At 62.1% G+C, this 57,671-nt stretch carries 48 protein-coding genes (2 of these 48 cut by a window edge); 24 read left to right on the top strand and 24 right to left on the bottom strand.

Annotated elements, in window-relative coordinates; translation table 11 throughout:
- Positions 1-1,153, top strand: partial view of an ATP-dependent Clp protease ATP-binding subunit ClpA gene (clpA, locus tag Q0X62_RS15295; RefSeq protein ID WP_297737842.1) — the end only. 1,157 nt of this gene lie to the left of the window's left edge; 1,153 of the gene's 2,310 nt are visible here — the last part of the coding sequence; the start codon falls outside the window, past its left edge; the stop codon is at positions 1,151-1,153.
- Positions 1,154-1,249: 96 nt separating this feature from the next.
- Here the strand turns inward: clpA and Q0X62_RS15290 are convergent, their stop codons facing one another.
- Entirely contained in the window at positions 1,250-2,353 is a 1,104-nt protein-coding gene (locus Q0X62_RS15290) for an AraC family transcriptional regulator (RefSeq protein WP_297737839.1), read from the bottom strand.
- Positions 2,354-2,556: 203 nt separating this feature from the next.
- On the opposite strand from Q0X62_RS15290, the gene Q0X62_RS15285 reads away from it, so the two are divergent.
- On the top strand, positions 2,557-3,384 hold the full coding sequence (locus Q0X62_RS15285; RefSeq protein WP_297737836.1) for a DUF2306 domain-containing protein: 828 nt from the start codon (positions 2,557-2,559) through the stop codon (positions 3,382-3,384).
- On the opposite strand, the gene Q0X62_RS15280 is transcribed toward Q0X62_RS15285, so the two are convergent.
- Positions 3,381-4,382, bottom strand: coding sequence for a helix-turn-helix domain-containing protein (locus tag Q0X62_RS15280; protein WP_297737833.1), 1,002 nt, complete (start codon positions 4,380-4,382; stop codon positions 3,381-3,383). The two genes, Q0X62_RS15285 and Q0X62_RS15280, sit on opposite strands and share 4 nt — an antisense overlap.
- 47 nt (positions 4,383-4,429) lie before the next feature.
- Between Q0X62_RS15280 and Q0X62_RS15275 the strand changes: the two genes are divergently transcribed.
- Positions 4,430-5,182, top strand: coding sequence for an HD domain-containing protein (locus Q0X62_RS15275; RefSeq protein ID WP_297737830.1), 753 nt, complete (start codon positions 4,430-4,432; stop codon positions 5,180-5,182).
- 4 nt (positions 5,183-5,186) lie between these two features.
- Positions 5,187-5,855 (top strand): hypothetical protein, encoded by a 669-nt coding sequence (locus Q0X62_RS15270; protein WP_297737827.1) that lies wholly within the window; start codon positions 5,187-5,189, stop codon positions 5,853-5,855.
- A gap of 87 nt (positions 5,856-5,942) precedes the next feature.
- On the opposite strand, the gene Q0X62_RS15265 is transcribed toward Q0X62_RS15270, so the two are convergent.
- Positions 5,943-6,347: a helix-turn-helix transcriptional regulator gene (locus tag Q0X62_RS15265; RefSeq protein WP_297737824.1), complete on the bottom strand. Its 405-nt coding sequence runs from the start codon at positions 6,345-6,347 to the stop codon at positions 5,943-5,945.
- A gap of 183 nt (positions 6,348-6,530) precedes the next feature.
- Between Q0X62_RS15265 and recQ the strand changes: the two genes are divergently transcribed.
- Entirely contained in the window at positions 6,531-8,345 is a 1,815-nt protein-coding gene (gene recQ / locus Q0X62_RS15260; protein ID WP_297737820.1) for a DNA helicase RecQ, read from the top strand.
- A 7-nt stretch (positions 8,346-8,352) separates the two neighbouring features.
- A complete protein-coding gene (locus tag Q0X62_RS15255; RefSeq protein WP_297737818.1) occupies positions 8,353-8,826 on the top strand; it encodes a hypothetical protein in 474 nt (157 codons plus the stop codon).
- A gap of 19 nt (positions 8,827-8,845) precedes the next feature.
- On the opposite strand, the gene Q0X62_RS15250 is transcribed toward Q0X62_RS15255, so the two are convergent.
- The 4 genes from Q0X62_RS15250 to Q0X62_RS15235 all read right to left on the bottom strand — a co-directional run bounded on the left by Q0X62_RS15250 (position 8,846) and on the right by Q0X62_RS15235 (position 15,161).
- On the bottom strand, positions 8,846-9,283 hold the full coding sequence (locus tag Q0X62_RS15250; protein WP_297737815.1) for an HIT family protein: 438 nt from the start codon (positions 9,281-9,283) through the stop codon (positions 8,846-8,848).
- Positions 9,284-9,845: 562 nt separating this feature from the next.
- Entirely contained in the window at positions 9,846-11,033 is a 1,188-nt protein-coding gene (locus tag Q0X62_RS15245; RefSeq protein ID WP_297737813.1) for a GNAT family N-acetyltransferase, read from the bottom strand.
- Between the two features lie 11 nt (positions 11,034-11,044).
- Positions 11,045-12,409, bottom strand: coding sequence for a M48 family metalloprotease (locus Q0X62_RS15240; protein ID WP_297737810.1), 1,365 nt, complete (start codon positions 12,407-12,409; stop codon positions 11,045-11,047).
- A gap of 109 nt (positions 12,410-12,518) precedes the next feature.
- Entirely contained in the window at positions 12,519-15,161 is a 2,643-nt protein-coding gene (locus Q0X62_RS15235; protein ID WP_297737807.1) for a ribonuclease E/G, read from the bottom strand.
- Between the two features lie 236 nt (positions 15,162-15,397).
- Between Q0X62_RS15235 and Q0X62_RS15230 the strand changes: the two genes are divergently transcribed.
- The 4 genes from Q0X62_RS15230 (at position 15,398) to prfB (ending at position 20,684) form a co-directional block, all read left to right on the top strand.
- Complete coding sequence (locus Q0X62_RS15230) at positions 15,398-15,586, top strand: hypothetical protein (RefSeq protein ID WP_297737804.1); 189 nt, start codon at positions 15,398-15,400, stop codon at positions 15,584-15,586.
- Positions 15,587-15,657: 71 nt separating this feature from the next.
- Positions 15,658-16,848, top strand: a complete 1,191-nt coding sequence (locus Q0X62_RS15225) for an N-acetylmuramoyl-L-alanine amidase (RefSeq protein ID WP_297737802.1) — start codon at positions 15,658-15,660, stop codon at positions 16,846-16,848.
- 97 nt (positions 16,849-16,945) lie between these two features.
- Positions 16,946-19,450: a penicillin-binding protein 1A gene (locus Q0X62_RS15220; protein WP_297737799.1), complete on the top strand. Its 2,505-nt coding sequence runs from the start codon at positions 16,946-16,948 to the stop codon at positions 19,448-19,450.
- A 105-nt stretch (positions 19,451-19,555) separates the two neighbouring features.
- A protein-coding gene (gene prfB / locus Q0X62_RS15215) for a peptide chain release factor 2 (protein WP_297737797.1) occupies positions 19,556-20,684 on the top strand; the annotation gives its coding sequence in 2 pieces (ribosomal slippage) (positions 19,556-19,624 and positions 19,626-20,684; 1,128 coding nt in all).
- Here the strand turns inward: prfB and Q0X62_RS15210 are convergent.
- From Q0X62_RS15210 to bcp, 7 genes are all read right to left on the bottom strand, one after another.
- Entirely contained in the window at positions 20,681-21,004 is a 324-nt protein-coding gene (locus tag Q0X62_RS15210) for a transcriptional regulator (RefSeq protein ID WP_297737794.1), read from the bottom strand. The two genes, prfB and Q0X62_RS15210, sit on opposite strands and share 4 nt — an antisense overlap.
- 10 nt (positions 21,005-21,014) lie before the next feature.
- Entirely contained in the window at positions 21,015-21,635 is a 621-nt protein-coding gene (locus Q0X62_RS15205; protein ID WP_297737792.1) for a hypothetical protein, read from the bottom strand.
- 62 nt (positions 21,636-21,697) lie between these two features.
- Positions 21,698-22,915 (bottom strand): acyltransferase family protein, encoded by a 1,218-nt coding sequence (locus Q0X62_RS15200; protein ID WP_297737790.1) that lies wholly within the window; start codon positions 22,913-22,915, stop codon positions 21,698-21,700.
- Between the two features lie 218 nt (positions 22,916-23,133).
- A complete protein-coding gene (locus Q0X62_RS15195) occupies positions 23,134-23,616 on the bottom strand; it encodes a polymer-forming cytoskeletal protein (protein ID WP_297737787.1) in 483 nt (160 codons plus the stop codon).
- A 58-nt stretch (positions 23,617-23,674) separates the two neighbouring features.
- Complete coding sequence (locus Q0X62_RS15190) at positions 23,675-24,829, bottom strand: M23 family metallopeptidase (RefSeq protein WP_297737785.1); 1,155 nt, start codon at positions 24,827-24,829, stop codon at positions 23,675-23,677.
- A gap of 188 nt (positions 24,830-25,017) precedes the next feature.
- The gene (locus Q0X62_RS15185; protein ID WP_297737782.1) at positions 25,018-25,833 is read right to left on the bottom strand and encodes a ferritin-like domain-containing protein; all 816 of its coding nucleotides are present in this window, start codon (positions 25,831-25,833) and stop codon (positions 25,018-25,020) included.
- Positions 25,826-26,296, bottom strand: coding sequence for a thioredoxin-dependent thiol peroxidase (gene bcp, locus Q0X62_RS15180; protein WP_297737779.1), 471 nt, complete (start codon positions 26,294-26,296; stop codon positions 25,826-25,828). The genes Q0X62_RS15185 and bcp overlap by 8 nt, the downstream gene beginning before the upstream one ends.
- A 103-nt stretch (positions 26,297-26,399) precedes the next feature.
- On the opposite strand from bcp, the gene Q0X62_RS15175 reads away from it, so the two are divergent.
- The gene (locus Q0X62_RS15175; protein WP_297737776.1) at positions 26,400-29,873 is read left to right on the top strand and encodes an AsmA-like C-terminal region-containing protein; all 3,474 of its coding nucleotides are present in this window, start codon (positions 26,400-26,402) and stop codon (positions 29,871-29,873) included.
- Here the strand turns inward: Q0X62_RS15175 and tyrS are convergent.
- On the bottom strand, positions 29,870-31,117 hold the full coding sequence (gene tyrS, locus Q0X62_RS15170; RefSeq protein WP_297737773.1) for a tyrosine--tRNA ligase: 1,248 nt from the start codon (positions 31,115-31,117) through the stop codon (positions 29,870-29,872). The genes Q0X62_RS15175 and tyrS overlap by 4 nt on opposite strands.
- Positions 31,118-31,180: 63 nt before the next feature.
- Between tyrS and Q0X62_RS15165 the strand changes: the two genes are divergently transcribed.
- On the top strand, positions 31,181-32,287 hold the full coding sequence (locus Q0X62_RS15165) for an anhydro-N-acetylmuramic acid kinase (protein WP_297737772.1): 1,107 nt from the start codon (positions 31,181-31,183) through the stop codon (positions 32,285-32,287).
- Positions 32,288-32,354: 67 nt separating this feature from the next.
- On the opposite strand, the gene Q0X62_RS15160 is transcribed toward Q0X62_RS15165, so the two are convergent.
- A complete protein-coding gene (locus Q0X62_RS15160) occupies positions 32,355-33,038 on the bottom strand; it encodes an alpha/beta hydrolase (protein WP_297737769.1) in 684 nt (227 codons plus the stop codon).
- A 209-nt stretch (positions 33,039-33,247) separates the two neighbouring features.
- Here Q0X62_RS15160 and Q0X62_RS15155 point away from each other — a divergent pair, with 209 nt between their 5' ends.
- The 12 genes from Q0X62_RS15155 to Q0X62_RS15100 are packed head-to-tail and all read left to right on the top strand — an operon-like array spanning position 33,248 to position 42,649.
- On the top strand, positions 33,248-33,748 hold the full coding sequence (locus Q0X62_RS15155; RefSeq protein WP_297737766.1) for an Rrf2 family transcriptional regulator: 501 nt from the start codon (positions 33,248-33,250) through the stop codon (positions 33,746-33,748).
- Positions 33,749-33,750: 2 nt separating this feature from the next.
- On the top strand, positions 33,751-34,902 hold the full coding sequence (locus Q0X62_RS15150; protein ID WP_297737763.1) for a cysteine desulfurase family protein: 1,152 nt from the start codon (positions 33,751-33,753) through the stop codon (positions 34,900-34,902).
- A gap of 17 nt (positions 34,903-34,919) precedes the next feature.
- A complete protein-coding gene (gene sufB / locus Q0X62_RS15145; protein WP_297737761.1) occupies positions 34,920-36,395 on the top strand; it encodes a Fe-S cluster assembly protein SufB in 1,476 nt (491 codons plus the stop codon).
- Positions 36,395-37,006, top strand: coding sequence for a hypothetical protein (locus Q0X62_RS15140; RefSeq protein ID WP_297737758.1), 612 nt, complete (start codon positions 36,395-36,397; stop codon positions 37,004-37,006). The genes sufB and Q0X62_RS15140 overlap by 1 nt, the downstream gene beginning before the upstream one ends.
- Entirely contained in the window at positions 37,003-37,497 is a 495-nt protein-coding gene (locus Q0X62_RS15135; RefSeq protein WP_297737755.1) for a cupin domain-containing protein, read from the top strand. The genes Q0X62_RS15140 and Q0X62_RS15135 overlap by 4 nt, the downstream gene beginning before the upstream one ends.
- The gene (locus Q0X62_RS15130; RefSeq protein WP_297737752.1) at positions 37,494-38,174 is read left to right on the top strand and encodes a hypothetical protein; all 681 of its coding nucleotides are present in this window, start codon (positions 37,494-37,496) and stop codon (positions 38,172-38,174) included. Before Q0X62_RS15135 ends, Q0X62_RS15130 begins: the two co-directional genes overlap by 4 nt.
- Before the next feature lie 37 nt (positions 38,175-38,211).
- The gene (sufC, locus tag Q0X62_RS15125; protein ID WP_297737749.1) at positions 38,212-38,976 is read left to right on the top strand and encodes a Fe-S cluster assembly ATPase SufC; all 765 of its coding nucleotides are present in this window, start codon (positions 38,212-38,214) and stop codon (positions 38,974-38,976) included.
- Between the two features lie 3 nt (positions 38,977-38,979).
- Positions 38,980-40,008 (top strand): Fe-S cluster assembly protein SufD, encoded by a 1,029-nt coding sequence (gene sufD, locus Q0X62_RS15120; protein ID WP_297737746.1) that lies wholly within the window; start codon positions 38,980-38,982, stop codon positions 40,006-40,008.
- A complete protein-coding gene (locus Q0X62_RS15115; RefSeq protein WP_297737743.1) occupies positions 40,005-41,246 on the top strand; it encodes a cysteine desulfurase in 1,242 nt (413 codons plus the stop codon). Before sufD ends, Q0X62_RS15115 begins: the two co-directional genes overlap by 4 nt.
- Positions 41,247-41,254: 8 nt before the next feature.
- Entirely contained in the window at positions 41,255-41,683 is a 429-nt protein-coding gene (locus Q0X62_RS15110; RefSeq protein WP_297737741.1) for an SUF system Fe-S cluster assembly protein, read from the top strand.
- A gap of 9 nt (positions 41,684-41,692) precedes the next feature.
- The gene (locus tag Q0X62_RS15105; RefSeq protein WP_297737738.1) at positions 41,693-42,052 is read left to right on the top strand and encodes an iron-sulfur cluster assembly accessory protein; all 360 of its coding nucleotides are present in this window, start codon (positions 41,693-41,695) and stop codon (positions 42,050-42,052) included.
- Between the two features lie 6 nt (positions 42,053-42,058).
- Positions 42,059-42,649 (top strand): glutathione S-transferase N-terminal domain-containing protein, encoded by a 591-nt coding sequence (locus tag Q0X62_RS15100; protein WP_297737733.1) that lies wholly within the window; start codon positions 42,059-42,061, stop codon positions 42,647-42,649.
- Positions 42,650-42,708: 59 nt separating this feature from the next.
- Here Q0X62_RS15100 and Q0X62_RS15095 read toward each other — a convergent pair whose 3' ends face one another.
- The 8 genes from Q0X62_RS15095 to glnA form a co-directional block, all read right to left on the bottom strand.
- On the bottom strand, positions 42,709-43,761 hold the full coding sequence (locus Q0X62_RS15095; RefSeq protein WP_297737731.1) for a GGDEF domain-containing protein: 1,053 nt from the start codon (positions 43,759-43,761) through the stop codon (positions 42,709-42,711).
- A 154-nt stretch (positions 43,762-43,915) separates the two neighbouring features.
- Entirely contained in the window at positions 43,916-45,460 is a 1,545-nt protein-coding gene (locus Q0X62_RS15090; protein ID WP_297737729.1) for a DEAD/DEAH box helicase, read from the bottom strand.
- A 113-nt stretch (positions 45,461-45,573) separates the two neighbouring features.
- On the bottom strand, positions 45,574-46,845 hold the full coding sequence (locus tag Q0X62_RS15085) for an amidohydrolase family protein (protein ID WP_297737726.1): 1,272 nt from the start codon (positions 46,843-46,845) through the stop codon (positions 45,574-45,576).
- Entirely contained in the window at positions 46,845-48,272 is a 1,428-nt protein-coding gene (locus Q0X62_RS15080; RefSeq protein WP_297737724.1) for an amidohydrolase, read from the bottom strand. Before Q0X62_RS15080 ends, Q0X62_RS15085 begins: the two co-directional genes overlap by 1 nt.
- 124 nt (positions 48,273-48,396) lie before the next feature.
- Positions 48,397-51,012, bottom strand: a complete 2,616-nt coding sequence (locus tag Q0X62_RS15075; RefSeq protein WP_297737721.1) for a M14 family zinc carboxypeptidase — start codon at positions 51,010-51,012, stop codon at positions 48,397-48,399.
- Between the two features lie 119 nt (positions 51,013-51,131).
- Positions 51,132-53,150, bottom strand: coding sequence for a DNA topoisomerase IV subunit B (gene parE, locus Q0X62_RS15070; protein WP_297737718.1), 2,019 nt, complete (start codon positions 53,148-53,150; stop codon positions 51,132-51,134).
- Positions 53,151-53,319: 169 nt separating this feature from the next.
- The gene (locus Q0X62_RS15065) at positions 53,320-56,496 is read right to left on the bottom strand and encodes an autotransporter outer membrane beta-barrel domain-containing protein (RefSeq protein ID WP_297737715.1); all 3,177 of its coding nucleotides are present in this window, start codon (positions 56,494-56,496) and stop codon (positions 53,320-53,322) included.
- Between the two features lie 169 nt (positions 56,497-56,665).
- A protein-coding gene (gene glnA / locus Q0X62_RS15060) for a type I glutamate--ammonia ligase (RefSeq protein ID WP_297737712.1) crosses the window boundary here: on the bottom strand, positions 56,666-57,671 show its 3' portion. The gene runs 398 nt beyond the window's last position; 1,006 of the gene's 1,404 nt are visible here — the last part of the coding sequence; its start codon lies off the right edge, out of view; its stop codon occupies positions 56,666-56,668.

Raw genomic sequence — 57,671 nt, 5'->3', positions numbered from 1 at the left:
GTCATCGCGCTACATGGGCGACCGCAAACTGCCCGACAAGGCGATCGATGTGATCGACGAGGCCGGGGCGCAAATGCGTCTCCAGCCGGTGTCCAAGCGCAAGAAGACGATTGGCGTGAAAGAAGTCGAGGGTGTTGTCGCCACCATGGCCCGCATCCCGCCGAAGACTGTTTCCAAGGATGATGAGCAATCACTCAAGAATCTCGAGACCGATCTGAAGCACACCGTCTTCGGGCAGGACGACGCGATCGACCAGCTGGCTACGGCCATCAAACTGTCGCGAGCCGGCCTGCGCGAGCCGAACAAGCCGATCGGCTGCTATCTCTTCTCCGGCCCCACCGGCGTCGGCAAGACCGAGGTGACCAAGCAGCTGGCCGATACGATGGGCATCGAGCTGCAGCGTTTCGACATGTCGGAATACATGGAGCGTCACGCGGTCTCCCGTCTGATCGGCGCGCCTCCGGGCTATGTCGGGTTCGACCAGGGTGGGTTGCTGACCGATGGCGTCGACCAGCATCCGCACTCTGTGCTGCTGCTCGACGAGATCGAGAAGGCGCATCCGGACCTGTTCAACATCCTCCTGCAGGTGATGGACAATGGCACGCTGACCGACACCAATGGCAAGAAGGTCGATTTCCGCAATGTCATCCTGGTGATGACGACCAATGCGGGCGCCTCCGACGCGCAAAAGGAATCGATCGGCTTTGGTCGCGGCAAGAAAACGGACGAGGCGGACAAGGCGGTCGAACGCCTCTTCACCCCGGAATTCCGCAACCGTCTGGATGCGGTCATTCCCTTCGCGCCGCTGTCGCCGGATTCCATCGGCCGGGTGGTCGAGAAATTCGTGCTGCAGCTGGAAGCCCAGCTCATCGATCGCGGCGTGACCTTCGAACTGACGCCCGATGCGACCGCGTGGTTGGCCGAGCGTGGCTATGACAGCCGCTTCGGCGCCCGTCCGCTGGCCCGCGTTATCCAGGAGCACATCAAGAAGCCGCTGGCTGACCAGATCCTGTTTGGTGAGCTCAAGAAGGGTGGCCTGGTCAAGGTCGATGTGGACGAAGCGGACAGTGATCGCCTCGACTTCCACATCACGCCCGGCGATCGGCTTCTGCCGCGCAATGCGAAGAAAAAGGACAAGAAGGAAGAGGTCTGATCCTCATACACCTTCGATCCAAACGAGAAACGGCGCCCCGCGGGGCGCCGTTTTTCGTGGAGTGGAGGCCGCCGCTGACCGGCGTGCGCGAGTTGGTTATTCTGCCGCGACGTTGTGCAGAGCGGAAACTTCGCCAGCACTTCCGGTCTCGAGGCGGTATTGGCGCGGTGTCATTCCTTCGCTTTCCTTGAAGGCCCGGTTGAAGGGGCCAATCGAGGCGAAGCCGCTGTCGAGCGCGATATTCAGGATGCTCATGTCGCGGCAAGACGGATCGTGCAGGCGCGCTTTGGCGTGATCAATCCGGTAGCGATTGACGAAGCGGTTGAAATTGCGCTCGCCCAGTCCGGCGGTAATCGCCCGGCTGATCCGGTAATCCGGTTCGCGCAGGCGTCGGGCGAGGCTCGCGACCTTGAGGTCCGGGTCGAGATAGAGCGCGTCCCGCTCGACCTGTTTGCGGACCCACGTCCCAAGTGCGCGTTCGTCATCGGTCGCCGGGACAGGTTCTGCTGCGCTGTGGTGGGTCGGTGCCAGGATGGGGTGACGTGTCCGCCAGATCACGCCGAAACCGGCCACGAAGAAGATCGAAGCGCCGCAGATTGCCTGCAGGAGCGCGATACTGGACTCGCTGAAGCGCGTGGTATCGCCATGATCCAGCAGTGCCACGCAGATGCTGACACACAGGCCATAGGCCGCCAGAAAGCCGATCCGCAGCCGGCGGTTGGTCGGCGACTCAGCCTGTTTCCAGCCCCGCAGGCCTTCCCAGAACGCGAGAACGAGAACGGTCGAGGAGAGCATGAGCTGGAAGCTGCTCGATGCTGCCAGTGTTCCGTCCAGCGCCGACTGTCCGATCACGCGCTCTGCTGACAGGGCGATCAGCGACTGATTGAGAATGGCGGGGCTGAAAATGCCGCCGACCAGCAGGGCATGCGGCCAGCCAAAGCCGACATCCGGTCGAAACAGGCCGCGTGAGACCAGCCAGAAACAGCTGCAGCTGGCGCAGCCGGCAATCGCCAGTGCCGGGGTGAGGGCGCCGGTCGCATCGCCATAGACGTCGCGGATCATCACGGCAGCCAGCCCGGCGCAGAAGACCGCCCAGGCGATCTGTAGCCCGCTGCGTTGGCGCAGTGAGAGAATGTAAAGGATCGAGGCGATCCCGCCCGCACCGACGATGAGCTTGATGGCGTTCGCAATGTCGAGCATCCGATGCGCCTCCTGTCCTTTCGCGCCCCCGCGCGTAAGAAGGGTGTCGCACATTTTGGGCCAGGATCAACCTGGCTGAGATTTTTATTCAACTGGATTGTCGCCGATTTTCAAATCGGCAAGACGCGCCCAACCCTGCGTGGTGGAGAGGTCGAAGCGGCGCCCGTTGCGCCAGCTTTCTGGACTGTGAAAAGGGTTCGACCATGTCTGACACATTTGCCGCGCCAGCTCGGCGACGGGGCATCTCTCCGCAAAAACTCCTTCAGGGGAGCGGGGTCCTCTGGTTCATCATTGCCGCGATTGGCCAGTGGATGTTCGTCTCCTACATCCTCGGCGCCTACGTCCCGCGAACACTGGGCGGCAATTTCGAGCGCTGGAATGAGACCGGCCTGTTGGAGGGCTATGTTCAGAATGACGCGCTCGGCAATCTTGGTTTCATCTCGCACGTCCTTCTCGCGGCCTTCGTCAGTGCGGCGGGCGTGATCCAGCTTCTGCCCGTGATCAGGCGCAAGTTTCCGGCCTTCCATCGCTGGATCGGCCGCGCCTATATCTCGGTCGCCGTCTTCCTGGCGGTCGGCGGTATTCTTCTGATCTGGGTGCGCGGAACCCGCGCAAACGACTGGGCCGCGCTTGGCACGACGATTGACGGTCTCCTGATCCTGATCGCCGCGACTTTCACGCTGCGCCATGCCATGGCGCGGCGTATTGATTTGCATCGCCGCTGGGCCATGCGCCTCTTCGTCGTGGTCAGCGGCGTCTGGTTTATCCGTGTGGCCTACATGGCCTGGGCCATCGCCACCGGTGGGGCCGGGATGCACCGGACCATGGATGGCCCGACCGACATTCTCGTCCCGTATCTGGCCTTCCTCGTGCCGCTTGTCGTCCTGGAAATCTACCAGAAGGCCCGCGACAGCCGTTCCGTCTCATTCAAGCTGGGCGTGGCCGGATTGATCGTCGTCTGCTGCGGCATCACGGCACTGGGTTTGTTCGGTGCCTGGATGATGATGTGGTCACCAAATCTGCAGTACTAGGTTGCTTGCATCCGGGCATGCTGACCCGGCGAAACACCAAAATGCTGACGGAAGGCCGTCCGAAAAGCCGCCTCCGAGCGGAACCCGCAACGACCTGCGGCCTGTTTGACCGGGGTGCCGGCCTCCAGCAGGTCGCGGCCATAATTCATGCGTAATATCTCGACATAGCGCGAAGGCGGAATCCCCGTCGTCTCGCTGAAGCGACGATGAAAGGTTCGCTCGGACTGTCCGCAATACTCGGCCATATCGGCGATCTTCACGGGCTGGTCGAGGCGCTGCAACAACCAGTCGATCAGATTGCTATAGCGGTCATCGGCGCGTGACTGGGCGTCGAGCACGTCGGAAAATTGCGACTGGTGGCCCGGCCGGTGGGCATAGACGACGAGTTCGCGGGCGACCCGGGTTTTCAGCGCACGCCCGTGATCAGCCTGGATCATGGCGAGCGCCAGGTCGATCCCGGTTGCGACACCCGCGGACGTCCAGAACCGTCCGTCGCGCACATAGAGCGCATCCGGGTCGACGGTGAGGGCAGGGAATCGCTCGGCCAGCTCGGCGCAGCCGCGCCAGTGTGTCGCGACGCGTTGATTGGTGATGACGCTTGCGGCGGCGAGGAGAAATGTGCCGCTGCAGACCGAGCCGATCCGTCCGCAGTTCGACGCCGCCTGGCGAAGGGCACGCAGCAGCTCCGCATTCTTCAGGGCCGAGCGGAGCGCATTCTCATACCCGCCCACGACCAGCAGCGTGTCTTCGCGGCCCGCGTTCAGGGCGTCCAATGGTCGGGCCGCGAGGGCCAGACCACCATCATGGCTGACGGGCCCAGCTGAGAGCGCCACGACATCCACCCTGTAGAGGCAGGCTCCGGCGACCTGGTTGGCGGCGGTGAAAACCGCAGCAGGGCCAGCCACATCCAGCAGCTCGGCGCCGGCAAAAGTCGCGAAATGGATGGTCTGCGGCTCTGACATTGGCAAAATATAGTCGGTTATTGTCGTTTCAGCCAAGCGCGCATTGCGGGATCCTGGTTCGGAAGCGACAGGAGCGCCGCAACATGGCCAAGACAGGCACACTTGATTGGATGGAAGCCACGCATGGCAAGCTTGGACTGGGCGACCGGCTCAGACTGATTGGCCAGGGTGTCCGGGCGCGGGCGGCCAAGCGAAAACGCCTGCGGAACAATATCCGCTTTCGTCATATGGAGGTCGATGACATCCTGCCGCCCGACAGCGCCATCGCGCGGGAGGCCATGGCCTTGTGCGAGGCGGTCAGTGAGCCGTTTTTGTTCAATCATTGCATGCGGTCCTGGTTCTGGGCTCGGCTGCTCGACGACGGCAGCGGCCCTCTGGACGAGGAAGTCCTGTTCACCGGCATGATGCTTCATGATCTCGGACTGACGGAGCGTTTCGGTCTGCGAGGGCAGTCGATGCGCTGCTTCACTCTGCCGGGTGCCCGCATGGCGGAGGAGCTCGCTGCCAAACATGACTGGCCCGGTGCGCGTGCCCGGCTGATGGCCCAGGCCATCACGCTGCATCTCAACGTCGAGATCGAGTCACGCCACGGTCGGGAGGCTGAATTGATGCGGGCCGGATCTGGCGGCGATGTTGCGGGACTCGGGCTCGATGTCTTGCACGCGGATCAGATCGAAGCGGTTTGCCACAAGCATCCGCGGCTTCACATGAAGCGCGAGATCGCGCCGGTTTTGCAAGCTGAAGCCGATGCCCGGCCTGGCTGTCGCATTCATTTCCTGATCAACACCTTTGGCTTCGACGGGTTGATCGCTCGAGCCCCCATGTTCTCGGAATAGCCCGATGACCCATCGCCTCTATCACTATCCGATGGCCTGCTCGACCGCCTGTCGCCTGGCCGCGGCGGAGTTCGGTATCCCATTGGAGATTGCCCGCGCCGATGTTTTCACCAAGTCGCTCGCAGGTGGCGGCAGCCTGTTCGCCATAAACCCGCTCGGACTTGTGGCGACCCTGGAGTGCTTCGACGGCCAAGTGCTGACCGAGAACACGGCGATCCTGCTCTGGCTGCAAGCTCATGGCCCGGGCCTGCCGGTCATATCGGACCCGGATTTCTTCACCTTGCTGCGCTGGACCGCATTCTGTGCGACGGAGCTTCACAAGGGTCTGCTTTGGCCTTTGTTGCGCGGCGATGTTGATGGTTACCACAAGGCTTTTGTCCGCGATCGGGCGGGGTCGCGGCTCGACCTACTCGAGCAGCATATGTCGGACCGCGACGGGCTGGTCGGGGCATGGGTCACGGCGGCCGATGCCTATCTCGCCTGGTTCCTGGTGATGGCGCCCCTGGCCGGCCTCGATCTGGCGTCCCGACCGGCTTTGCTGCGGGTGGGCGAAAGCCTGCTGGCGCGCCCCGGTTGGCGGGCGGTGATCGATGATGATATGGCCGCCTTGCGTGATGATTTGGCGGTCAAGGGCGCGCGTCCCTTCGCCGACCGGGCGACGGAACCGGTCTGATCAAGTCGCCCTCCGCGCACCAAACTGCGCGCTGGCCGGACCCTTTGACGATTACCGAAGCAGGGCGATGCGGCGCCCAGGGATTGTCTATTGCGAGCCCCGGTCGGCGCGATGGAGACTGACGGCGAGATGAAGCAGCCAGCTGGCAAGACCCAGCATGGCTGTTCCGCCAGCCAGTCGCGGGTCAGCATCGAAACGCTGCCCTAGCGCGAAGACCGTCATAATCAGGCCCAGTGCTGTCAGTCCGTGCCAGACAAGCGGCGACCCGCCCTTGCGGATTGGCCGCATTGGAGGGGGCGCTGCCGGGGTCTTGAGGCGGGCTTGCAAATCTTCGATCGATAGATCGAAGCTCGTGGCGAGGGCCTTCAGGGCCTCGAGGCTGGCCGGGCGTCCACTCTCGATGCGCTGAATAGTACGCTCGCTGAGATCACTGATCCGGGCCAGCTCGGCCTGTGACCAACCTTTGGCCTTCCGTAGGGATTTCAAACTCATGCGCCTGTTCTCGGAATTGCTGCGGGTCAAAGCTGTCGGGTTCGAAGAATAGCGACTGCGAGGCTGCGACACCACGACACGAGGGCGACACTGAAAGGGATTTGCCGGGGGCGTTGTGTGCGGCGCATTGATACTCACCGCGAAGTCGCTCAGAACAGGGGTTTGTGAACCCGGATCGCCTTCATGCAGAAGCTCAGCCCCGCAGAGATTTTGAGCACGACCTTCGGCTTTCCCGGCTTTCGCCCGGGGCAGGCTGATATCGTCGATTATATTCTCGCTGGACGGCCGACCCTGTGTGTTATGCCGACCGGGGCCGGCAAGTCGATCTGTTATCAGGTTCCGGCGCTTTTGCTGGATGGGCTGACAATCGTGGTGTCGCCGCTGACAGCGCTCATGGATGACCAGGTCGCCGCGTTGAGAGCCAATGGTGTCGCGGCTGCGGCCATTCATTCCGGCCGGGATCGTGACGCCAATGTCGAGGATTGGCGGCGCGTCCAATCTGGCGAGCTCCGGCTTTTGTATCTGTCGCCGGAGCGTTTGATGACGGGACGCATGCTGGCGGCGCTGGAGGGCGTCGAGCCAGCCATGTTCGTCGTCGATGAAGCGCATTGTATCTCCAAATGGGGGGCCAGTTTCCGGCCGGAATACGAAGAGCTCGCATTTCTCAAGACGCGCTTTCCGCGGGCGCGTCTGGCCGCCTTTACCGCGACAGCAGATGCCGCGACCCGCGATGATATCGCGGCCAGGCTCTTCGGCGAGGACGCCGAAATTGTGGTTCACGGTTTTGACCGGCCCAATCTCACGCTGTCCGTCGCGGCGAAGGAGAAGTGGAAGCCGCAATTGATGGAGTTCCTGGAGACGCGCCGCGGCGTGTCCGGAATTGTCTATTGCCTGTCACGCAAATCCACCGAGGAAGTCGCGGGCCTGTTGCGTGAGAGAGGCTTCAAGGCGCTGCCCTATCATGCCGGACTGGCGCCCGAGACACGGCGGGAAAACCAAGAACGCTTCATGGCGGAGGAAGCGGTCGTGATGGTCGCCACGATCGCTTTTGGCATGGGCATCGACAAGCCGGATATTCGCTATGTCTTCCACCTCCACATGCCCGGCTCCATGGAAGCCTATTATCAGGAAATCGGTCGTGCCGGACGTGACGGGAAACCGGCCGAGGCGATGATGCTCTATGGTCTCGGTGACGCCCGCATGCGCCGGCAATTCATCGACCAGGACGGCGAGGATGGCGATCACAAACGCCGCGAACACAAACGACTGGACAGTCTGCTGTCCTATTGCGAGGCGACGCGCTGCCGCCGCCTTTCCCTATTGGCCTATTTTGGTGAAAGCGGCGGCGAGCCGTGCGGCAATTGCGATCTCTGCCTTGATCCGCCGACCCTGATCGACGGCACGCGCGAAGCGCAAATGCTCTTCTCCGCCATCGCCCGAACCGGCGAGATGTTCGGGGCAGCCCATGTCATCGATGTTCTGCGCGGCGCCGATACCGACAAGATTCGGGCGCGCGGGCATGAGACCCTTCCCACCTGGGGCGTTGGCGCGGATCGACCGAAGCCGTTCTGGCAGGGGCTGGTGCGCCAATGTGTGGCGTCAGGCCTGCTGGAAATCGACATTCAGGGGTTCGGGGCTCTCAAGCTGACCCCGGATGCCCGCGTGGTCCTGAAGGGTGAGCAGTCCGTCGAGATCCGTGAGATCAAGGCGCGCGCGAGCGCGACGCCCAAGCGCAGCAAGGCGAGCATCGCCGCCGAGGCGGATGGGGTGGATGCGGATCTGCTCAGTGCTTTGAAGGCTCTGCGCCGGGAGTTGGCGGCGGAGCGCAATGTTCCGGCCTATGTGGTCTTTTCCGATGCGACGCTGATCGACATGGCGCACCTCAGGCCGCAGAGCCTGGAGCAGATGGCTGCGGTCAATGGCGTTGGCCCCAAGAAGCTCGAAACGTTTGGATCGGTCTTTCTCGACCTGCTCAAATCTCAGCTCCAGCTCTCTTGAAACCTGTGTGCCGGATGACAATCACGGCAAATCATGGAGTTATGTCCGGGCTCTTTCAGGAAGAATCATGCCCCGTCGCGACGCCCCCTTTTATATTCTGATCGGCCTGTTATCGGTGCAGGTCGCGTACGGGTTGTTCTGGGCGGCCAATGACATAACCGCCCGGATGGGGCTTTGGCCCGACCCCTTGCTCGCTGCGGCATTCGTTCAGAGTTTGACGTTGATGCAGGAAGTTTTCTTCTTCTCGCACGTGCTCATGAATGGCGTAGCGCTGGCCCTGACCTTGGGCGGGCGCCGCTGGGCGCTGCCGGCCTTTATTCTGTCGTTTGTGCTGGACCGGGCTGACTGGATCATCATGGGTGGCAATAACCTGTTTTCCAACATGGTCGATGCCGACGCCTGGGCACTCTTCTCTTTCACCCTGCAAGGCGCCATCATTGCCCTGCTGGTTTATTTGACCTTCGAAGGGCGATTGCGCTGATACCGGTCGGCAGAGCTGATCAAGGCATCTCGATCGCAGCGGCAATTCGCGCGGCCTGATCCGCGAGGTCATCCATGTCTGCCTGACCGCCACCATGCGCACCCAGGGCTTCACCCTCGGTCCGCGGAATGATGTGGAAGTGGACGTGGAAGACGGTCTGACCCGCTGGCGCGCCATTGAATTGCGTGAGGACAATGCCATCCGGGGCGAGAGCGGTTTTCACGGCCTGCGCGATCCGTTTCACCCGAACAATGGCGGCCTGAAGCGCACCATCTGTCATTTCCAGGGCATTGCGCGCCGGCTCGCGCGGCACGACCAGCACATGTCCGGGCGCTTGCGGAAAAATGTCCATGAAGGACAGGACATGCTCATCCTCATACACTTTCACGCAGGGCAATTCCCCCTTGAGAATCCTGGCGAAGATATTGTCCGGATCATAGGTGCCGTCGAGGCTCATGCTTGAACTCCGCTTTGTGTGAGCTGAGTGATCTGCCTAGCGTGCCGCGCCCGGTTCCGTCCAGCGATGGCTGGTTTGTCATGCGCTGTCGTTGACCTTTTGCCCGGCGGTTTGAAGGCTGGCGACCCGGCTGCGAAGCTGGATTGGCGCGACCGGCGAATAGCCCAGCTCAGCTTCGCCAGAAGGCGCCGGAGGCTCCGTTCGGAACGTCTTGCGACAGGTGCAGCAGCGCCGACGTGTGGAGAAAAATGGGTGGAAGGTACCCAGCAGGATCACGAGCGCTGTGAACACGATGCGTCGAACTCGACGCGTTTCTCCGCCGCAGTCGGAGCAGGGGAAGATCGGTCTGGTGTCCGCCGGCTCAAGGCTTTCCAACCAGGCTCTGGCCTCCAACTGGCACGACGGCGGAACGAGAACCCGCGGCCGGTTATAGCCGAACTTGAGCGCGGGCTTGACGGAGATGAAATGCCAGTCGGCGACCTCCGCCGGAAACCCGCCTGCGCGGAGTGTACAGGCGAGAACGGAGGCTTCGGCTCGCCAAGGGGAAAGGTGTCACGCTTGCTCACGATGCCTGATCCCGTCGAAACGGGCTCTCGGCGTCCTGCAGGCGGATTTCTGTGCGTACCGCGGCGCGCTCCTGATCAAGATATTGGTCGACCGCGTCGCGAAAGCCCGGATCGGCGATGAAGTGGGCCGAACGGACCTCTTGCGGTCGGTAGCCGCGGGCCAGTTTGTGGTCGCCTTGGGCGCCCGCCTCGACACGATCCAGGCCGCGTGCAATCGCGGCGTCAATGGCTTGGTGATAGCAGAGCTCGAAATGCAGATAGGGGTGATCGTCGAGCTTGCCCCAATAGCGTCCATAGAGCGCGTGCGAGCCGATGAAATTGAGCGCCGCGGCTATATAGCGGCCCTCCTTCTTCGCCATGACCAGCAGGATGCGGTCGGGCATGCGTTGGTGGATGAGATCGAAAAAGACGCGATTGAGATAAGGATAGCCCCATTTGCGCGAGCCGGTTTCCTGGTAGCAGGCATAGAACACGTCCCAATGTTCGGGGCGCAGAGCGTCGCCGGACAGGTGCTCGATCTCGATCCCGTCCTGCGCGGTCGCGCGCTCCTTGCGCAAGGCCTTGCGCTTGCGCGAGCTGAGATCGGCGAGGAAGGCGTCATAATTCCCATAGCCCCGATTGGACCAGATGAATTGTCGGTCGACCCGGTCAAGCAGCCCGGCCGCGTTCAACGCAGCCGCGGTGTCGGCGTCCGGGAAATTGACATGCCAGCCGGAACACCCCCATCGCTCGGTCAGCTCGCAGGCCGTTTGTGCCAGCGCATGGCGCAAAGAGGGGCTTTCGGCGAAAATTCGGCGCCCGGTGACCGGCGTAAAGGGAACCGCGGTCAGTAGCTTGGGGTAATATTGCCCGCCGGCGCGCTCATAGGCGTTGGCCCAGGCATGATCGAAGACATATTCGCCCATGGAATGAGTTTTGGCGTAGAGCGGGAGGGCGCCAACCAGCTTGTTGCTCGGCCCGGTGGCGATCAGATGGCGCGGCAGCCAGCCTGCGTCCTCACCGACACAGCCGCTCGCCTCAAGCGCCTCCAGAAAGTCCCAGCTCAGGAAGGGGTCGAACTCGGCATCGGCCGGGTTGGCCAGTGCGTCCCAGTCCTCGCGGGACACTTGATCGAAGCCTTCAACCGCCTGAACGGAGATCGGCGGCGGCCCGGTCTCGCCGTCATCAGCCGGTGGAGGCGCCATCCCGTCTCCGCTCAGTTGCGACGTTGCTGGCGGCGAATCTGACGCAGTTCCGATGCGGTCGGCAGAGAAACGGCCTCGATCTCAGTGGCCCGGACCCAGGCTGGTGTGCCAACCTCCAGTTCGGCGCGGGCGCGCGTAGCAAACTGGTGAGCGCGGGGGCGATTGCCCGCGGCATAGGATTGTTCCGCAATCGCCAGTTGGGCGAGGGCGGTATCGCCATTGCGCTCATGGATGATCGAGAGCTGGTACCAGGCAAAGCCATTGTCCGGCTCGATATCAAGCGCGACCCGCAAGTGCTGCGCGGCTTCCTCCTGATAGGCGACATCCTCGGTCGCGATCATCGCGATGGCGAGATTGACCCGAAGCAGGGGCGCGGTGGGTTCCAGTTCAACGGCTTCCCGGTGCGGCGCAATCGCGTCGGCAGCATGACCGCTCTCGAACAGCATCTGCCCGTGTAGCTCATGGAAATAGGGGTTTTCGGGTTCTTCCTCGAGCAGGCTTAAAATCTCTTCGAGCGCACGATCGAGGCGGGCGTCATGATAATAGGCGACAGCTCGCGCATACCGCGCCGGCAGCGATTGGTCGCTCTCGGGATAGCGGTAGAAGACAAATTCCGGCTCCGCGAGGAAGCCATAAATCTTGGCCTGGATACGGGCCAGACGAGCCATTTCCTCGGCGCTGTCTTCGGTCTCGTAATAGGGTGACTCGGTAGCGCCGCCGCGCAGATTGGCGATGCGTTCCGAAGACAGGGGATGGGAGCGGAAATATGGGTAGCGCCGCGCATTTGACATCACTTCCTGGTAGCGAAAGCGTTCGAAGAATTGCACCAGGCCTTCGGCCGATTGTCCGCTGGCTTCGAGGAATTGCAGTCCGGCCTGGTCGGCCGAGGCTTCCTGGGCGCGGCTATACGTCATGAAGGAGAGCGCGCCGAACTGTTGTGAGGAGGCCAGCAGCGCACCCGCCGCACCGCCTTCACCGGCGAGCGCCGCGAGCACGCCGAGCCCGAGGCTGACGAACATCGGCGCCTGTGCGGCCGTGATGCCATCTCCGACGCGTGCCAGATGGGCGCCGGAAATATGTCCGGCCTCGTGCGCTATGACGCCAATCAGCTGGTTCGGTGTCTCGGATTCCAGAATGATTCCGGTGTGCAGGAAAATGTTCTGGCCGCCGGTGACAAAGGCGTTCAGCGTCGGGTCCGCGACGATATAAAGATCGACATCTGCGGGTTGCAGGCCGGCGGCATCGAGAACGGGGTCGGCATAATCGCGCAGCATGTGCTCGATCTCCGTGTCCCGGATCAGTGACTGACCCAGGCTGGACGCATGTGTGGCCACAGCAAGTACGCAGGCTGTAGCGACGGATTTCAGGACAGACATCCTGCCTCCACTGATCGGCCCCCGCTCGGCCTATGTTAGCAGCGTCACCCCATGACGCCGCAAGAGCCAAGATGGGTTGCCCGGCCGTGCCGGACAACCCTGATCCTGGTCAGTTTCCGAACAAACCTGTCCGGTTCCACCATCCGCGGCGTTTCGGCTTGCCGTCATCGGCCTCGCCCTTGTCCGCATCGGCGCTTTCGGTTTCACGTTTGGCGTCATCGGATTCCGTTGCGGCTTTCCTGGGCTTTGCGGCCGCTGCCGGTTTCGCGGCCGCCTTTGCGGGCGGCTTGGCAGTTTCAGAGGCCGGCTCGTCGGCTTTCTTGCGACGTGTGCGGGGCTTCGGCTTGGGGGCCTCGTCCTCGACCGGTTTGGCCGCCTCCTGAGCCGTCGCTGTCTGACCTGCTTCGGCCGGGGTGTCATCGGCCGGTTCTACGGCCTTCTTCCGCGGACGCCGTGTGCGCTTCTTGGGCGCCTCGTCGGTTGCGGCCGGCGGTTCGACCGGAGTATCGGGCTTGGCCTCGCTAGCCGCTTCCGCTGCAGCCTCGGCCGGAGCCTCGGTTTCAGCCTTCCTGCGGCGCGGTGCGCGCTTGCGCCTGGGCTTTTCTTCCGCCGGACCCGCGTCGGCGGGTGTCTCAGCCGGAGCGTCGCTCACAGCGTCGGACGGCGCAGCTTTGTCAGCGTCGGTATTGTCGTCCGCGGCGGCACTTTCCTCGTTTGAGATATCCCCTTCGGTGCGGCGACGACCTCGTCCGCCCCGGCGACCCCGACGGCGACGGCGGCGCGGCTGATCCTCACCATCCTCGGCTTGGACGTCACGATTGCTATTGCCATCGCCCGACGCGTCGGCGGCCTCATCGTCCGAGCCCTCGACATTGACCACTTCCATGGCGGCGGCGGTGTCGTCGGAAGATGGCTTGCGACGACGGCGGCGGCGACGACGGCGCCCGCCCCCGTCACGATTGTCGTCATCGCTTTCAGCGGTGTCCTCTTCCGGCGTTTCCGGGATCTCGATCTCCTCGATCGATTCGACCGATAGCGGCGTCATCGTCAATTCCTCGCCCGGTTCGCGATTCTCGAGCGCTTCGATCGAGAATTCCGGTGCCAGGATTGAGTCATCGGCTTCCACGGAAATGCGCATGGAGAAGCGCTGTTCGATCATCAGAAGGTGATCGCGCTTTTCGTTGAGGAGGTAGATCGCAACGGCGGTCGGAACCGATATGCGGATCCGCTTGGCTCGGCCACGCGTACCTTCCTTTTCCAGCCCGCGCAGGGCGACGAGGGCGCTCGATTCGGTGGAGCGAAGATGGCCGGTGCCCTTACAGGTCGGACAGGTCGTGGTCGAACCTTCAAGCAGACTGGACCGGCGCCGCTGGCGCGAAATTTCCATCAAGCCGAATTGCGAGATGCGACCCACCTGAAGGCGGGCGCGGTCACGCTTCAGCATGTCCTTCATCTTCTTCTCGACGGCACGATTATTCTTGTTCTCGTCCATGTCGATGAAGTCGATGACGATCAGGCCGGCCAGATCGCGCAGGCGCATCTGGCGTGCCGCTTCCGCTGCGGCTTCCAGATTGGTCTTGAGCGCGGTCGCCTCGATATTGCGCTCACGCGTCGACCGACCGGAATTGACGTCGATCGAGACCAGGGCCTCGGTCGGATTGATGACGATATAGCCGCCGGACTTGAGTGGGGCGACGTCGGAATAGATGGCCTCAAGCTGGGCTTCGCACTGGTGACGCAAGAAGAGCGGCACGGTTTCCTTGTAGTGCTGGACCTTCTTGGCGTGGCTGGGCATCAGCATCTTCATGAAGGCTTTCGCCTCCTTGTAGGCCTCTTCGCCCTCCACCTGCACGCTGTCGATCTCCTTGTCGTAGAGATCGCGGATCACGCGCTTGACCAGATTGCCTTCCTCATAAATCAGCGACGGCGCCACGGAATTCAGGGTCAGCTCGCGGATATTCGTCCACAGGCGCAGCAGATAATCGGCATCGCGCTTGATCTCGGTCTTGGTCCGCGAGGCTCCGGCGGTCCGGATGATCAGGCCGACGCCTTTAGGCAGTTCCAGCTCGGACACCACCGACTTGAGCCGCTTGCGATCGGAGGCATTGGAAATTTTGCGGGAAATGCCACCGCCTCGCGGCGTGTTCGGCATCAGCACACAATAGCGCCCGGCCAGCGAGAGATAGGTCGTCAGGGCGGCGCCTTTATTGCCGCGCTCTTCCTTGGCGACCTGGACCAGAAGGATCTGGCGGCGCTTGATGACTTCCTGGATCTTGTATTTGCGCAGCATCTGACGGCGACGACGGGCGGCCTGCTGGTCGCTGATATCGTCGTCTTCGCTGTCATCGCCGATGGTCTCGGGAGCTTCGGATTCGCCGTCGGACTCGCCATCAGCGCTGGCTTCATCGGATGAGGGGGCGGGTTCGGCCTTGGCGTCATCCGGCTCGTCCTCGTCCTCATCCGCCGCAGACGCTTCTTCCTCGGCAAGGGCGACGCGATCCTCATAGGGGATCTGGTAATAGTCGGGATGAATCTCGTTGAAGGCCAGGAATCCATGGCGATTGCCGCCATATTCCACAAAGGCGGCCTGCAAGGAGGGCTCAACCCGCGTTACCTTGGCAAGGTAGATATTTCCGCGAATGGGGCGGCGGGCGGCCGCTTCAAAATCAAAATCCTCAACTTTTGAACCGTCGAGCACGACGACGCGGGTCTCTTCTGGGTGACCCGCATCGATCAACATTTTCTTGGACATTAAAGTCGTCTCCTGCGCGCGCGCTCGAATATCGACTGCTCGCCAGTCGGCGAGACAGGGACGGAAGAGGCGGCGGGGGCGAGATGGACGGGGTGCGGCCTGTTTTCAGTGCTCTAGGCATCAGGCGCTCCCCGCGCATCGGCAGTTACCATAAGCGTCCCGCTCCATGACTGGGAGGACGCGGCGGTCGGGGCCCCGGAATAATCTTCGGTCGGACCGGGGCGACGATTAGCGTTGTGGCCGATTACTGGAACCGGCCGCTTCGCGCCTGGCTGCCGCACTCGACCGGCCATCCGGTGGTGCGTCGCCAAGGCGTTGGCAACATGCAACATTCGAATGCAGATGAAAAGGCTTTCGCGCCGTGGGTGAATTGCTCGGGAAAATTCCGGCCCGGCATCAACGAAACGTCAAGTTCCATGCGCTAGCGTTACGCAAAAGCCGTGGACAGAATCACGGTGTGTGCGATGGTGTAGTGATGCGGGTTCAACAGTTTTTCTTGGCGTTGACGGGCGCGCTGACGCTTTGCGGACCGGGTCTGACCGACCAGGAAGTGCGCGATGTGCGCTTTGGCGTCGACCTTGCGACGACGCGGGTTGTCATCGAGACCTCCGAGCCGGCGGATTTCCGGGCGTTCACCTTGGAAGGGCTGGCTGATCGGCTGGTTGTGGATCTGCCCTCCTCGCGCTGGTCAGTCGCGAGCCTCGCATCGGGTGAAGGCGTCGGGCACGGCCTCGTGGATGCCTTTCGTTTCTTCGATAATTCTGCCTCCAGCTCTCGTGTCGTGTTTGAGCTCGAGCATCCGGCGGTCATCACAAACCAGTTCGCTCTGGACCCGGCCACACCCGGTGGCAATCACCGTCTGGTAATCGATGTCGAGCGCGCCAGTGCGGGCCATATCCAGTCGACATCCGGTTTCGAACACACGCGGGCCGACTCGCTTGATTCGCTGATCGCGGAGCGCGTTGAGGCCGTGTATGTGCCGCCCCAGCGTGAACGCCGCGTGATCGTTGTCGATGCGGGCCATGGCGGCAGTGATCCCGGCTCCATCGGTTTGCATGGCACGCACGAAGCCGATATCGCCCTGGAAGCCGCGCGTGAGCTGCGTCGCCAGCTTGAGGCGACCGGCCGCTACGAGGTCCTGCTGACACGCGACCGGGACATCTATCCGTCCTGGGAGCAACGGGTCGGGGTGATGGCCGAATCCCGGGCCGATCTCTTCATCTCGCTGCATTCGGACTCGTCCCAGAACTCCGGCGTTCGGGGCGCAGCCGTTTATACGCTCAATGACCGGGCCGAAAATCGGGCGCGTCAACGTGCGCGGGAAGGCGCCAACCACACCTCGCAAGCCGATGTGAACAATATCCTGGTGGAGCTGGAGCTGCGTGAGAAGCGCAATCAATCATCCGCCTTTGCCGAAGTCCTGCTTGAGCATCTCGGCAGTGCCGGCCCGCTGCTGGCGAACCCGCACCGTCAGGCCAATCTCTTTGTTCTGCTTGATTCCCGGGTGCCGGCGGTTCTGGTGGAAATGGGTTTTCTGACCAATCGGGCCGATCATGACAATCTGACATCGGCCAGTTATCGCCGTCGCCAGATGACCTCGATCGTGCGTGGGATCGACGACTATTTTGCCAATCGAGGTGACGAGATGTTCGCCGATCGTGAGACGATTGCACTTCCGGCTCGCTGACTCCCTTTAATCCCGGACCGAGCACGGCCATAATGGTGCCTCGGAGTCATGCTCAACCAAACAGTCTGACCTGCGGGTAGAGTGGCCAGAGGGCACAATGAAGATCTTCACCTTGCGTAATGTCTTGCGGACAGCCCTTTGGGGCGGGATCGCCGCTGCGGTGCTGGCCGTCATAGGCTTCATTGTTGTTGCCATCTACGTCGTCCGCGTCACAGACGACTTGCCGGACTATCAGCAGCTGGCCGAATACGAGCCGCCGATCATGAGCCGCGTTCATGCCGGTGATGGCTTGTTGATCGCCGAATATGCCCGCGAGCACCGGGTCTTCGTGCCGATCGCAAACATTCCGCAGAATGTGGTTCACGCCTTCATTTCGGCCGAGGACAAGAATTTCTACGAACACGGCGGGCTCGATTTCCGGGGTATCATCCGCGCCGGCCTGTCCAATATCGGCAATGTCCTGAACGGGCGCCGCCTTGAGGGCGCGTCGACCATCACCCAGCAGGTCGCCAAGAATTTCCTGCTCTCCAGCGAGCAACGCCTCGAACGCAAGGTCCAGGAGATGGTCTTGTCGCGCCGTATGGAGCGCGCCTTTACCAAGGATCAGATCCTCGAGCTCTATCTCAATGAAATCTATCTCGGAAACCGGGCTTATGGTGTCGCTGCGGCGGCGCTGAACTATTTCGGCAAATCGCTGGACGAGCTGGACCTGCACGAAATTGCCTATCTCGCGGCGCTGCCGAAAGGTCCGGCGAACTATCATCCGGACCGGCACCACGAAGCGGCGATCGAACGTCGCAACTGGGTGCTCTCGCGCATGGCGGAAAATGGTTATGTGAGCGAGGCCGTGGCCCAGGAAGCCATGGCGAGGCCGCTGGAAACGGTCGACCGTCTGTCCGGCGCGACCTACACCGCGGCCGAGTATTTCGTCGAGAATGTTCGCCGGGAAGTCTTCTCGCTCTATGGCGAGGACGAGCTCTACGATGGCGGCCTTTCGATCCGCACCACGCTGGATACCCGTATGCAGCTGGCGGCGCGCGATGCATTGCGCAGTGGATTGGAAACCTATGACCGCCGCCACGGTTATCGTGGTGCCTTGTCGACAATCGAATTGGGTGAAGATTGGGCCGAACGCCTGGCCGAAGCCGAGATTCCGCGCGATCTGGATGAAGGCTGGCTGCAGGCTGTGGTGCTTGAAACCAGCGCCCAATCCGCGCGGATCGGTCTCCTCAATGGCGAGGAGGGCTCGATTCCCATGTCGGCGCTCGAATGGGCGCGCGAGAACTTTCCTGATGGCGAAATCGGTCCGGTCGTATCACGCCCGTCCGAGGTGCTCACGGCCGGCGATGTTATTCTTGTCGAGAATCTGGCTGATCAGGACGGATATGAGGACGGCCAGTACGGCCTGCGCCAGGTGCCGGCGATCAATGGCGGTATCATGGCCATGGATCCGCACACCGGGCGTGTCTTGGCGATGGTGGGTGGCTATTCCTTCCAGCACAGCCAGTTCAATCGTGCGACCCAGGCCCGTCGTCAGCCGGGCTCGGCTTTCAAGCCCTTCGTCTACGCCTCCGCGCTGGACAATGGCTATACCCCGGCCAGCCTGATCCTGGATGCGCCTTTCATCGCGTCCGGTGGACCGGATGAGCGCTTCTACATGCCGTCCAATTATTCGGAGCGCTATTACGGCATGTCGACCCTCCGGCTGGGCCTGGAATTGTCGCGGAATGTCATGACGGTCCGTCTGGCCCAGGAAATGGGCATGGCGCCGATCGTCGATTACGGCGTACGCTTTGGTATCTACGACGATCTGGAGCCGGTTCTGGCAATGTCATTGGGCGCTGGCGAGACCACGCTTTATCGGCTGGTCTCGGCCTATGCGACCATGGTCAATGGCGGTCGACGCGTCGAGCCCACCATTATCGACCGGGTCCAGGATCGCACCGGCGCGACAATCTTCGCGCATGAAGTCCTGCCTTGCGAAACCTGTGATGTCGATGCGTGGGAGCCGGGCGACGTGCTCGAACCGCTCTTCCCGGAAACGCGCGAAGAGGTGATTGATCCAGTGACCGCCTATCAGGTCGTTCACATGCTGGAAGGCGCGGTTCAGCGCGGGACCGGTACGGCCCTGCGGCCTCTGCCCTGGACGCTCGGAGGCAAGACTGGAACGACCAATGATTTCCGCGATGCCTGGTTCATGGGGTTCGGCCCCGATCTGGTTGTCGGTGTCTACGTCGGCTTTGACACGCCGTACCAGCTCGGCAGCGGGGAGGCTGGGGGCCGCGTCGCTGCTCCGATCGCCCGCGACTTCCTTGAAGTGGCGCTGGAAGGATATCCGGTCGCACCCTTCCGTGTGCCGCCAGGTGTCCGACTTGTCCCGGTCAGCCACGGGACGGGCGAGCCGGGTGTGTTGGGTCAGTCCGGGGTTATTCTGGAGGCTTTCCGCCCCGGCACCGAGCCGTCACGCCAGACGGACGAGGAAGAAAGCGGGCTCAGTTTCGCGCGGTCCTCCGTCAGCGATGATCCGTTGGCCTTCCTGCTCGCCGAAGAGGAAGACGGGGAGGATGAAGAAGAAGAAGACGAGCTGGGCGGCCTCTACTGATCGCAACGGCGCGTCGGTCTGCACGCCACGGCTTGTCTCGGCAGGCCGCTCTGATTATCCCGTTCCCACGACATGCTTTTTCAAGAATCGCAGGATTGAATGCCCATGCGCGCTGACATCCAGACCCTGTCCGACGAAATCCAGCAGGCAGTTGGCCTGCTGAGGAGGCGTCTTTGACTGGGATACTGCCCAGAAACGCCTCGATGAACTGAATGCGAAGTCGGAAGACCCCGACTTCTGGAACCAGCCGCAACAGGCGCAAGCTCTGATGCGCGAGCGCAACCGGCTGGAAAGCGCCATCAATACGGTCGTCGAATCCGAACAGGAGCTCGCTGATAGTCTCGAGATCATCGAGATGGCCGAGATGGAAGATGATGAGGAGATGGTCGAGGAGGCCATCGCCGGTCTCAACCGTCTCGCCGAACGCATGCGCCGGGCCCAGCTGGAGACGCTGCTCTCCGGGGAAGCCGACGGCAATGACGCCTTTGTGGAAATCCATTCCGGCGCCGGTGGCACCGAAAGCCAGGACTGGGCCGCCATGCTCGCGCGCATGTATTCGCGCTGGGCCAATGCACACGGCCACAAGGTCGAGATCATGGAAGAGCAGGCCGGCGAAGAGGCGGGCCTCAAATCGACCACGCTTCTGGTCAAGGGCGAGAATGCCTATGGCTGGCTGAAGACCGAGACCGGGGTTCATCGCCTGGTGCGGATCTCACCGTTTGATTCCAGCGCCCGCCGTCATACCAGCTTCTCGTCCGTCGGGGTTTATCCGCAGATCGATGATGCGATCGAGGTGGATATTGATGAATCGAAGGTCCGGACCGACACCTATCGCGCCTCTGGTGCTGGCGGTCAGCACATCAACAAGACCGACAGTGCCGTCCGCCTGACCTATGACATGCCGGGGGAGGAAAAGGCGGTCGTCGTCCAGTGCCAGAATGACCGCTCCCAGCACAAGAACCGTTCCCAGGCCTGGGACATGCTGCGGGCCCGCGTTTACGAGATCGAGCTGCAGCGCCGCGAAGCCGCCGCGCAGGCGGAAGCTGACAGCAAGACCGAGATCGGCTGGGGGCACCAGATCCGCTCCTACGTCCTGCAGCCCTACCAGATGGTCAAGGACCTCCGCACCAATGTCGAAACGTCGAACACCGGCGGCGTTCTTGACGGCGATCTCGATGACTTCATGGCCGCTGCACTGGCCGCCCGCGTTGGCGGCGAGGAGGAGGAGGCCTAGTCTCCGCTCCCGTCTGGTGCGCCCAATTGGCCGAGCAGATTGGCCATGGCATCGACATAGCGGCTGAAGGCGGCCCGGCCAGCCTTGGAAAGCCTGACCCGGGTCAATGGTTTGCGATCGAGAAAGCTCTTCTCGATGGTGACGTATCCGGCCTCTTCAAGTTTGCGCAGGTGAACGGAAAGATTGCCCTGGGTGGCCTCCAGGGCAGCTTTGAGTTCGTTGAAGTCGGCGACTTCGGCCTGGGCGAGATAGGTCATCACACCAAGCCTGAGGCGTCCGTGGATGATCTCGTCGATCTGGCCGATGGGAGGCGTGCTCATGGCGGACGGATCAGTCTGCCGCGCGGGACAACCGCCACAGCACGAAGCCCGGCACGGCCATCAGGCCCAGCAGGGCCAGTGACGCGATCAGGTTGAACATGGCAGGGTCGTTCATTGTCAGCCCGAGCGCGGCAGCGGCCAGGTACCAGCCGATGGCCACAACCCCGTACCACAGACGCTTTTGAACACGGCTCGCCACAAACCAGGCGGCGCCCTGAAGGGCAAACACGACAGGGACATAATAGAGCCAGAGCGTAAAGTCCTGGGTCCTGAAGGCATTGAAACCGAACACGAAGGCCATGGATAGATTGGCCAGTCCGGCCGCCATGAATGCGGTTTCATAGGCCTTGCGCGCAGCCGTGCCGGTCGGCTGGTTCCGATCCATCCAGAGAATGAAGGCAAGGGCGAGGAGGAAGCCACCCGTCCCGACTATCGCAGCGGCGAAATGAACCCAGTCCGGCAGAGCGACAAGGCCGCTTACACCGATCCAGTGGATAAGTGTTTCAAATCCGTAGAGGAGCCCGGCTGTCATCAGGAGCAGGCTGGCGCCGGCCGAGGGGCGCGGGTCACCTTCGGCCAGATTGCGCAGGAAAGCGAGGTCGGCGCGAGCTGTGGCGAGTTCATCAGTCATGGGGATCCTCGAACGGTTTCCGGCGCGTCGGGTCAACGAGCGCGCCGGAACTATGCCTTGATTCAGGTCGAGGCATCAGTGGGTATGCCAGCAGGCTCGATGCGAGCCTTGTCGGCTCGCCGGCCGTTCAGCCAACCCCCGATCCAGCTGTGCCGGACAATCAGATGGTAGGTGCCGAGCAGGATTGCGAAGGTGATCGCAAGGATTAGTGGCAACTTGACCAGGCCAGTAAGTGCGACGTCGGACAGGGCGACTTGCAACGCCATCACCAGCGGCAAGTGCATCAGGTAGACCCAGTAGGAGGAGTCCGCCAGATAACGCCAGACCTTGTTCTCGCGCGAGAAGACCACGAGCGCGGCACCAGTCAGGCCGAACGTCCAGGTCCAGATCGCCAGTGTGTAGGCGGCGGCAACCGGCAGGCGGTCCAAACCGGCCTCCACGAGTGTGAAGTTCGGCGTCACACCGAGCTCCATCACAAGCCATGTCGTGAGCGCAATCGCGATTGCGAGATTCATATGCCAGGCGCTTTTCCAGGCCGCCAGAACAAGATCGCTGCGACGATGGGCGGCCCAACCGGCCGCGAAAGCGGTTCCGTATGCGATCAGCGCGCCGGTATTGGGGATGAGGCCGGTATCCGGCGTCGGAATTCCGAACCAGCTCATCCACATTGGCGTGGTTACAAACCAGGCGGCCAGCGGGGCCGCCAGAAGGAGGGTGCCGAGCGGGGTGCGAGCCAGAAGCCCGGTGATGGTGTCGATGATCTTGCCGCTCAGGTCCGAACGGTCGACCAGGCGCACAAGCGCCGTCAGAGGCAAGGCAATTGCGTAGAAAATCACCAGCAGGTAGAGAAACCACAAATGGGTCAGCGGGAAATTCTGGGCTGTCAGGGGCGGCGTCTCCTGGTCCGGCATTTCGCCGCCATGGGCCCGCATTGTGGCCCAGATCGCAACTGTCACGATCAGCGCGAAGAGCGGCATCCACAAGGTGATCAGGGGCAGGGCGATGCGCTTGGCGCGGTCGAGGGCGAGACCCAGAATGCCGCGTCGGCCGAGGGCCATACGGGCAAAATAGCCGGCGATCATGAAGAACAGCACCATCCGGAAGATGTGCGGAACGAAGAAACCGAGGCTGAAACCGGCCGCAGCCTGGCTGTCCTGGGCGATCCAGATCGGTATTCCGGGAATGAAGGACATTGAGGCGTGGAGCACCACGCCGAGAAACAAGGCCAGGGCGCGCACCGCATCGAGCGCGTGAATTCGGGGGGAAGGGGCGATGGTCATGAAGGGCTCCAATTAGGTGTCGCCGATCATGTAGCACAGACAAGTTTGAAATACAAACTTGTCTGATCAAGAGGTGCTGAGGTGAGAACTCCAGGGCGTTGTCCGCTCGCAAGCGTTAGGAATGTCGTTGGAAATCAGCCGCCTGGGACATCCGCAGTGAGCACAAAAAAACCGGCGCTCATTGGAGCGCCGGTTCTCATGACTGATATCGCCGTCGGCTAGAAGCCGGACTTGCTCGCGACCGGCGGCTCGAGCGAACCGAGCGGGTCCTGCTCCTTGGCCGGGGCCGGGGGCTTGCTGTCGGCCTTGGAGGAAGGCTCGGACTTGGCACTGCTATCCTTCGACGAGGTCGTCTTGCCGGATGACCCACCATCCTTGAGCGGATCCGACGAGTGACGGCAATGACCGTCGAAGAAAGCGCCGCTTTCTACCGACAGGGCGGCATGGACGATATCGCCCTCGATGCGGGCAGTGGACGCCAGCTGCACCTGACGGGCACGGACGCTGCCTGTCACGCGCCCACGGATCACCACGGTCTCTGCCTGGACTTCGCCGGACACGGTGGCGTCTTCGCCGATAATCAGCGAGCCCGCACGCACATCGCCATCAACAGTGCCATCCAGCTGGATTTCACCGTCCGAAACGATCGTGCCGGTCAGAACGAGATCACCGGAAAGAATGGAGGGGGCTTTCGATTTCATGGCGGTCCTTTTCGGTGGTGCGCTAAACGCAGCGGTCTCGGGAGACGAAGAGTCTTTGTTACCCTTGTTGAACATATTGGCCAGCTCTCAATAAACGCTCAGGATCGATCGCCGATCCATTATACCAGATTTCATAGTGCAGATGCGTAGCGGTACTGCGCCCCGTGGACCCCATCCCCCCGATACGCTGACCGCGCTCGACTGTATCGCCACGTCGCACGTCGATTTCATGAAGATGGCCATACCGGGTCACAAAGCCGTAGCCATGGTCGATCTCCACCGTGCGACCATAGCCGCCCCGCCAGCCGGCGTAAATGACCCGGCCCGGTCCGGTCGCCTCGATCGGCGCGCGACGATAGGCGCCAAAGTCCATTCCGCGGTGCGGTGTGGGCCGACCGTTGAACGGATCGATGCGCAGGCCAAAATCGCTGGTCTGGCGGTATGTGTCACCGACAGGCTCGCCGAGCGGGCCGGCCTCGACGAAATCCTCAAGTTCCTCGACTTCCAGCAGGCGCGAGGCAATGCGGGCAATCCGGCTGGAGAAAGCCTGGTCGATATTGACCGAAGAGGAGGCAAAGGCGCCAGACTCGCTGATCGGAATAAACGGGCCGCCGGTTTCGTTGGTGTCACGGTTGTCAGCGATCACATCTTCCAGATTCAGACCGGTCAGACGCAAGACTGCGCGCAAGTTTTGCAGGCGCGCCTCCGTTGCATCTTCCGCGTGGGCCAGGACGCTATCCTGTTCACCCATCAAGTAGGTGATCTGGTCTTCCGGTTCGCCGGATGCCGTGGCAGCGACGGAAACCAGCGGGTCGCGAGCCTCACGTGGGGTCGGATCGGCGGGCGTTGCGGCCATCAGCACGCGACCATCGGCGAGCGCAGGAGAGGGCTCCATTTCCTGACCGGTGAGTTGCTCGGCAAATTCGACGAGTTGGCGCAGGGTCTCGTGGCGCATCTGGAATTCGTAAGCGGTGCGGTCGAATTCTTCCATTCGCGATTCCATCAACGAAATCGCAGTCGCTTCGGTGGCGCGGGCCTCGGCGACAAGGCGGTGTGATTCAAGTCGTTCGCGCTCGATCTCACTTTCCTTGGCGGCCATGGCCTGACCGTGGAAGGCCACAGATACAGTGGAGAAGCACAGCCAGCCAGCCAGAAACGTCGCGCCCAGGAGCGCGGAAATCTGAACGGTTGTGGAGATGGCAAAGTAACGCACCTGCCCATCTGAGCGATGGTAGATTTGTCGGTCCGGAAACCAACGTTGAGCCGTTCCCCAAACAGCTTCTTTCACTCTAGTGAACATGCAGTACGCCGCTCTGTTCCGATTACCCCGGGCCCCAAGGCGAGCATGTGACACAAAACCGGGCCCAATATCAACAAGTCCGATGCAAGAGATGCGCCGGATCAGGTTAGGTCTTGGTAAAATTCAGGTGGCAAGTCCGCCTTCAGGCGCGCCTCGGCGTTGAAAGGCGGTTTCAAGCCGCCACTGAAATGCTGGCGTACAAGGGTTTTGAACCAGTCAACAGGATCGCGTTGGGCCCGCGCGGCGACATGTCGAAACCAGCGGGCACCAGCCGCTACATGTCCCACTTCTTCCGCATAGATGACGCGTAAACAGTCGGCACTGACCGTGTCCCCGGCAGAGACCAACCGGTCAATCATGCCGGGTGTCACATCCAGCCCGCGCGCTTCGAGCACGAGGGGCGCGACGGCGAGCCGGGCCGGCAGCGAGTCGCGTGTTGCCATGGCGGCGTCCCAGAGCCCGTTATGGGCTGGCAGGTCGCCGTATTGCGCATCCATATCCGCCAGCCGGTCGGTGATCAGGCGGAAATGGCGGGCCTCGTCGTCGCCGACTCCTATCCAGTCATCGACGAAGGCATGCCGGGCCTCCGGAGCGAGTGCTTCATCGCAGGCGAAGCGGGCGACCATGTCGAAGGCCAGGTCGATGGCGTTGAACTCGATATGGGCAACGGCATGCAAGAGGGCGATCCGGCCGGGCACCGTATTCAGGCGTCGCCGCGGGACATCACCCGGCGCAATCAGAACCGGGTGAGCCGGTCGGGCAGGCTGATCGTCCGGCCGAGGCGCGCTATCGGGGACAATGCACCGACCGGCGCGCCAGAGCTGTGCGACCTCGTGCGCCCGCCCGGTTTTAGCTGCGGGGTCGCCGCGTGCCAGAACGCTGCGGGCCAGGGCCGTGATGTCGTGAGTGTCAGCCAAGGGCGCGCACAGCCTCGAGGACTTCATCGACATGGCCCTTCACTTTCACCTTGTGCCAGATGCGGGCGAGGCGGCCCTCGCGGTCGATCAGGAAGGTCGAGCGGTCAATGCCCATGTATTCGCGGCCATAGAGCTTCTTTTGCACCCAGGAGCCGTAAGCCTCCACGACCTCGCCATCCTCATCGGAGGCGAGACGCACCTGCAACCCATGTTTGGCCTTGAAATTGTCATGCTTTTTGACGCTATCCTTGGACAGGCCGATAACGACGGCCCCGGCAGCGGTGAACGCGTCGGCCGCAGCGGTGAAATCGAGAGCCTCGGTGGTGCAACCCGGTGTGTTGTCCTTGGGGTACATGTAAAGCACAACGATCTGGCCGCGCAGCTCGGCAAGATCGATAGTCTCGCCGCCATCGGCGGGCAGTGTGAAAGTCGGAGCAAGGTCGCCGGTTTTGAGTTCACTCATGTCATTTCCCTGTCTGGTTTCGCCTGCAAGGCCGGTCTCGCCGTGTAATGTGCGTTTCCAGGCCGCCACGTCCAGTGCGCGGACTGCGGGAAGGCCGGTCTGAATGCTGCGCAAATCCGTCAAATGGACATTGATCTATCTGCTCGAGGCTGTCGCGGCGCTGCTGGCGCTGATCATTTTCGCGATCGGGTTCGTCCTCTGGCGGCTATCGTCCGGGCCGGTCGAGCTCGACTTTCTGCGCGAGGATGCCCAGGCCATGCTGGCCTCGGCCTTCGAAGGTGAGGTCGTCGCCCTGGGGACGCTGCAAGCCCGTTTCGAGCCTTCCACCCGGGCAATCGTCATGGTGGCGACGGATGTGACGGTGGCCGAAGCCTCCGGCGAAGTCGTCACCCGGGCGCCGCGAATCGAGGCCGGACTGGCTGCAGACGCGCTCATCTTCGGTCGAATCGAACCGGTCGAGCTCACCATTGATGGGGGATCCGTGTCCATCGTGCGCCGGGCTGACGGCGCGGTAGGCGCGGGGCTTGGTGGGGTCGAACGTGTCGCGGCGAGCGCCCGCCTGCCAGAGCGTGGCGGTGATGACAGCGCCTCACTTTTTGAGATCCTGTCGGGTCCTGATGCGCCCGCGCAGCTCGGACGCTTACGGCGCGTCAATGTATCCAACGCTGCGGTTCGTGTGGTCGATGACGTGATCGGCCTCGCCTGGTTTGTTGATTCTGCGGGTGTCATTTTTGAACGCGATGATGCGCGCATTCTGGCAGAGATCGACGGGAGGCTGGCGACGCCGTCCGGATTCGCGCCGGTTTCCTTGCGCCTTCGGGCCGGCAATAATCTCGAGAGTCTCCTTTTGGAGGCGCGGTTTGAAGGCCTGTCTCCGGCGGGAATCCTGCCTGACTCCGGACCGGTCTCAGCCCTGCGCGCGCTGGATGCGCCAATCAATCTCAATCTGGTCGTCGATGCGACGCGCGACAGCGGAATACGGACTGCGTCCATGCAGCTGGATATTGGTGCTGGCCAGATCCTTGTTGATGGCCAGACGCATGCGTTCGCCGGGGCCAATCTATATGCGAGCTTCGACCCGGTTGATGCTGTGATGACGCTGCATAGCGGCCGCGTTCGGTCTGATCTTTTCGCAGCCTCCGTCGAGGGGCGTCTGACAGAGATCGGCGGATATGATGGTGCCCTGCCGACCCGCGCCCGGTTCGAATTGGCAATCGGTCAGGGGTTCATCGATATGGGGCCAGTTTTCGAGCGGGCCCCGGAGTGGGAATTGCTGGCCGCGTCCGGTGAAGTGCGTCTCGATGAATTCGCCCTGACGCTCGACAGGCTTGATGTCGTGATCGACACGATCCAGGCCGAACTGAGCGGCGGGCTGCAGCTCGAACAGGGCCTGGACGGGCGCTGGTTGCCCAATCTGCAGCTGGCCGGCCCGATCGCCGGAGATATTCAGCCGCAAACCGTGCTTGCCTACTGGCCGGTTGAACTCGCCGATGGCGCTCGCGAATGGGTCAGTGAAGGCATTCTCGGGGGGCGTTTCTACAATGCCCGCTTTGATCTTGACCTTCCCGCCGCAGCGATCGAGGCCGGTCGGCTGGACAATGACCGCATGCGTCTGAGCTTCGACTTTGAAGATGCCCATGTGCGCTACATCTCGACCATGACCCCGATCACGCAGGGCCGGGGCTCGGCTGTCCTGCACGGCAATGCCTTCGAAGTGACCCTGGACAGTGGTGTGATCGGGGACATCGTGCTGAGCGAAGGTTTCGTCGATATGCCGCGCCTCAATCCCAAGGGCGCCATGGCGCGCTATGGCGGAGTTGCGCGCGGTGAGGCCGCCGACATTCTCGCCTTGATTGATGAGGATCCACTCTATCTGGTCTCCGACTACGGGCTCGATCCGACATTGGTCGGGGGCGAGGGCGAGATGCGTTTCGAAATCCGCCGCGCCATGCTTACCGAGGTTGATCCAGAGGACATCCCCTTCTTCATCGAGGGGCGCTTCAACAATGCGTCGCTGGACATTCCCGGTACTGATTACGCCCTCAGCGAGGGCGATGTGGTGATTTCGGCGAGCCAGGAAGGTCTGGAGGCAAGCGGCACGGCGCGCCTCTTTGATGCCCCTGTTCAGGTGGTTTGGCGCGAGCGGTTCGGCCTGCCCGATGGTGAACCATCGACCCGGATCGGGCTGGAAACCACGATCAATGCGCGCACGCTGGATCAGTTCAACATGCCGGCGCGTCGCTATCTGGACGGCGCCATCCGGATCGCTGCTGAAGCCGTCTCCGATGGCCTTGAATTCCGATCGGTTGATATCGAGGCAGACCTCGTCGATGCGCTGATCGAAGCGCCGGGCGGCGTCTGGTCGAAGCAAGCCGGGGCGCCCGGGCGCGCGACGCTGAGCCTGACCCAAACGGAAGACGGTGGCTTCGATCTGGACTCGATTCGACTCGAGGCTGACGGCGCAGCGCTTGAAGCCTCGGCACGGATTGGCGCGAACGGGGCGCTGCGCCAAATCGAGGCAGATCGAATCTATGTCGACAATCTGATGGAGGTCGCGGGTCGAATAACGCCAGCTGATGTTGTCGGGGAGCCGCTGCGCATGCGGCTTACGGGCCAGTATGCGGATATCAGCTCGATCGTGCCGCATCTCACCTCGATGGGTGGGGAAGGCGGGATCACCCTGCCGCTGTCGCTTCAGGTCGATGTCGGGCGTCTCATCCTGTCGGAGTCGAGCGTGCTCGATCAATTCAATCTGATCTGGCGCAGCGAAGAAGCAGGCATTCGGGCTGTCTCTGTCTCGGGCAATGCCGTGGATGGACCCTTTCAGGCTTCCTTCGGTGCGTCCGAGCCGGGCGGTCCCCGGGATTTTCGCATCGAGGCCCAGTCACTGGAACGCCTGTCGGCTCTGATCGGTATCGAGGGTTACGCCCATGGCGGGCTGGTTTCGGTGCTCGGCAGCGCGCCGCCATTAGGGACAGAGGGCCCGCTGACCGCTCGGGTTGAAATTCGTGACCTGACGCTTGTTCAGGTCCCGGTCCTCGCGCGCATCCTGGCCGCGGGCTCCTTTCAGGGGCTGGGGGCGCTTTTGAATGGGGAAGGCATCAGCTTCGATGCGGTTGATGCGGATATCGCCTGGGAAGCCGGCCTGTTGACGATTGGCGATGCCCGGGCGCGGGGCAATGCCCTGGGTGTGACCGCTTCGGGAACAATTGATTTTGCCGGAAGTCGGGCTGCCATCGACGGCAATCTCGCGCCGTCCTATGTCATCAATTCATTGTTCGCCGGCGTTCCCTTGATCGGAGAGGTGCTGGTTTCTCGCCCGGGGGAAGGGGTGATCGGAATCACCTATTCGGTCGAGGGCCCGTTCGACAGCCTGACCGTCTTTGCCAATCCGCTCTCTGCCCTGGCACCTGGCGTGTTGCGCCGGATGTTTGAAGGCACGGCCGCCGAACGCGCGGCGCGTGAGCGTGAGAATGCGCCTGCGCTCCCCGCGCCGGGGCCGGCAGAATCGACTCCTGATGCGCCACAGACCTCGCTCGAGCCTGCGGAAGATCCGGAGCCTGACGACGGCAATTAGGTCGGCTTGGCGAGGGCGTGCCGTTTCTTGCCGATCGACAGCTTGATGGCACCCTCGACCAGGTCTTGCGTGCCGGCCTTGGCGAAGGGATCGGCGAGCGGCTTGTCATTGACCTTGGCAGCGCCGGCTTTGATATGCCGCCGCATCTCGCCATTCGATCCGGCAAGCTCGGCTGCCACGAAGAGGCTCACCAGGGTGACCTCGCCGCTCTCCAAACCCTCAAAGCTGATGGTCGGCAGGGCGGCGCCGGTACCACCTTGAGCAAAGGTCTGTTGCGCCGTCTGCTCGGCGGCACGCGCCGCCTCGGCACCATGCAGCAATGTGGTGGCCTCATTGGCCAGGCGCACCTTCGCATCATTGATCTCCGCGCCCTCAAGCGCTTCCAGACGCGCGATCTCGTCCAGCCCGACATCGGTGAAAAGGCGCAGGAAGCGCCCGACATCGGCGTCTTCGGTATTGCGCCAGAATTGCCAGTACTCGTAGGGGCTCTTCAGGTCATCATTGAGCCAGACAGCCCCATCGGCGGTCTTGCCCATCTTGGCGCCGGATGCCGTGGTGATCAGCGGCGTGGTGAAGCCGAAGACCTCTTTCTGGTCGACGCGGCGGCAAAGCTCTACGCCATTGACGATATTGCCCCATTGATCGCCGCCGCCAAGCTGAAGCGTGCAATCATAACGCCGGTTCAATTCGAGGAAATCGACGGCCTGTAGCAGCATGTAGTTGAACTCGAGGAAGGTGAGCGGCTGCTCGCGCTCGAGCCGCAGCTTGACCGAGTCGAAAGTCATCATGCGATTGATGGTGAAGTGCGGCCCGAATTTGCGCAGGAATTCCAGGTAACCAAATTCCGACAGCCATTCGTCATTGTTGACGACCAGGGCGTCGGTTGGACCGTCACCGATCTGCATCAGCGGACGGAAAGGTTTGAGGATGCCCTCGATATTGGCCGCGATCGCCGCGTCGTCCAGCATGGAGCGCGTCTTGTCCTTGCCGGAGGGGTCACCAATCTTGGTCGTACCGCCGCCCATCAGGATGATCGGCTTGTGGCCCGCCTGCTGGATACGGCGCAGCATCATGATCTGGACCAGTGATCCGACATGCAGGCTGGAAGCTGTCGCATCAAATCCGATATAGGCTGTCACGACGCCGTCCAGGGCGGCCTTGTCGAGACCCTCCAGATTGGTCGCGTCATTGTAGTAGCCGCGCTCGACAAGCGTGCGCACGAGATCGGACTTGTAATCACTCATGAAGCTCTCTCCTGATAAGACGCTTCTAGGTCGAGTGGCGAGCGGGGAAAAGAGGGGGCTTGCATGAAACGGATCATCGGTCTGATGAGCGGGACATCGCTGGACGGTATTGATGCTGCCCTGATCGAAACCGATGGCGAAGGCATCCACCGTTTCGGTCCGGGCGAAACCCAGCCGTATTCCGACAGTGACCGAGCCATACTGCAGGATGCTGTTGATCGTGCCTTGGCCTGGGGATTTGACGGTGCCCTGCCGGACTTTGAAGCGGCGGAGCGGGTCCTGACCCTGCGCCACAGCCTCGCTGTCCAGCGCGTTCTGGATGCCGCCGGTCTGGCCGCGTCGGACATCGATCTGATCGGCTTTCACGGTCAGACGGTTCTGCATCGGGCCCCGCAAAAAGGGCGTAACGGGCAGACACTTCAGATCGGCGATGGCGCGGCGCTCGCCCGGGCCACCGGGATTGCGGTTGCATTTGATTTCCGGTCAGCGGATGTGGACATGGGCGGGCAGGGCGCGCCATTGGCGACGCTGTATCATGACGCGTTGGCGCACCAGTCCGGGCTTGATTGTCCGCTGGCTATTCTCAACCTGGGCGGCGTGGCGAATGTGACCTGGCTGGCACCGGATGCCGACCCGGTGGCCTTTGACACCGGACCGGCCAATGGATTGATTGATGCCTGGTGCCAGCACAGGGTCGGCCAGCCCTATGATCGGGGTGGCCAGCTGGCGGCGCGCGGGGAGGTTGACCCCGGCGCGCTGGAGGTCCTGTTGGCTCACCCCTTCTTCAAGCTGTCCCCCCCGAAATCTCTCGACCGCTGGGACTTCACGCTGGACCCGGTTTTCGATCTGTCTGTGGAGGACGGCGCCGCGACCCTGACTGCGTTCACCGCCCGAACAGTGGCAGACGCCATTACGGCGCTGGGCCGTCCGGTGCGACTGCTTGTCGGCGGCGGCGGGCGACATAATCCGGTCCTGATGGCGGCAATAGGTGAGGCCGCGGGCATTGCGGCAGAACCGGTCGAGGCTGCGGGCTGGCGCGGCGACTTGCTGGAAGCCGAAGCCTTTGCCTGGCTTGCCGCGCGGGTCGCTGCGGGGCTGCCGACCTCGTTACCTTCGACAACAGGGGTTGCGGAACCGGTCTGCGGTGGCCGGATTGTTCATCCCAACTGAGATTTTCGGCAGAAAAAACCCCGACCAGGAGGCCGGGGTTTTTATCTGTCTGCCAGCGCGGTGCGGCTCAGCGCTTGCCGGTAATCGTCCGCTCGGAGCGTTCTTTCTCGACCAGTGGAAGGCGCTCATCGAGATAGGTCTCGATATGCTTTTCCAGAATGTCGAGATGGTCGGAGAAGAGGTGATTGGCGTTGGGCACGATCTCCGTTGAGATCTCGATTCCTTTTTGAACGCGGACTTTCGACATTACCCGCTCGACATCATCGGGCGGTACGATCTTGTCCGCTGAGCCATGGACGATGATGCCTGAGGCCGGGCAGGGGGCTAGGAAAGTGAAGTCATACATATTGGTCGGCGGAGCGACAGAAATGAAGCCGGCAATCTCCGGACGGCGCATCAGCAATTGCATACCGACCCAGGCGCCGAAGGAGTGTCCGGCGACCCAACAAAAGCGCGCGCCTTGGTTATAGCCTTGGACCCAGTCCAGAACGGTCGCCGCGTCGGAGAGCTCACCCAGGCCCTGATCATAGCTGCCCTGGGACCGGCCAACACCGCGGAAATTGAATCTCAGCGTTGCGAATCCCCGCTTGCGGAACACGTCATACATCATGTCCACCGAGGGATTTTCCATATTCCCGCCACCCAGCGGATGGGCATGCAGGATAAGGGCAATCGGTGCGGTAGCGTCTTCGCTCGGGCTGTAGCGCCCTTCAAGCCGGCCGGCCGGGCCGGGAATGATCACATCAGGCATTCAGTCTCGCCTTTTTGGGTCTTAACATCGGTGTCCCGTGAATATGCGGCAAATCGCCCGTTGCAAGTGCACAAGAGCGCGCCCATATTCTTGACTAATTCACTCGGATATTGGACCAGCATTCCTCGCATCGAGGTCGGCCCCCCTCCGGAAAGGCGGGTCTTAGCATGATCGGCCTGCCGGATGCGAGTGTTTAAGGAGGTAAACGCATGAAGCTGAGCACAAAAGGGCGTTATGCCGTGATGGCCATGGCCGACCTGGCAGATGCCGCCGAAACCGGTCCGGTCACGTTGAGCGACATCGCGTCGCGCCAATCCATCTCGCTTTCCTACCTGGAACAGCTCTTCGCAAAGCTGCGCCGTGCCGACATCGTGTCGTCGGTGCGCGGGCCGGGCGGCGGCTACAAGCTGAGCCGCCTGCCGACCCAGATCCGTATCTCGGACATCATCCTGGCCGTTGACGAGCCGCTGCGCGCGACGCGCTGTTCTGAAGCCAAGGGCTGTCTCAGTGATGGTCGTCGCTGCATCACCCATGACCTGTGGGACGAGTTGGGTCGGCACATTTATCTCTTCCTGTCCTCGATCACGCTGGAAGATGTCCTGGAGCGTCGGCTCTTTGGTGCCGCCTCCGGTGCGGTGGGGCGCATCGAGCGCCCGGCTGGAGCACCGCGGGAACGGCTTGGTGCCGGCGACATTCACGCCGCCGAGTAATCATGACCCGCATCTATCTGGACCATAACGCCACCACCACGGTGCGTCCGAGCGTCGTGTCAGCGATGACCGAGATGATGACCCGTGTCGGCAATCCGTCCTCCGTGCACGCGGATGGGCAGGCGGCACTGGCGCGTGTCGAAACGGCCCGGCGCCTGATCGGCAAGGCGCTGTGTGCCAGACCCGAGGATATCGTCTTTACCTCCGGCGGTACCGAGGCCCTGAACCTGGCCATTCATGCGGCCCTCCGCGCAGGCGGGATCGGGACGATCATTGTCACCGCGATCGAGCATGAAGCCGTCGCCGCCACGGCCGCCATGACCGGCCTGCCGGTCGAAGTCTGGCCGGTGAATGGTCAGGGCGTCGTCGAGACCGCCTGGCTGGAAGCGCGCCTGTCGCGCTGGACACTGGCCGACGGCAAGCCGCTGCTTGCCATGATGCTGGCCAGCAATGAAATCGGCACGATCCAGCCGGTCGCCGAGGCGACGGCGCTGATCCGCGAAGCTGGTGGCCTGAGTGTGGTCGATGCCATCCAGGCCGTCGGCAAGATCGCGGTCGATTTCGCGGGTCTTGGTTGTGACTACATGGCCATCTCGGCCCATAAATTCGGAGGCCCGCAAGGCGTCGGCGCCTTGCTGGCATCCTGCGACGCCCCGATGGCCCGTCATCATCATGGTGGTGGTCAGGAAAAGGGACGCCGGGCCGGCACGCTCAATGTGGCGGGCATTGTCGGCCTCGCGACGGCGTTGGATGAGGCGGTTGCCGGTCTGGCCGAGTTTGCCCGACTGGCCGAAGCCCGCGATCGCATGGCAGCGGCCTTGAAGGCGGCGTCTCCGGATCTGATCGAGATTGGTGCCGACGCGCCGCGATTGCCCAATACGCTGGGATTGAGCCAGCCCGGTTGGCCCGGTGCGACCCAGGTCATGGCGCTCGATCTCGCCGGCGTGGCGATTAGCGCCGGCTCGGCCTGTTCCTCAGGCACATCCAAGGGCTCCAAGATCGGCACCGCGCTCGGACTGCCAGAAGCGGCCTCGCAGGGCTTCGTGCGTGTAAGCCTGGGTTGGAATTCGAAACCGGATGATGCAGACGCCTTAGTCGACGCCTGGTCGGCGGCTCTGGCGCGCATTTCCCCGACACTCAAAGCAAGTGCCTGAACAGGCGGTAGGATATCATGGCTGCGGTCAAGGAAACCATTGAAGACGTTCGTAATCTTGAAGCCGACAAGTACAAGTACGGCTTCACGACGAACATCGAGCAGGATCTCGCTCCCAAAGGGCTGAACGAGGAGACTGTGCGTCTCATCTCGGCCAAGAAGGGTGAGCCGGACTGGATGCTGAAATGGCGCCTGGACGCCCTGGAACGCTTCATGGCGATGAAGGAACCGGAGTGGGCGAAGGTCCATTATCCCAGGATCGATTATCAGGACATCCACTATTACGCCGAGCCCAAGGCCGGTGCGAAGTATGACAGCATTGACGATGTGCCCGAGGAAATCCTCGCCGATTTCGCCAAGTTGGGCATTTCGTTGAAGGAGCAGGAAGTGCTTCTCGGCGTCAAAGGCTCGGAAAACCGGGTGGCCGTCGACGCCGTCTTCGACAGTGTCTCCGTCGCGACGACCTTCAAGGCCGAGTTGGCCAAGGCCGGCGTTATCTTCTGTTCGATCTCCGAAGCCCTTCGGGACCATCCCGAGCTGGTGCGCAAATATCTCGGATCGGTCGTGCCGGCCTCGGACAATTTCTTTGCCACGCTGAACACCGCCGTCTTCTCGGACGGGTCCTTCGTCTATGTGCCGCCGGGCGTGCGCTGCCCGATGGAGCTCTCGACCTATTTCCGCATGAATGCGCAAGGCACCGGCCAGTTCGAGCGCACGCTGATCATCGCCGACAAGGGCGCCTATGTGTCCTATCTGGAAGGGTGTACGGCGCCGATGCGCGACGAAAACCAGCTCCATGCCGCCGTGGTCGAACTGGTCGCGCTGGATGATGCCGAGATCAAGTATTCCACCGTCCAGAACTGGTGGCCGGGCGACGAGAACGGCAAGGGCGGGGTCTATAATTTCGTCACCAAGCGCGGCGATTGCCGGGGCAGGAATTCCAAGATCTCCTGGACCCAGGTCGAGACCGGCTCGGCCATCACCTGGAAATACCCGTCCTGCATCCTGCGCGGCGAGAATTCGCGCGGCGAGTTCTATTCGATCGCGGTGACCAATGGCCGCCAGCAAGCCGATACCGGCACCAAAATGATCCATCTTGGCAAGGGCACGACCAGCCGCATCATCTCCAAGGGCATCTCGGCCGGCCGATCGGACCAGACCTATCGTGGCCTGGTCTCGGTGCATGCGAAGGCCGAGGGCGCGCGCAATTTCACCCAGTGTGACAGCCTCCTGATCGGTGATCAGTGCGGCGCCCATACCGTGCCCTATATCGAGTGCAAGACGCCCAAGGCGGTGCTCGAGCACGAGGCCACCACGACCAAGCTCTCCGAAGACCAGCTTTTCTATGCCCGCCAGCGTGGTCTGGACGAGGAAGCCGCCACGGCCCTGCTCGTCAATGGTTTCGTCCGCGACGTCCTGCAACAGCTTCCGATGGAGTTTGCGGTCGAGGCGCAGGCCCTGCTCAAGGTCTCGCTTGAGGGGAGTGTGGGGTGATGAAACTGGTTCTGCGGGTCATCTGGCAAGGACTGCTCCCGATTTGGGGGCTGGTCGTCCTGTGCGTGGTGATCTGGGACTGGTTCCTCGTATCGGGCTTCTGGCAGCCCGATTTCTCCTATGACAGCCGAGTGGAAGTGCTGGGTGAAGCGGTATCGCCGTCGGGCGAGCTTTCATTGTCCGTGCAATCCGCCACCCATGACCTCATCACAAATGGCGAAATTACAGGCTCATTCTCGCAGTCGACGGTGACACTGAAATCGGGTGAGGCCGAGTACGCCGTGGCATATTTGGGATTGGCTGAGGATGACCGCCTGTCGCCGTTGGAGCAGGATGACCGTCTTGCCATCAGTTGGGCGAGCAATGACCGGGTTGTCGTGACCCATTGTGGTCTGCGTTTTACGTCGATGCAAAATGCGGTCACGCTGCGTGAGGATGCTGGCGCTGTCACCAGCCCGGTTCGTCAAGTTGTCGAGGTCGAATACCGGCGACGCGACGATTGCGGTCAGGCCCCACCGGAGGGTCCGAGTTTCAGTTTGACGGCTAGCAATATGCGTTTTTATGGACAGACAAGCCATTCCGTCCAGGTTCGGGAGGGTGACACGCCGTGACCCGCTCCCCCATCACCCATATCGACGACGCGCCGCTGGAAACCATGGCGCATGGCGAGACCTTCTCGGCCGATCTGGCACGGCTCGGGCCGTTGATCGGCCTGCAGCAGCTGGGCTGTTGCCTGACCATTGTGCCGCCGGGCAAGACGGCCTTCCCCTACCACAATCACCATGCCATCGAGGAAGCCGTCATCATTCTTGAGGGTGAGGGGACCTACCGTTTCGGCGAGGACCGTCACGCCGTGCGCGCCGGGCATGTCCTGGCGGCGCCGACCGGTGGCCGCGATGTCGCCCACCAGCTGATCAATACCGGCACGGGCGATCTCAAATATATCTGCGTCTCGACGATGCAGCCGGTCGATGTGGTGGAATATCCGGACAGCAATAAGGTCGGCGCGGTGCGCTGGACCGAGGGCGATGGTGATGAGCCGGCTTTCCGGCATCGCGCCTTTGCCGCCGAACCGGTGGACTACTGGGAGGGGGAAGGATGATGACCAGGATGAAGCACAGGATGATGCCGGGAGCGATCATCGTGGCGGTGGCGCTGAGCGCGTCAGCATCGGCCCAGGATTTCACCCATACCGAGGACGGCATGCCCCGGTGTGACATGCTGGAAATCGGCGATGCCGGGACCGTCGATTGTGCGTTGATGCCTGGCGAGGTTCTGTTGAATTTCGCCTATGAAACAGGTGATTGGGAATCTGTCCTCACCTTTACGCAACACGACCCGATGAGCGGCAAACTGCTTGACACCGCCAACCCGCTGACCATTGAAAGCGTCGTTTCTGCGCCAACCCTGCGCGACATCAATGAGGATGGCAGGCCCGAGCTCTTCATCCCCTACATCACCGGCAATGTGAACACCTATTACTATGTCTGGCAGGCCGATGAAGACGGTATCTACTACCCGTCCGGCGAGCTCGGCGGCTTTGGTGTCGATGCCTTCGATCTCCGCGACGGTCTGGTGATCACCATGACCCGCGAGAATGCGGCGACCTATCACGAAACAGCGCAGCGGCTTGATATGGATGGCATCGTGCACATTTACGACATGCGGATCGACGCCGCCGAGGGGCGCTGCACCATCACCGATCGTTCAGGGCTCGCGGCCCGCGGGCTGGATGCCGTTGCCATCATCACCGCCTGCGAAGCCGAATACGCACAATGACCGGTCCGGCCGGTTCGACAGGATAATGAGAGAGACCATGCTGAAAATCCAAGACCTCCAGTGCCAAGTCGAAACCCAGGACGGGGAGGACAAGCCGATCCTGAAAGGTCTTTCGCTCGAGGTGCCGGCGGGCGAGGTTCATGCTGTCATGGGGCCGAACGGTTCGGGCAAATCAACCCTGTCCTATGTCCTGACTGGCCGCGATGGGTATGAGGTCACCGGCGGCTCAATGGCCTTCGCTGGCGAGGACCTGGCCGAACTGGCGCCGGAAGCGCGCGCGGCCCTGGGCCTCTATCTCTCCTTCCAGTATCCCGTTGAAATCCCCGGCGTTCCGACCATCACCTTCCTAAAGGAAGCCCTCAACGCCCAGCGCGTGACGCGCGGGGAAGAGGAGGTTACAGCGCCGGAATTCATGAAGCTGATCCGCGAAAAGGCGAAACAGCTCAATGTCTCCATGGATATGCTCAAGCGGGCGGTGAATGTCGGCTTTTCCGGTGGTGAGAAAAAGCGGCTGGAAATTCTCCAGGCGCTGGTGCTCCAGCCGAAATTCCTGATCCTCGACGAGACCGATAGCGGCCTCGATATCGACGCGCTGAAGATCGTGTCGGACGGCGTCAATGCCCTGCGTGCGCCCGATCGCGGCATGCTGGTCATCACCCATTACCAGCGTTTGCTCGACCACATCACGCCGGACGTCGTCCACGTCATGGCGGATGGCCGCATCGTCAAATCCGGTGGCCCGGAACTGGCCCGCGAACTCGAGGCCGAAGGCTATGACAAGTATCTCGGGGAGGCGGCCTGAGGCATGACCGCGACACTGACCCATACACAAGCCGAGCAGGCCCTGATCGACGCGCTGGACGGGGCGACCGGCTGGCGCGCGCAATTGCGTGAGGTAACGCAGCGCGAGGGCTTGCCGACACGGCGCCACGAGCTCTGGAAATGGTCCGATCTGCGCCGCGCCGCCAATGATGTAAGCGGTGCTGGACGCATCGATGTGACCGGCCTGGACAGACTCACGTCGCCTCAGGATGGCGACCGTCTGGAATTGACCATCACCGCCTCGGCGGGGGCGAGTGCCGCAGACGAGACGCTGGTGGTGCCGGCGGGTGCATCCCTGACTCTGGTAGAGACGCTGAAGGGGGAGGCCGGTTCACTGGGCAATTGGCATCTCACCATTCGCGTCGAGGCGGGTGCCCGGCTCGATCGCATTGTAATCACCAATCATGACGCCGACGCGGTCTTCGTGGGATCGGCCGAGATTGAACTCGCCGACGGCGCAACACTCAACCAGACCATGGTGGATACCGGCGCGCGACTCTCGCGTAACGAAACCCATGTGGTCCACCCGGGGCACGGCGCGAGTGTCGATATGGGCGGCGCCTATATCCTGGCGGCGGGACGCCATGCAGACTCGACCAATCTCGTCCACCACACCGGTCCGGGTGGCGTCACCAAACAGCTCGTGAAGGGCGCGGTTGCGTCGGGTGGTCACGGCGTCTTCCAGGGCAAATTCATCGTCGACCGCTTGGCGCAGCAAACAGATGCGCGCATGACGCATAGGGCGCTGATGCTGGGCGAGAAAGCCGAGATCGATGCCAAACCTGAGCTGGAAATCTATGCGGACGACGTCCAGTGCGCGCACGGCAATGCGCTGGGCACGCTGGATGAGACAGCGCTTTTCTATATGCGCCAGCGCGGCTTGCCGGAGGCCAAGGCGCGCGCTTTGCTGATTGAGAGCTATCTCGCCGAGCCGCTGGACCGGGTGCAGGACGAAGCCCTTCGCGAGACGCTTAAGGCGAGCCTTCGCGCCCGCCTGGGAGCGCTGATTTGACCGCTCACTCCACCATTCAGGCACCGCTAAACATAGATGCGATCCGGGCCGAATTCCCGATTCTGCAGCGTGAGATCAATGGCTATCCGCTACGCTATCTCGACAATGCGGCCTCGGCCCAGAAACCGGAATTCGTGATCGAGAGCGTGGCCGGTGTCTATCGCGCCTCCTACGCCAATGTGCATCGCGGGCTCCACACGCTTGCCAACGAGACCACGGAAGAGTTCGAGAAGTCGCGCGAGGATGTGCGACGTTTCCTCAATGCCGAACGCACGGAGGAGATCGTCTTCACTCGCGGTTCGACTGAGGCGATCAACCTCGTGGCCCACAGTTTCGGCCAGCTCCTGGTCGAGGGCGATGAAATCATCATCTCGCAGATGGAGCATCACTCGAATATCGTGCCTTGGCGCCTTCTTGCGGATTCTAAAGGACTTATTCTGCGATGGGCGGCTGTCACCGAAACCGGCGAGCTGGATTATCCACAGCTGGCAGGCATGGTTAACGAGAAGACCAAACTGATCGCCATCACCCATATGTCGAATGTTCTGGGCACGGTGAATGATGCGACCCGGATCATCGAGATTGCGAGGGCACATGACGTTCCGGTCCTTCTCGATGGCTCACAATCGGCCGTGCACCTGCCCGTCGATGTCCAGGCCCTCGATTGCGACTTCTTCGTTTTCACCGGCCACAAACTCTATGGCCCGTCCGGTATCGGGGCGCTCTATGCCAAGGGCGATTGGCTGGACCGGCTCCCGCCCTATATGGGCGGCGGCGAGATGATTGCCGATGTGTTCGAGGACCGCGTGACCTTCGCCGATGTCCCGCACAAATTCGAGGCCGGCACGCCGGCCATTGCCGACGCGATCGGTCTGGGCGCGGCCATCCGCTGGCTGGAACGTCATGACCGCATGGCCGTGCTGGAGCATGAGCGCACCTTGATGGACCGCGCGACAGCGGGCCTGGCCGAGATCGACGGTCTGCGTATTGTCGGGACCGCCCAGGACAAGGGCGCGATCATCTCCTTCACCATGGATGGTGCGCATCCGCATGATGTCGCGCAGATTCTCGACAAGTATGGCGTCGCGGTTCGGGCCGGCCACCATTGTGCCCAGCCGCTGATGCGCCAGATGGGTGTGAGTTCGACCGCACGGGCGAGCTTCGCCATCTACAACACGATTGAAGAGGCCGATGCGTTTGTCGACGCATTGAAAAAGGCCCGCGACTTCCTCATCTAGGGATGACCATGACCGATAATACCAACCGAGACGTGATCGACCTCTCTGCGCCCGCCGTGCCTGCGACGGAAAGCCCGGTTGCCACCGAAAGCAAGCCGGCTGACGGCACGGGCGCGATCCCGGCCGACGAATTGGCGCGGATCACCGATGCCGTCGTCGAGGCGCTCAAGAGCGTCTACGACCCGGAAATCCCGGTCGATATCTATGAGCTTGGGCTGATTTACAAGGTCGATCTGGAAGACGACCGCACCCTGAAAGTCCAGATGTCGCTGACAGCGCCTGGCTGCCCCGTCGCCGGCGAAATGCCGGGCTGGGTACAGGAAGCGGTCGAGAAGGTCGACGGTGTCGACCGGGCACTGGTGGACCTCACCTTCGAGCCGCCCTGGACGCCGGATCGCATGTCTGATGAAGCGCGACTTGCGCTGAACATGTTCTAGGAGGCCGTGATGGCTGTACGTGAACGACCCAAGGCGGTGAGCCTGACAGAGGCCGCGGCCGAGCGCGTCAAGGGGCTGATGGCTCAGCGAGGCGCTGGTTTCCTGCGCGTCGGCGTCAAGAATGGCGGCTGTGCGGGCATGGAATACGAGATGGCCTATGTCGATGCACCCGGCCCGCTGGACGAGCGCGTTGAGGACCAGGGCGTCGAGATCGTACTCGAGTCCAAGGCGCTGCTTTTCCTGCTCGGCACCCAGATCGACTATGAAATCACGCCGCTTCATGCGAAATTCGTGTTCAACAACCCCAATCAAACGGACGCGTGTGGTTGCGGGGAAAGCGTGACGATCGTTCCTGTCAGGGAAGTCTGACCGACCATGAAACTCATCATCTCGACCACCTCGCCCTATTCACGCAAATGTCGGGTCATGGCGCGCGAGCTGGGCCTTGCTGATGAGGTGGAAGAGATTGAAGCCCATCCTTTCGATGATGACCCGGCCTTGCTACAGGCCAATCCGCTCGGTCGAGTCCCCTGCCTGGTCCTGGATGATGGCCAGGCTTTTACCGAAAGCGGCCTGATTGCCGACTATTTGTGCGAGCAAGCGGGCGAGCCGTGGCCGCGCGGCTGGAATGATCGTCGGCTCGAGGCGCTCGGCAGTGGACTTCTGGATCTGACCGTGGCGCGCCGTGTCGAAATGGTGCGTGATGAAGGCATCCAATCGGAATTCTGGATCCAGCGCCGGGAGCGAGGGATCATGCGGGCGATCGATGAGATTGAGCAGGCGGTCGGTGATCTGGAAAGCCCGCTGGCTCAAGGGCCGCTTACCATGGCTGTAGCCTTGGCATACATGGATTTTCGGTATCCGGAGAGTGGCTGGCGAACCGGGCGGCCGCATCTCACGGCATTGTTGGATGCCTGGGAATCTCGACCGAGTTTCCGTGCGACATTGCCGCCTGCCGGAACCTGATATGACAAGGCCGCCCTGCCAGGCGGCCTGATCCGGTTTCGCAACGAATTGAGGCGGGTTTACGCGGCGCTTCGCGCAATCGTGCGCCCATCGTCGACCGTGGTCCGATTGCGGCCTTCGGTTTTTGAGCGGTAGAGATTTGAATCCGAACGTTCGATCAGATCCTCGATCGACTCGCCTTCCTGATAGGTCGCAATGCCAAGAGACACGGTGATGTTGCCGAGGTCCTCATTCGTGGATTTGCGTAGCAACTTCTTGGATTCGACGGTCTTCCGGATTTTCTCGGCCACTTGTTCGGCGATATTCGGAGGCGTGTTCGGCATAACAATCCCGAATTCTTCTCCGCCATAGCGGGCAACCAGATGGCCCTCGCCAGCATGACGGGTGAGGCAACCGGCGACAAATCGGATGATCTGGTCACCGGTCTGGTGGCCCCATGTGTCGTTGAATCGCTTGAAGAAATCGATATCGCACAGGACCAGGCTGAGCGGTTGTTTCTTGGTTTCCGAATCACGGCGCGCGCGGCGGAGGCTCTCGTCGAAACGCTTGCGATTTGCGATGCCGGTGAGGGCATCGGTCATGGCCTCTTCGCGAACCTTTTCGAGATTTGAACGAAGCTGCGTGACTTCATTCGATGTCGCTTGAAGGCGGTCTTCCAGCGCCTGGCTTCGGCGCTGCATGCGGGCCGTCGCCGAGACGAGGCTCTCCACCAGTTTTTTCATACCGTGGGCATCGGGGCTGGCGATCAACTCATGGCTGGCGCCCTCAAGTGCCTTGCCATAGGCGGCGGTGTCGCGCTCGGCGGCTTCTAGAGTTTGCTGAACGGCGCCCAGCTCGCGACACATGGCGCCGCCGCTTTCCAGGATCGCGTCCTGGATAGCTTTCCACTGGAAATACTGTTCAAAAAGCTCGTTATTGATGGTTTCGGAGAAGGTGTCGCCGGACTCAATGTGACCTTTCAGGGTCTCGCAGAGTTCCGGATTGGTGTCGCTCGCGAAACAAACCCAGACCGCATAGTTTTCGGGGGTCGGCGCGATGCCGAACTGATCCATGAGGTCCAGCGCCTTGAGCGCGAACTCACGTCCTTCATTTCCAAGCAGTCGACCGTTCACCAGAAAACCCTTCCCTGCCGAAGCGAATGCCTTCGCTGTTCGGATTAGGGACACTGTAGGCATCAAAGGGAAAGAAGTGGTAAAAATCGCTCATACCGTATGAGTTGTTGTTACACTTCGTGCAGCCATCCCTTGCCGTGCGGTCTGGCCTGGCTCAACGGTCGGCGTTCATGAAGCTGGGCACATGGTCGCCAAAACCGACCACGGACCGGTCATTATCCTGGCCGCGATCCCGCTTGGAACCGGGATTCCGGCCGCCACGGCGCGACGATTCAGAATGGGAATCCCGCGTTTTCGGTTCCGGTTTCGCGGCGGCAGGCGCTTTGGGTCGAGCCTGTCGAGCCGGCTCTTTCTGTTTCTCCTCAACCGCGTCGACAGCCTTTTGTGCCGCTGATGCGGTGCTGCCCGAGGATTCATCTGCGGTTTCTTCGGAGCGACGTGGCTTGCGCGAGCGCGAGCGAGAGCTCGATGAGTCGTTTCTGGATGCCGATGCGCTGCCATCCGTCTTCGACGCAGACCGGCGCGACCGGCCACCAGAGGCGCCGGCATCGGCCATCGCCTCACCCATTCCGTCGAGAACGAGTTCGGGAATCTCGGTCTGTATCAGCTTGAGGACGGCCGCCAGCGATTTTTCGTCACCGGGCACGAAGATCGTGATCGACTCGCCGGATTTTCCTGCACGGCCGGTACGGCCGATGCGGTGGACATAATCATCAGCATGGTGCGGCATGTCGTAATTGAAGACATGGCTGACATCGGGAATATCGAGGCCGCGTGCGGCGACATCGCTGGCGACCAGGAAACGCAATTCACCGGACTTGAAGCTGGCCAGGGTTGCGGTTCGGGCCGACTGGTCCAGGTCACCGTGGATCGGAGCGGCGGAAAACCCGTGGCGCTGCAGCGAGCGGGCGACGATGTCGACGTCGCGCTTGCGATTCGAGAAAATGATGCCATTCTTCACACCATCACGGGACATGGCCACGCGCAAGGCTGCGCGCTTGGCCTTGGCCGAATTGTCGTCCAGCTTGATCATGAACTGGCTGATATTGATGGACGCGGTTGCCGGACGGGAGACTTCCACACGTTCCGGATCGCGTAGGAAGCGGTCCACCAGGCTCTGGATTTCCTTCGGCATGGTGGCCGAGAAAAAGAGGGTCTGACGACGCGGCGGCGGCGGAACCAGCGAGAAGATCTTTTCCAGATCCGGAATGAAGCCCATGTCCAGCATGCGGTCGGCTTCGTCGACGACAAGCATCTGAACGCCGGTCATCAGCAGCTTTCCGCGACCAAAGTGATCAAGCAAACGGCCGGGTGTGGCGATCAGTACATCCGCGCCCTTGTTGAGAATTTCCTCTTGCGGGCCAAAGGCGACGCCGCCGATCAGCAGCGCCATGGAGAGCTTTTGGCCTTCCGAATAGGTCTCGAAATTCTCGGCGCACTGGGCGGCGAGTTCGCGGGTCGGCGCGATGATGAGCGAGCGTGGCATGCGGGCCTTGGCGCGGCCACGTGACAAGCGCTCGATAAGGGGCAGGGTGAAGGACGCAGTCTTCCCGGTCCCGGTTTGGGCAATGCCAAGCACGTCTCTCCCGGCAAGCGCGGGGGGAATGGCGCCGGCCTGGATCGGGGTCGGTTCGCTATAGCCAGCCTTTTGGATGGCTTCGAGTAGTTTTGGGCTCAAACCCAGATCTGCGAACGTCATGGCGTCCTTTTGTTTGACCTTAAAACGGTACGGCCGCGCCGTAGTGGCGCGGCCGCTTGGTGAGCGCAAAATACGGGGGCGCCGCTGCGAGTCAACGCAACAAGGCTGATCCCCTAACGCCGATAGGCGAATGGCGTCTCGTCCGTGATATTGATGTAACGGTTGAGAAGGCGCGTTTGCCGCGAATCCATCTCTGTTATCTCGCCATCAATGAGGACCGCTGTCGGCGAACTCATCACCTCAAGCGGATCGCCATCCCAGACCACGACATCACCGGCATAGCCGGTTGCCAGGGCGCCATAGCGATCGCCCATCCCGTAGATTTCCGCCGGGGTGAGGGTGATTGACCGGAAGGCCTGGTCCCAGGCAACGCCATTGGCCACCGCATTGCCGGCATGCTGGGTGATCAGGCGGGCATTGTAATACCCGTCTGAAGTCAGCGTGGTATAGGCCACGGTGACACCGGCTGCATGCAGGCGCTGGGCGCCATCCAGCGTGGCCGCAATCTCGTCGAAGGAGGCCGGGAGATTGCGCAGCGGGTCCAGCAGGACCGGAATGCCAGCCGCGGCCAGCTCGTCAGCGACAAGCCAGGCCTCGGCGCCACCCTCGATCATGATCTGGACTGGCGCATTTTCCGCCTGAAAGCGGATCGCCCGGCGCAGATCGGCAGCTCGATCGATATTCAGCACCAAGGGAACCCGTCCCCGCACCACAGGCAGGAGCGCCTGGGCGTCGAAACGGTTCAGTGCATCGCCTTCATGATCCGCCGAGAAACGTCCCGGATAGCCGCGCGCATCGTTGAAGGCAGCATCCAGATAGGCCCAGGCGGCCGGACGGGAGCCGCCTGCCGTGGAGGCGCCCGACTGGCTCAGGTCAGCATAGACAAAGCTGCCGCTCTCGAACACGGAGTTGGCACTGCCGCTTGTATTCACCAGACCGCCTTGGCCGGCGAAGATATTGTGGCCGGTCGAGGGATAGATGGCGGCTCGGGTGACGCCGCCCATCCGCGTCGACGCGATATGCGTGCCAGCGGGATTGTAGCCGTCGGTAACATCCAGTGCGACGGAGTAGGGCGAGTCATTCGCGCCCGCATCTGTCGTGGAGCCTTCGAGGGCGACCTCGATCAGGCCGATCTGTGTAAAGGGCGCGAACAGGCCCGGCGTGATCCAGCCGCCATCGGCGTCGATCACTTCGGTGCCGTCGGGGATGGTCACATCGGTGCCGACCGCAACAATGCTGCCGTCACGAACCAGGACGGTACCATCGGCGATAACGCCCTGATCGGTATTGGTGACCACACGGCCGTTCGTGACCGCATAAGTCTGGGCGAGGCTGGGCGCCGTGCTGGCGAGAGCCAGGGCGAGCGCAGGAAGGATCGCTTTCATCATTGTTCTCCCTCACCCGGCTGACCGAGCATGAAGTCTCGGACCGGTTGCTGGTCTTCATCACGCCGGTCAAAACTCAGCGCGCCGTCGATCCAGACCTGATCGGCCCGTGTATAGGTGGAATAGGGATTGCCAGACCACAGCACGACGTCGGCGCGAAGGCCGGCTTGCAGGCTGCCGGTCTGATCCGCGATACCCAGCGCCTGCGCCGGGTTCGAGGACAGCCAGGCCCAGGCTTCGCCGTCGGAAATTTCGAGGCCGGCACGGCGACCATCACCGAGCGCCTTGGCGACTTCCTGATTGAGGCGCTGGATACCCATATCGCTGTCCGAATGGATCATCGCGCAGGCCCCGTTTGCATGGGTCAGGGCGAGGTTCTCGCGGATGGCGTCATAGGCTTCCATCTTGAATCCGCCCCAATCGGCCCAGACCGCGGCGCAAGCGCCGTTCTCGGCGAGAAGGTCAGGGATTTTGTAGGCTTCGACCGCATGATGGAAGGTCGTGACCTGGTAACCAAATTCCTCGGACAGATCCATGACCTGCGCCATTTGGTCAGCCCGGTAGCAATGCATCTGGATCAGGATTTCGCCGTCCAGGACACCCATCAGGGTTTCCAGCTCAAGATCGCGGGTCGGCGCCGTGGCATCCTCGCCATTTTCGGCGGCTTCCCAATACTCATGCCAGCTGTCGCGGTAGTCGGAGGCCCGGATCCAGGCAGCGCGATATCCGGCCATATTGCCCATGTCGGTGGCCGGGGATTGGCCCCGATTGCCATAAACGCGTGACGGGTTTTCACCACAGGCCATTTTCAGCGTGTAGGGCGCGTCCGGGAATTTCATTTCCTGGACCGTGCGGGCTGAAACATTGCGCAAGGTGACACCGCGTCCGCCAAAGAGATTGGCGGAGCCGGGCAGAATGTGAAGCGTGGTCACACCGCCGGCGAGGGCGGCTTCGAAGCCGGGGTCCTGCGGCCAGACGCTGTGCTCTACCCAGACTTCGGCCGTGACCGGCTGGGTGGCTTCATTGCCATCGCTGTGCGCGCTGACGCTGGGAGACGGATAGGCACCGAGGTGGGAGTGAATATCGACCACGCCTGGCGTCACATAGCGCCCGGTGGCATCGATCACGGTGGCGCCTTCGGGCGCTTCCAGACCGGTGCCGACCGCGCTGATACGGCCATTCTCGATCAGCACATCGCCATTTTCAATCTCGCCGCCAATTCCGTCGAGCACCGTTCCGCCGCGAATGAGCGTGGTACCGCTCTCCCGGGCCGCATAGGTGGACGGAAACGGATCGAGACTGTGCCGGACAACATCCGTGTCCGACGAGGCAGAACCGGAACCATCGGAGTCGGTGCCGGAACTGCACGCCGCCAGACTCAAAACGGCGGTCGCCGCCAGAGCTGGCATCCATGCCTTGCGTGTCATTGTCTATTCCCCACTTGGCGTTCGGCACGAGAGGTCCGAACGAGATTGTGCAATTGAACGCTGTCGCGCTCGCGGCGTCAAACGCGGAACTGACAGCTGCGATGCTCGCGCCGGCTTAACGCCATTAGTGATGGTTCTCGTCATCGTAATCGCCATAGGGGCGATCGATCAGCGAGCCAAAGAAGATCGCATTCATGAAGGCCCGCTCGGTGCCCCGGAAAGTGGCGCGGAACATCGGATTGTCCGCGAACATTACGACGCTGCCGCGACCCAGGCGCTGGGCGATCAGGGCCGGCGTGCCGCTGATCTCGTCCTGGCGCATTTGCGAGGCATAGCCCGACATCAGCGGCTCATCGGTATACTGCGCCACCACGGCGAAAGGATTGTCCTCCGGCCGCTGCAAGGTAAGCGTCGTGTTGCGGTGAACCGGAAGCAGGCGGTCGCCATAGCCGAACCCGATCGGGTGGGAGGGGTCCAGATCGGTCTGGAAGATCGCCCCGCCAATCACATGCTCGGCATCATCAACCCCGATGTCCGCATAATTGCGGCGATCCGGCGTCTCACTGTCGGCAGCCTCGTCGGCCTCGTCTTCGGACTCCATGTCGAAGAAGGTCGCCTGCGCCATGACCGAGGCCTGGCGCATGGTGACGAGGACGCCGCCATCCTCGCGGATCCACTGCTCGACCCGCTCCGCGCTGCGAGCGGGCAGGCTGGTATTGCCGCCACCGACAATCACCATGTGGGTGTAGCGCGACCAGTCGAGGCCACTGAGATCATTTTTGCGACGCAGGGTGACCGGGATCTGCATGCGATGATCAAGCTGATGCCAGACTTCGCCGGCATCATAGCTTGTCAGCCCATCATCAAAGAGCACGAGGACTTCGGGACGGCGGACCGCACGGAAGCCATTGCCGTCGCCCAGGTCGGGTGATCCGGCCGCCGTCGAACCGGATGTCACGGCATGGACGGCAACACCGTCTTCCCCGGCGATCGATGCGACCATTTGATGAATGGCCTCGCGATCGGACTCCTGTCCGACCAGGGGCACGAAGACCGCGCCCGGTCCAAACTCGGTGGCACCCATGTGCGTGGCAATGGTGGCCGGCTCGGTCGCGACGCGAACGCGGATATCCGCATCCAGGAGCCGGTAGAGGGCGCGCGGTGCATAATAGTCTGACCAGCGAAGGACATAGCCATAGCTCGACCGCGGCGGAGCCGGCTGGGCCAGTTCCGCCGGGCCTGTTTCCGCGCCGAGCAGATCGGTCGACCAGTCGCGGCCAAGGGCGGTGTAGTCGAGGTCGTAGGCCAGAGGCAGGGTCCAGCCGGAGACGTCGTAGAAGATGTTTTCGTCGAACGCGGTGGGCTGGTCGAACATGGACCGGATCATTGTGTATTGCGGCTGGGCCAGCTCGACGACGAAGCTCTCGCCGGCGCGATAGGTGCGGCCATTGCTGCGCACATCGCGGGCCAGTCGATTGACCCGGATATCGTGTCTATTCAGGAGATCGACAAACATGTTGGCGCGGGCCGGGTCACCCTCCGCGGTAAAGACAAAGCCGCGATCTCGATCGCGTCCGGCCTCGTTGGCGGAGGTGGCGAAGAACTCACGCTGATAAGCCGCGATCTCGTCATGGCCGGCAATGCCGCCTTCAATCGTGGTCAGTGAGGTGCGGAAATGGGTGCGCACATTATCGCCATGGCTGACCAGGCCGCGTTCGGCCTCGATCAGGCCGCCGCGCGCGGCGCCGATCTCGAAGAGGATGCCGAGCGAGCCATTGACCTGGGGATAGGTCGAGCCCTTGCCGACATAGAAATTATCGAAGCCTTCCTCGGAGGTATAAAGACGGGCCTCGCTGTCGAGAAAGTCGATATGGTGCTGGGCAATCCCCAGGGTGAGGTCACGCGCCCGCTCGGGGATAAGCGGGTTGCGGCGCAGCGGTTCACCGGGGTGGAAATAGAAGGTGCTTTCCGTGCCCATCTCGTGGAAGTCGGCGGACACTTGCGGCTTCCACGCATGCCACTGCTCCAGCCAAGCTTGTGATTCCGGCTGTGTCTGCAGCAGCCATTGGCGGTTGAGGTCGAACCAGTAGTGATTGGTCCGCGCTGCGGTCCATAAATTGTGCTGTTCGTGATCCGGGTCGGTGACGGGGACGTCGCCGCCGAAGGTCTCCACATGATTGACCCGGCGCGAATGGCCATCGGGATTGAAGATGGCGGTGATCAGGATGACGCTGTCATCCAGCGTCGCTTCGATCTCCGGGCCCTGGGCGGCGGCAAGGTGGTAGAGTGTTGGTATGGACGCGTCCATACCGGCGGATTCGGCGCCATGAACCCCGTAATTCAGCCACAGTATGGCCGGACCGTCGCTGGCTGGCGCGCCCGGTTCGAGCGAGGCCAGATGTCGGGTTCGAATATCGTCGATGCGGGCATGGTTTTCCGGCGAGGTGACGACGAAAAAGAGAATCGGTCGATGTTCATGTGTATAGCCGATGGTCTCGACCGAGATGCGATCAGACCCGTTGGCGACTTCGGAGAGATAGGCCACGAGCTGGTCGTGCCGCACCGGACGGTCGCCAACGCCCCAACCGATTACATCCTCAGGAGCGGGGACGGACAGATCATAATTGACGCCCTCGACCTGGAAGAATTCGATCGGCTCGGCCATGGCCATGCCGCCGAGGCTGCCTGCCACAAGGCTGGCGCTCAGCAGGGCATTCTTGAGTGCGCGTGTACAGATCATCGGCTTCCCCTCGTGATTCTGGTTCTTGCTTGCGCGAGAGGCTAGCGCGGTGGGCGCACTTGTCCACTCACCGGGCAGTGCCCTGATGCAACCGACACACCGCAGTGCGCCCTCAAAGGCTAGAGATCGAGGTCTTCGGTGACGAAGCTGGCATTGTCCTGGATGAACTTGAAACGCGCTTCCGGCTTCTTGCCCATCAGGGTTTCGACCAGGGCTTCCAGGCTCGGCAGGTCATCCTCATTGATCACGACGCGGGCGAGCGTTCGCACCGCCGGATCCATGGTCGTCTGCTTGAGCTGGCTTGGTGTCATTTCACCGAGACCCTTGAACCGGCCCACGTCGATCTTGCTGTTGGCCTTGAATTCGTCACGGATCAATTGTTCGCGATGGGCGTCATCGCGGGCATAGAGCGTGCGCGTGCCCTGGGTCAGGCGATAAAGTGGCGGCTGGGCCAGGAAGAGCCGTCCCGAATGAATGAGTTCGGGCATGGAGCGATAGAAGAACGTGATCAGAAGCGCGGCAATATGGGCCCCGTCGACATCGGCGTCGGTCATGATCACGACGCGCTCATAGCGCAATTCTTCCAGCTTGAACTTGCTGCCCGTCTGGCAACCCAGCGCGAGCAGGAGATCACTGATTTCCTGATTGGCCGAAATCTTGTCCGCGGTTGCCGAGGCGACATTCAGGATTTTGCCGCGCAGCGGAAGGATGGCCTGGGTCTGGCGTGACCGGGCCTGCTTGGCCGAGCCGCCAGCCGAGTCACCCTCAACCAAGAAGAGTTCGGTCCCGTCGGCATCGGCGCGTGAACAGTCGGCCAGCTTGCCCGGCAGGCGCAGGCGGCGCGAGGCCGTCTGGCGCTTGACGTTCTTTTCCTTGCGCCGGCGCATGCGGTCATCGGCGCGTTCGATCGCGAACTCGACCAGTTTGGCCGCTTCCTTCGGCGAGCCAGCGAGCCAGTGATCGAACTGGTCGCGCACCGCGGTTTCCACCAGCTTGGTCGCTTCAGGTGTCGCCAGTCGTTCCTTGGTTTGGCCCTGGAATTCCGGATCGCCGATGAAGACCGAAACCAGCGCGCCCGCACCGCCCAAGACGTCTTCAGCCGTGATCTGAGCGGCCTTTTTGGCGTGGGTGTGTTCGGCATAGGCGCGCAGTCCCTTGGAGAGGGCGGCCCGGAGGCCTTGCTCATGCGTACCGCCCTGCGGGGTCGGGACCGTGTTGCAATAGGATTGGCAAAAACCGTCCGCATCGCCGCCATAACCATTGCCGGACCAGGTGATGGCCCACTCCACGCCGCCAGCCCCATCCTCGCGCTCGACCCGCCCGGTGAAGGCTTCAGCCGTGATGAGGGCGCGCTTGTCAGCCATCTCGACCATCCGGTCAGCCAGGCCGCCCGGGAAGCAGAGAATGTCCTCTGCCGGTATATCCGAGCCTTCGACCAGGCTTTGTGGGCAGCGCCACTGGATCTTCACGCCGCGGCGCAGGAAGGCCTTCGAGCGAGCCATGGCATAAATGCGGGCCGGTTTGACCGACATTTTGTCGCCGAAAATCTGGCGATCGGGCAAAAAGCGGATCTTGGTGCCGCGGCGATTGGCGACGGAGCCGGCATTGACCAGCTTGCCTTGTGGCAGGCCGCGGGAATAGGACTGCGTCCACAACGTCTTTTCGCGCGCAACCTCGACATCGAGGACTTCCGAAAGTGCGTTCACGACGGAAATGCCGACGCCATGCAGGCCGCCGGACGTCTTGTAGGCGCTGTCAGAAAACTTGCCGCCGGCATGCAGGACCGTCAGAACGACTTCCAGAGCCGATTTGTCGGGATATTTGGGGTGCGGATCGACCGGGATGCCCCGTCCATTATCGGTGACGGTGATGTAGCCGTCCTCGTCGAGAGCGACCTCGATCCGGTCGGCCCAGCCGGCCACTGCCTCGTCCATGGAATTGTCGAGGATTTCGGCAAAGAGGTGATGATAGGCACGTTCATCCGTCCCGCCGATATACATGCCCGGGCGACGGCGCACGGCCTCAAGTCCTTCGAGGACCTCGATATGGGCCGCTGAATAACCCGGGGCCGGAGCCTTGGACGGGGTCGGCGCCGGGGCGCCGCCAAACAGGTCGGAATCGGAGTTCTGGTTCGACATCTGTCCACTTTGCACGAGTCGGCGATCAGAAGGGAAATTCTACGCAGCGAATCGAGCGCGGATAGCCTGTGTGTGCAGCCGTCGACAGCCGTTTTCAGGATGTTCCACATAAAAAAACGGCCCGACTGCGAGGCAGCCGGGCCGGTTTGTTCAATTCTGCGAGGATGGATCAGAAGACCATCCGCATGACCAGGCGAGCGGTGTGGCGAATGAAGTCCTCGCGCACATCGGCGTCATAGTCGAAGGAGAAGGTGGAATATCCGGATCCGGCGGCGATACCGAAGCCGAAGATTGCGCCCGTGCCCGGCATGGACTGGGAGCGCAGCGTGAAAGTGTCGTCGAAATCAGAGAAGCTTGCCGTCGTCTCGGCATCGGAATCGCCGAACTCGTTGCGGAAGCCAACCCGAACTGTCGGCGCCCACCAGGAATTGTCATTCTCGAAGCGGGCACCCAGCGTCATCAGGCCCGTGCCGGAGAAGCTGGTTGTTTCACGATCGCCGACTGACAGGTCAACGCCAATTCCGCCGCCGGTTTCAGTATATCCGCTCTCGCTCAGACGGAGATAATCCACCGAGAAGGCGGGGCGGAAATACCAGTTGTCAGTGAAGGCGATGTCACGACCGATGCGGGCCGAGGCTGACGTATGCCAACCGGTCCATTCCGCGCTTGGAGCGGCATCAAACTCGCCAATCAGGACACGGCGATTATGCTCGAAGCTGTCATATCCGACCGCTGCGTAGACATCGAGGTCGAACATGTCAGTACGCGCGCCCGCATAGGCGCCGACTTGAGCGGTCAATGCGCTCATCGGATCATCGACACCGTCGACTTCCGAGACTTCGCTGGCTGCGCCGACGAAATTCAGACCCGCGGCATAGAAGGGGCCGATCGGACGATCGAAACCAACCGCGACGCCAATCCCGTGACCGCGATAACCCGGACCGAAAGCGGTGCCAGCACGATCGGCGAAGTAACCGAATTCCTGAATCCACAACCCACCAGTCTCGTCCGGGCTGCGACGCACAGCTTCCAGGCGGTTGGCGAGGGCGCCCACCGAGCTGTCATTGGCGGCGAGCGCAAACTGGATTGCGCTAGCGGCGTATTCCGGTAGCAACTGGTCGTAAGCGGCGAAGAACTCGTCCTGCGTCAGCAGGGAGGCGATCGCCTGGCCCAGTGCTTCATTGCCCTGCCATCCTTCCAGCGCTGCGGCATAGGCCGCGCCCTGATTGGCATTCATGCCCAACTCCTCGGCCGTGCGGCGGCGCAGTGTCAGAATGAGTGCGTTGGCATCATTGGGATCGAATTCCAAGCTGGATTCGTACAGCCAAGGGGCCTCGGTGTTTTGCAGGATGTCGAGGCTTTCCTCGATGACGAGATTGTTCGCGGACACCACGACATAGGTAGCGCCATCGCCAATCAGGTTGGCCAGTGTTGCAGCCACACGCGAGCCGGACTGGAAAGTAATGTCGCCGGAAGCGGTCAGGCTGGCCGCCGTACTCGTTTGATCATCAATCTGGAAGCGGATAACCGAACCGTCACCGAAGCGGGCGGTCGTGATATCAGCATTGGTGCTGGCGCCCAGGCTCAGCCCGGCATTGTCGACCTCGATGGAGAGATTGCCGTCGGAATCGCTGAGGGCGCCGGTCACGGTGCCACCGGAAATGATCAGCTCGTCCGCGCCATCGCCAAAGCTGAGATCGCCTGAGACGGCGCCTGTCTCGACTTGCAGCCTGTCATCGCCGGCGCCGAAGCGTATTTCGCCTATGATTTGTTCAACAAATTCATCTTCGGCATCCGCTGCGCGGTATTGGCGTACGGTCGTGCCGACTGTGTTGGAGGAGAGGTCTATGGCAACCAAATCATCCACCTGCGGATCACTGCCTGGCAGGGTATTGAGGTGGTAGGCTGCGATCTCCCCGGTATTCTCGATCATGGTCAGCGAGTTCGAGGCGTCGGTCAGCGCGGTCGCGCCGCCGCCGTTCAGCGAGGTCGCGTCAATGATGCCCGAGTTGACCAGGGTGGGAACATTTGCGCCGGTATCCAGATACACGCCCCGGGCATGGGCGCCGTCGCCATTGGTCCGGATCAGGATGTTTCCGGCATTGGCAAAGGTTGGAACAATCGCGCCATTGCCCATCAGGACACCGGTGGATTGTCCGGCCCAGGCCGAACCGCCGATGTCGCCTTCATTGAGGAAGCCGCCCGTCAGGCTGACCGTATGGCCATCTGTGCCATTGACCAGCAGTGAAACGGTGTCGACTCCGTCCAGATTGCCGGCGGACTGGATATTGCCGCGATTGACGAGTGCGTAGCCGATAAGCTCGGCCTCGACGCTTTCATCGACATCGGCCGTGTCCGGATCGTCCGGAATGGCTTCCAGGACGACTTCGCCGAGCACAATGTCGCCGGAGGTCGCATTGGCGAGGATGTGAGCGGCCGGCGCGGAGCCGCGAACAGAGATATTGGCGGAGGGCGTACTCGGCCGATCTGCGGAGAAGCCGCTGAAGAAAATACCGCCGCCAACATTACCATTGACCAGGACTGGAGACGCGCTGTCGGCACGGTCTTCCGGCTCCAACGCGTTGCGCGTGTCTTCACCGGGTCGACCCAGAAAGCGGTAAGCGGTTGCATTGACGGTGCCGCCAATGCTCAACGCGCCATCAATGTCGCTGGCGATCAGGATGCCGCCGCTGTCTTCCCCGTTGGCTTCGTAGCGCCCGTTCAAGGTGACATCGCCCGTGACATCGCCGCGAAGCTCGACACCGAAGCTATTATCGCCGATGACGCGGATCAGGCCCGCCGTACTGATATTGCCGTCCAGACCTGTCAGCAAGCGCAGGCCGGCCGAGTCATTTCCGATCACTGTCATCGTGCTGCCGGCAGACGCCACGATGTCGCCGGTGAAGACGGCAGCCCCGTCGACAAGAATGGCCACCCGGTTCGATCCGATGGCGATTGGGCCGTCCACGCGGCCATCAGCGGGATCATCGGTATCGGCCGCGCGCGTTTCTGCGACAACCTGAATGGTCCCGGCATGCGTAATATCGCCGGTATTGCCGCCGATCGCATGGATGCCGACGCCGCCATCATCATCGCCTTCGATAACGATGGAGCCGCTATTGGTGACATTGTTGTCGCTGTCGATTGTGATCGCCGTCTCGTTTGGAACGAGGGTGACCCGACCGCCGGTCGAGATGACAATATTGTCGGCAACCCCGCCATCGCCCGCCGTGGAAGTGGCGACAGGCGTGGTGATTTCGTCGGTGATTTCGCGATCTGCGAAAGCGGCAGGAGCTGTAACGGTCAGCGTGGCAAGGGCGCTGGCGAACAAGAAACGGCGACGCATACGAACTCCTGACAGGACTTCCCCAAAAGGGGCTGGTCGAATGAGGAATGATTTGTAGCGAAAGCCCGCGCGCTCGTCGACCGTATCGGGTGCGCTGGATGCAAAAGAAAGCGGCCGGACGCATGTCCGGCCGCTGATTTCGCCGAGATTTCGGTCTGAACTGATTGAATTAGCAGGAATAATACATGTCGAACTCGACGGGGTGAGGGTGCATTTCGAAGCGCAGAACCTCTTCCATCTTGAGATCGATATAGGCGTCGATCTGGTCGTCATCCATGACGCCGCCCTTCTTGAGGAAGTCGCGATCGCCGTCGAGCGATTCCAGGGCCTCACGGAGTGAGCGGCAGACGGTCGGGATGTCCTTGAGCTCTTCCGCCGGCAGATCGTAGAGGTCCTTATCCATCGGATCGCCCGGGTCGATGCGGTTCTCGATGCCGTCGAGACCGGCCATCAGGAGTGAGGCGAAAGTCAGATAGGGATTGCCGGCCGGATCCGGGAAGCGCGTTTCCAGGCGCTTGGCGTTCGGCGAGCTGACCCACGGAATCCGGATCGATGCGGACCGGTTGCGAGCCGAATAGGCCAGCAGGACGGGGGCTTCGAAGCCTGGAACCAGACGCTTGTAGGAGTTGGTCGAGGCATTGGCGAAGGCGTTGATCGTCCGCGCGTGCTTGATGATGCCGCCGATATAGTGAAGGCAGGTCTCCGACAGGTCGGCATAGCGATCGCCGGCGAACATCGGCTTGCCGTCTTTCCAGATCGACTGGTGGACGTGCATGCCGGTGCCATTATCATTCCAGACCGGCTTCGGCATAAAGGTGGCGGTCTTGCCATAGGCATGAGCGACCATGTGCACGGTATATTTGTACAGCTGCATGCGGTCGGCCATCGTCGTCAGTGATGAGAACTTCATGCCCAGCTCGTGCTGAGCCGGCGCCACTTCGTGGTGATGCTTTTCAGGGTTCAGGCCGAGCTCTTCGAGAACGGTGAGCATTTCGGTCCGCATGTCCTGGCCGCTATCGATCGGATTGACCGGAAAATAGCCACCTTTCGGGCCCGGGCGATGACCCATATTGCCGCCCTCGAATTTCGAGCCGGTATTATGGGGCATTTCCTCGCTATCGAGCTTGTAGCCCGTATCCTGCTGGCTGGTCGAATAGCGAACATCGTCGAAGACG

It is taken from the genome of uncultured Maricaulis sp., assembly GCF_947259345.1.
In the GTDB taxonomy this organism is placed as follows: domain Bacteria; phylum Pseudomonadota; class Alphaproteobacteria; order Caulobacterales; family Maricaulaceae; genus Maricaulis.
The sequence above is the reverse complement of the archived record's forward strand: the minus strand, read 5'-3'. Positions and strand labels throughout refer to the sequence as shown.

Excerpts from the sequence above, each read along its gene's own strand:
- Q0X62_RS15275 (WP_297737830.1), top strand. The coding sequence starts at position 4,430 with ATGGCCAAGACAGGCACACTTGATTGGATGGAAGCCACGCATGGCAAG.
- sufB (WP_297737761.1), top strand. The coding sequence starts at position 34,920 with ATGGCTGCGGTCAAGGAAACCATTGAAGACGTTCGTAATCTTGAAGCC.
- Q0X62_RS15100 (WP_297737733.1), top strand. The coding sequence starts at position 42,059 with ATGAAACTCATCATCTCGACCACCTCGCCCTATTCACGCAAATGTCGG.
- recQ (WP_297737820.1), top strand. The coding sequence starts at position 6,531 with ATGCAGAAGCTCAGCCCCGCAGAGATTTTGAGCACGACCTTCGGCTTT.
- Q0X62_RS15240 (WP_297737810.1), bottom strand. The coding sequence starts at position 12,409 with ATGTCTGTCCTGAAATCCGTCGCTACAGCCTGCGTACTTGCTGTGGCC.
- Q0X62_RS15290 (WP_297737839.1), bottom strand. The coding sequence starts at position 2,353 with ATGCTCGACATTGCGAACGCCATCAAGCTCATCGTCGGTGCGGGCGGG.
- Q0X62_RS15140 (WP_297737758.1), top strand. The coding sequence starts at position 36,395 with ATGAAACTGGTTCTGCGGGTCATCTGGCAAGGACTGCTCCCGATTTGG.
- Q0X62_RS15085 (WP_297737726.1), bottom strand. The coding sequence starts at position 46,845 with ATGAAAGCGATCCTTCCTGCGCTCGCCCTGGCTCTCGCCAGCACGGCG.
- Q0X62_RS15090 (WP_297737729.1), bottom strand. The coding sequence starts at position 45,460 with ATGACGTTCGCAGATCTGGGTTTGAGCCCAAAACTACTCGAAGCCATC.
- sufC (WP_297737749.1), top strand. The coding sequence starts at position 38,212 with ATGCTGAAAATCCAAGACCTCCAGTGCCAAGTCGAAACCCAGGACGGG.
- Q0X62_RS15200 (WP_297737790.1), bottom strand. The coding sequence starts at position 22,915 with ATGACCATCGCCCCTTCCCCCCGAATTCACGCGCTCGATGCGGTGCGC.
- Q0X62_RS15195 (WP_297737787.1), bottom strand. The coding sequence starts at position 23,616 with ATGAAATCGAAAGCCCCCTCCATTCTTTCCGGTGATCTCGTTCTGACC.
- Q0X62_RS15065 (WP_297737715.1), bottom strand. The coding sequence starts at position 56,496 with ATGCGTCGCCGTTTCTTGTTCGCCAGCGCCCTTGCCACGCTGACCGTT.
- Q0X62_RS15165 (WP_297737772.1), top strand. The coding sequence starts at position 31,181 with ATGAAACGGATCATCGGTCTGATGAGCGGGACATCGCTGGACGGTATT.
- tyrS (WP_297737773.1), bottom strand. The coding sequence starts at position 31,117 with ATGAGTGATTACAAGTCCGATCTCGTGCGCACGCTTGTCGAGCGCGGC.
- parE (WP_297737718.1), bottom strand. The coding sequence starts at position 53,150 with ATGTCGAACCAGAACTCCGATTCCGACCTGTTTGGCGGCGCCCCGGCG.
- Q0X62_RS15270 (WP_297737827.1), top strand. The coding sequence starts at position 5,187 with ATGACCCATCGCCTCTATCACTATCCGATGGCCTGCTCGACCGCCTGT.
- sufD (WP_297737746.1), top strand. The coding sequence starts at position 38,980 with ATGACCGCGACACTGACCCATACACAAGCCGAGCAGGCCCTGATCGAC.
- Q0X62_RS15155 (WP_297737766.1), top strand. The coding sequence starts at position 33,248 with ATGAAGCTGAGCACAAAAGGGCGTTATGCCGTGATGGCCATGGCCGAC.
- Q0X62_RS15205 (WP_297737792.1), bottom strand. The coding sequence starts at position 21,635 with ATGACTGATGAACTCGCCACAGCTCGCGCCGACCTCGCTTTCCTGCGC.
- Q0X62_RS15130 (WP_297737752.1), top strand. The coding sequence starts at position 37,494 with ATGATGACCAGGATGAAGCACAGGATGATGCCGGGAGCGATCATCGTG.
- Q0X62_RS15235 (WP_297737807.1), bottom strand. The coding sequence starts at position 15,161 with ATGTCCAAGAAAATGTTGATCGATGCGGGTCACCCAGAAGAGACCCGC.
- Q0X62_RS15105 (WP_297737738.1), top strand. The coding sequence starts at position 41,693 with ATGGCTGTACGTGAACGACCCAAGGCGGTGAGCCTGACAGAGGCCGCG.
- Q0X62_RS15080 (WP_297737724.1), bottom strand. The coding sequence starts at position 48,272 with ATGACACGCAAGGCATGGATGCCAGCTCTGGCGGCGACCGCCGTTTTG.
- bcp (WP_297737779.1), bottom strand. The coding sequence starts at position 26,296 with ATGAGTGAACTCAAAACCGGCGACCTTGCTCCGACTTTCACACTGCCC.
- Q0X62_RS15210 (WP_297737794.1), bottom strand. The coding sequence starts at position 21,004 with ATGAGCACGCCTCCCATCGGCCAGATCGACGAGATCATCCACGGACGC.
- Q0X62_RS15245 (WP_297737813.1), bottom strand. The coding sequence starts at position 11,033 with ATGGCGCCTCCACCGGCTGATGACGGCGAGACCGGGCCGCCGCCGATC.
- Q0X62_RS15285 (WP_297737836.1), top strand. The coding sequence starts at position 2,557 with ATGTCTGACACATTTGCCGCGCCAGCTCGGCGACGGGGCATCTCTCCG.
- Q0X62_RS15150 (WP_297737763.1), top strand. The coding sequence starts at position 33,751 with ATGACCCGCATCTATCTGGACCATAACGCCACCACCACGGTGCGTCCG.
- Q0X62_RS15110 (WP_297737741.1), top strand. The coding sequence starts at position 41,255 with ATGACCGATAATACCAACCGAGACGTGATCGACCTCTCTGCGCCCGCC.
- Q0X62_RS15250 (WP_297737815.1), bottom strand. The coding sequence starts at position 9,283 with ATGAGCCTCGACGGCACCTATGATCCGGACAATATCTTCGCCAGGATT.
- Q0X62_RS15265 (WP_297737824.1), bottom strand. The coding sequence starts at position 6,347 with ATGAGTTTGAAATCCCTACGGAAGGCCAAAGGTTGGTCACAGGCCGAG.
- Q0X62_RS15220 (WP_297737799.1), top strand. The coding sequence starts at position 16,946 with ATGAAGATCTTCACCTTGCGTAATGTCTTGCGGACAGCCCTTTGGGGC.
- Q0X62_RS15160 (WP_297737769.1), bottom strand. The coding sequence starts at position 33,038 with ATGCCTGATGTGATCATTCCCGGCCCGGCCGGCCGGCTTGAAGGGCGC.
- Q0X62_RS15075 (WP_297737721.1), bottom strand. The coding sequence starts at position 51,012 with ATGATCTGTACACGCGCACTCAAGAATGCCCTGCTGAGCGCCAGCCTT.
- Q0X62_RS15175 (WP_297737776.1), top strand. The coding sequence starts at position 26,400 with ATGCTGCGCAAATCCGTCAAATGGACATTGATCTATCTGCTCGAGGCT.